At 68.6% G+C, this 55,732-nt stretch carries 52 protein-coding genes and 1 pseudogene (1 of these 53 only partly in view); 21 read left to right on the top strand and 32 right to left on the bottom strand.

Going from position 1 to position 55,732, the window contains the following annotated elements; all coding sequences use genetic code 11:
• Positions 1-19: 19 nt before the first annotated feature.
• A pseudogene (locus tag KDK82_RS24035) lies at positions 20-235 on the bottom strand (CoA transferase); the annotation flags it as partial.
• A 126-nt stretch (positions 236-361) separates the two neighbouring features.
• Between KDK82_RS24035 and KDK82_RS24040 the strand changes: the two are divergent.
• Positions 362-1,267: a LysR family transcriptional regulator gene (locus tag KDK82_RS24040; RefSeq protein WP_071953945.1), complete on the top strand. Its 906-nt coding sequence runs from the start codon at positions 362-364 to the stop codon at positions 1,265-1,267.
• Here the strand turns inward: KDK82_RS24040 and KDK82_RS24045 are convergent.
• Both KDK82_RS24045 and KDK82_RS24050 read right to left on the bottom strand, forming a co-directional pair.
• Complete coding sequence (locus KDK82_RS24045; protein WP_088166433.1) at positions 1,257-2,681, bottom strand: FAD-binding oxidoreductase; 1,425 nt, start codon at positions 2,679-2,681, stop codon at positions 1,257-1,259. The two genes, KDK82_RS24040 and KDK82_RS24045, sit on opposite strands and share 11 nt — an antisense overlap.
• A gap of 82 nt (positions 2,682-2,763) precedes the next feature.
• Positions 2,764-3,132: an EF-hand domain-containing protein gene (locus KDK82_RS24050; RefSeq protein WP_012202005.1), complete on the bottom strand. Its 369-nt coding sequence runs from the start codon at positions 3,130-3,132 to the stop codon at positions 2,764-2,766.
• 181 nt (positions 3,133-3,313) lie between these two features.
• On the opposite strand from KDK82_RS24050, the gene KDK82_RS24055 reads away from it, so the two are divergent.
• The 4 genes from KDK82_RS24055 (at position 3,314) to KDK82_RS32270 (ending at position 6,636) form a co-directional block, all read left to right on the top strand.
• Positions 3,314-3,886 (top strand): cob(I)yrinic acid a,c-diamide adenosyltransferase, encoded by a 573-nt coding sequence (locus KDK82_RS24055; RefSeq protein WP_013799980.1) that lies wholly within the window; start codon positions 3,314-3,316, stop codon positions 3,884-3,886.
• Positions 3,887-3,939: 53 nt separating this feature from the next.
• Positions 3,940-4,845 (top strand): LysR substrate-binding domain-containing protein, encoded by a 906-nt coding sequence (locus KDK82_RS24060; protein WP_088166434.1) that lies wholly within the window; start codon positions 3,940-3,942, stop codon positions 4,843-4,845.
• A gap of 188 nt (positions 4,846-5,033) precedes the next feature.
• Positions 5,034-5,966: a hypothetical protein gene (locus KDK82_RS24065; protein WP_143343518.1), complete on the top strand. Its 933-nt coding sequence runs from the start codon at positions 5,034-5,036 to the stop codon at positions 5,964-5,966.
• Between the two features lie 49 nt (positions 5,967-6,015).
• Positions 6,016-6,636, top strand: a complete 621-nt coding sequence (locus tag KDK82_RS32270; protein WP_143343519.1) for a hypothetical protein — start codon at positions 6,016-6,018, stop codon at positions 6,634-6,636.
• Between the two features lie 19 nt (positions 6,637-6,655).
• On the opposite strand, the gene KDK82_RS24070 is transcribed toward KDK82_RS32270, so the two are convergent.
• Positions 6,656-7,891: a D-amino acid dehydrogenase gene (locus tag KDK82_RS24070; RefSeq protein ID WP_088166436.1), complete on the bottom strand. Its 1,236-nt coding sequence runs from the start codon at positions 7,889-7,891 to the stop codon at positions 6,656-6,658.
• A gap of 222 nt (positions 7,892-8,113) precedes the next feature.
• Here KDK82_RS24070 and KDK82_RS24075 point away from each other — a divergent pair, with 222 nt between their 5' ends.
• Positions 8,114-8,995 carry an amino acid ABC transporter substrate-binding protein gene (locus KDK82_RS24075; RefSeq protein ID WP_012202010.1) on the top strand — a complete coding sequence of 294 codons (882 nt, stop codon included), beginning with the start codon at positions 8,114-8,116 and terminating at the stop codon, positions 8,993-8,995.
• A gap of 14 nt (positions 8,996-9,009) precedes the next feature.
• Positions 9,010-9,771: an aspartate/glutamate racemase family protein gene (locus tag KDK82_RS24080; protein WP_088166437.1), complete on the top strand. Its 762-nt coding sequence runs from the start codon at positions 9,010-9,012 to the stop codon at positions 9,769-9,771.
• On the opposite strand, the gene boxA is transcribed toward KDK82_RS24080, so the two are convergent.
• From boxA to KDK82_RS24100, 4 genes are all read right to left on the bottom strand, one after another.
• Positions 9,765-11,084 carry a benzoyl-CoA 2,3-epoxidase subunit BoxA gene (gene boxA, locus KDK82_RS24085; protein WP_088166438.1) on the bottom strand — a complete coding sequence of 440 codons (1,320 nt, stop codon included), beginning with the start codon at positions 11,082-11,084 and terminating at the stop codon, positions 9,765-9,767. The genes KDK82_RS24080 and boxA overlap by 7 nt on opposite strands.
• Before the next feature lie 26 nt (positions 11,085-11,110).
• Positions 11,111-12,538, bottom strand: a complete 1,428-nt coding sequence (boxB, locus tag KDK82_RS24090) for a benzoyl-CoA 2,3-epoxidase subunit BoxB (protein ID WP_047217550.1) — start codon at positions 12,536-12,538, stop codon at positions 11,111-11,113.
• A 38-nt stretch (positions 12,539-12,576) separates the two neighbouring features.
• The gene (boxC, locus tag KDK82_RS24095; protein ID WP_088166439.1) at positions 12,577-14,247 is read right to left on the bottom strand and encodes a 2,3-epoxybenzoyl-CoA dihydrolase; all 1,671 of its coding nucleotides are present in this window, start codon (positions 14,245-14,247) and stop codon (positions 12,577-12,579) included.
• Between the two features lie 194 nt (positions 14,248-14,441).
• On the bottom strand, positions 14,442-15,356 hold the full coding sequence (locus KDK82_RS24100; protein WP_088166440.1) for a helix-turn-helix transcriptional regulator: 915 nt from the start codon (positions 15,354-15,356) through the stop codon (positions 14,442-14,444).
• Between the two features lie 174 nt (positions 15,357-15,530).
• Between KDK82_RS24100 and KDK82_RS24105 the strand changes: the two genes are divergently transcribed.
• The 6 genes from KDK82_RS24105 (at position 15,531) to KDK82_RS24130 (ending at position 21,885) form a co-directional block, all read left to right on the top strand.
• Positions 15,531-17,123, top strand: coding sequence for a benzoate-CoA ligase family protein (locus tag KDK82_RS24105; RefSeq protein WP_088166441.1), 1,593 nt, complete (start codon positions 15,531-15,533; stop codon positions 17,121-17,123).
• A gap of 155 nt (positions 17,124-17,278) precedes the next feature.
• On the top strand, positions 17,279-18,442 hold the full coding sequence (locus KDK82_RS24110; RefSeq protein ID WP_013799988.1) for an ABC transporter substrate-binding protein: 1,164 nt from the start codon (positions 17,279-17,281) through the stop codon (positions 18,440-18,442).
• Positions 18,443-18,484: 42 nt separating this feature from the next.
• A complete protein-coding gene (locus KDK82_RS24115; protein WP_013799989.1) occupies positions 18,485-19,357 on the top strand; it encodes a branched-chain amino acid ABC transporter permease in 873 nt (290 codons plus the stop codon).
• A gap of 3 nt (positions 19,358-19,360) precedes the next feature.
• Positions 19,361-20,428 (top strand): branched-chain amino acid ABC transporter permease, encoded by a 1,068-nt coding sequence (locus tag KDK82_RS24120; RefSeq protein ID WP_088166442.1) that lies wholly within the window; start codon positions 19,361-19,363, stop codon positions 20,426-20,428.
• Complete coding sequence (locus KDK82_RS24125) at positions 20,421-21,179, top strand: ABC transporter ATP-binding protein (protein ID WP_088166443.1); 759 nt, start codon at positions 20,421-20,423, stop codon at positions 21,177-21,179. The genes KDK82_RS24120 and KDK82_RS24125 overlap by 8 nt, the downstream gene beginning before the upstream one ends.
• Positions 21,180-21,183: 4 nt before the next feature.
• Complete coding sequence (locus KDK82_RS24130; RefSeq protein WP_179217981.1) at positions 21,184-21,885, top strand: ABC transporter ATP-binding protein; 702 nt, start codon at positions 21,184-21,186, stop codon at positions 21,883-21,885.
• Here KDK82_RS24130 and KDK82_RS24135 read toward each other — a convergent pair whose 3' ends face one another.
• The 3 genes from KDK82_RS24135 to KDK82_RS24145 form a co-directional block, all read right to left on the bottom strand.
• Complete coding sequence (locus KDK82_RS24135; protein ID WP_012202024.1) at positions 21,886-22,359, bottom strand: hotdog fold thioesterase; 474 nt, start codon at positions 22,357-22,359, stop codon at positions 21,886-21,888. It lies immediately after the preceding gene.
• A 130-nt stretch (positions 22,360-22,489) separates the two neighbouring features.
• Positions 22,490-24,004: an acetyl-CoA hydrolase/transferase family protein gene (locus KDK82_RS24140; protein WP_088166445.1), complete on the bottom strand. Its 1,515-nt coding sequence runs from the start codon at positions 24,002-24,004 to the stop codon at positions 22,490-22,492.
• A gap of 207 nt (positions 24,005-24,211) precedes the next feature.
• Positions 24,212-25,519, bottom strand: coding sequence for a solute carrier family 23 protein (locus KDK82_RS24145; protein WP_012202026.1), 1,308 nt, complete (start codon positions 25,517-25,519; stop codon positions 24,212-24,214).
• 195 nt (positions 25,520-25,714) lie between these two features.
• Between KDK82_RS24145 and KDK82_RS24150 the strand changes: the two genes are divergently transcribed.
• The 7 genes from KDK82_RS24150 to minE all read left to right on the top strand — a co-directional run bounded on the left by KDK82_RS24150 (position 25,715) and on the right by minE (position 33,081).
• Positions 25,715-27,778 carry an acetoacetate--CoA ligase gene (locus KDK82_RS24150; protein ID WP_088166446.1) on the top strand — a complete coding sequence of 688 codons (2,064 nt, stop codon included), beginning with the start codon at positions 25,715-25,717 and terminating at the stop codon, positions 27,776-27,778.
• Positions 27,779-27,866: 88 nt separating this feature from the next.
• On the top strand, positions 27,867-29,024 hold the full coding sequence (locus KDK82_RS24155) for an acyl-CoA dehydrogenase family protein (protein WP_047217563.1): 1,158 nt from the start codon (positions 27,867-27,869) through the stop codon (positions 29,022-29,024).
• Positions 29,025-29,192: 168 nt separating this feature from the next.
• Positions 29,193-30,221 carry an acyl-CoA dehydrogenase family protein gene (locus KDK82_RS24160; protein ID WP_088166447.1) on the top strand — a complete coding sequence of 343 codons (1,029 nt, stop codon included), beginning with the start codon at positions 29,193-29,195 and terminating at the stop codon, positions 30,219-30,221.
• 24 nt (positions 30,222-30,245) lie between these two features.
• Positions 30,246-31,034 carry a crotonase/enoyl-CoA hydratase family protein gene (locus KDK82_RS24165; protein ID WP_088166448.1) on the top strand — a complete coding sequence of 263 codons (789 nt, stop codon included), beginning with the start codon at positions 30,246-30,248 and terminating at the stop codon, positions 31,032-31,034.
• Between the two features lie 168 nt (positions 31,035-31,202).
• Positions 31,203-31,949 carry a septum site-determining protein MinC gene (gene minC, locus KDK82_RS24170; RefSeq protein ID WP_088166449.1) on the top strand — a complete coding sequence of 249 codons (747 nt, stop codon included), beginning with the start codon at positions 31,203-31,205 and terminating at the stop codon, positions 31,947-31,949.
• A 49-nt stretch (positions 31,950-31,998) separates the two neighbouring features.
• Entirely contained in the window at positions 31,999-32,811 is an 813-nt protein-coding gene (gene minD, locus KDK82_RS24175) for a septum site-determining protein MinD (protein ID WP_012202032.1), read from the top strand.
• 6 nt (positions 32,812-32,817) lie between these two features.
• Entirely contained in the window at positions 32,818-33,081 is a 264-nt protein-coding gene (gene minE, locus KDK82_RS24180) for a cell division topological specificity factor MinE (protein WP_012202033.1), read from the top strand.
• Between the two features lie 19 nt (positions 33,082-33,100).
• Here the strand turns inward: minE and KDK82_RS24185 are convergent, their stop codons facing one another.
• Genes KDK82_RS24185 through KDK82_RS24195 form a run of 3 tightly spaced genes read right to left on the bottom strand, consistent with a single transcriptional unit; the run spans position 33,101 to position 35,818 of the window.
• Positions 33,101-34,438: a sensor histidine kinase gene (locus tag KDK82_RS24185; RefSeq protein ID WP_065344941.1), complete on the bottom strand. Its 1,338-nt coding sequence runs from the start codon at positions 34,436-34,438 to the stop codon at positions 33,101-33,103.
• A complete protein-coding gene (locus KDK82_RS24190) occupies positions 34,428-35,108 on the bottom strand; it encodes a response regulator transcription factor (RefSeq protein WP_016452258.1) in 681 nt (226 codons plus the stop codon). Before KDK82_RS24190 ends, KDK82_RS24185 begins: the two co-directional genes overlap by 11 nt.
• On the bottom strand, positions 35,108-35,818 hold the full coding sequence (locus KDK82_RS24195; protein ID WP_256974544.1) for a PepSY domain-containing protein: 711 nt from the start codon (positions 35,816-35,818) through the stop codon (positions 35,108-35,110). The genes KDK82_RS24190 and KDK82_RS24195 overlap by 1 nt, the downstream gene beginning before the upstream one ends.
• A gap of 148 nt (positions 35,819-35,966) precedes the next feature.
• Between KDK82_RS24195 and KDK82_RS24200 the strand changes: the two genes are divergently transcribed.
• Positions 35,967-37,160: a DUF5666 domain-containing protein gene (locus KDK82_RS24200; protein ID WP_088166684.1), complete on the top strand. Its 1,194-nt coding sequence runs from the start codon at positions 35,967-35,969 to the stop codon at positions 37,158-37,160.
• Here the strand turns inward: KDK82_RS24200 and KDK82_RS24205 are convergent.
• The 18 genes from KDK82_RS24205 to KDK82_RS24290 all read right to left on the bottom strand — a co-directional run.
• A complete protein-coding gene (locus KDK82_RS24205; RefSeq protein ID WP_065344940.1) occupies positions 37,157-38,590 on the bottom strand; it encodes an amino acid permease in 1,434 nt (477 codons plus the stop codon). The two genes, KDK82_RS24200 and KDK82_RS24205, sit on opposite strands and share 4 nt — an antisense overlap.
• A gap of 209 nt (positions 38,591-38,799) precedes the next feature.
• Complete coding sequence (locus KDK82_RS24210) at positions 38,800-39,303, bottom strand: flavin reductase family protein (protein ID WP_012202035.1); 504 nt, start codon at positions 39,301-39,303, stop codon at positions 38,800-38,802.
• Positions 39,304-39,493: 190 nt separating this feature from the next.
• Positions 39,494-40,129, bottom strand: a complete 636-nt coding sequence (locus tag KDK82_RS24215) for a PolC-type DNA polymerase III (RefSeq protein ID WP_063327830.1) — start codon at positions 40,127-40,129, stop codon at positions 39,494-39,496.
• A gap of 44 nt (positions 40,130-40,173) precedes the next feature.
• Entirely contained in the window at positions 40,174-40,662 is a 489-nt protein-coding gene (hpaR, locus tag KDK82_RS24220; protein WP_013800005.1) for a homoprotocatechuate degradation operon regulator HpaR, read from the bottom strand.
• 86 nt (positions 40,663-40,748) lie between these two features.
• Positions 40,749-41,570 (bottom strand): aldolase/citrate lyase family protein, encoded by an 822-nt coding sequence (locus KDK82_RS24225; RefSeq protein WP_088166451.1) that lies wholly within the window; start codon positions 41,568-41,570, stop codon positions 40,749-40,751.
• Positions 41,571-41,587: 17 nt separating this feature from the next.
• Positions 41,588-43,042, bottom strand: a complete 1,455-nt coding sequence (locus tag KDK82_RS24230) for an NAD-dependent succinate-semialdehyde dehydrogenase (RefSeq protein ID WP_088166452.1) — start codon at positions 43,040-43,042, stop codon at positions 41,588-41,590.
• 45 nt (positions 43,043-43,087) lie between these two features.
• The gene (gene hpaH / locus KDK82_RS24235) at positions 43,088-43,921 is read right to left on the bottom strand and encodes a 2-oxo-hept-4-ene-1,7-dioate hydratase (protein ID WP_088166453.1); all 834 of its coding nucleotides are present in this window, start codon (positions 43,919-43,921) and stop codon (positions 43,088-43,090) included.
• A 1-nt stretch (position 43,922) separates the two neighbouring features.
• Positions 43,923-44,357, bottom strand: a complete 435-nt coding sequence (locus KDK82_RS24240; protein ID WP_012202041.1) for a 5-carboxymethyl-2-hydroxymuconate Delta-isomerase — start codon at positions 44,355-44,357, stop codon at positions 43,923-43,925.
• A complete protein-coding gene (locus tag KDK82_RS24245) occupies positions 44,358-45,176 on the bottom strand; it encodes an extradiol ring-cleavage dioxygenase (RefSeq protein WP_088166454.1) in 819 nt (272 codons plus the stop codon).
• A 1-nt stretch (position 45,177) separates the two neighbouring features.
• Positions 45,178-45,504 carry an aromatic ring-opening dioxygenase subunit LigA gene (locus KDK82_RS24250; RefSeq protein ID WP_012202043.1) on the bottom strand — a complete coding sequence of 109 codons (327 nt, stop codon included), beginning with the start codon at positions 45,502-45,504 and terminating at the stop codon, positions 45,178-45,180.
• A 20-nt stretch (positions 45,505-45,524) separates the two neighbouring features.
• Positions 45,525-46,532, bottom strand: coding sequence for a tripartite tricarboxylate transporter substrate binding protein (locus tag KDK82_RS24255; protein ID WP_088166455.1), 1,008 nt, complete (start codon positions 46,530-46,532; stop codon positions 45,525-45,527).
• Positions 46,533-46,577: 45 nt separating this feature from the next.
• Positions 46,578-48,035: a 5-carboxymethyl-2-hydroxymuconate semialdehyde dehydrogenase gene (gene hpaE / locus KDK82_RS24260; RefSeq protein ID WP_034365845.1), complete on the bottom strand. Its 1,458-nt coding sequence runs from the start codon at positions 48,033-48,035 to the stop codon at positions 46,578-46,580.
• 27 nt (positions 48,036-48,062) lie between these two features.
• A complete protein-coding gene (locus KDK82_RS24265) occupies positions 48,063-48,824 on the bottom strand; it encodes a fumarylacetoacetate hydrolase family protein (RefSeq protein WP_088166456.1) in 762 nt (253 codons plus the stop codon).
• Complete coding sequence (locus KDK82_RS24270) at positions 48,821-49,501, bottom strand: fumarylacetoacetate hydrolase family protein (RefSeq protein WP_088166457.1); 681 nt, start codon at positions 49,499-49,501, stop codon at positions 48,821-48,823. The genes KDK82_RS24265 and KDK82_RS24270 overlap by 4 nt, the downstream gene beginning before the upstream one ends.
• A 174-nt stretch (positions 49,502-49,675) precedes the next feature.
• Positions 49,676-53,320, bottom strand: a complete 3,645-nt coding sequence (locus KDK82_RS24275; protein ID WP_256974545.1) for a choice-of-anchor U domain-containing protein — start codon at positions 53,318-53,320, stop codon at positions 49,676-49,678.
• A 210-nt stretch (positions 53,321-53,530) separates the two neighbouring features.
• Positions 53,531-53,953, bottom strand: a complete 423-nt coding sequence (locus KDK82_RS24280; RefSeq protein WP_012202049.1) for a universal stress protein — start codon at positions 53,951-53,953, stop codon at positions 53,531-53,533.
• Between the two features lie 63 nt (positions 53,954-54,016).
• On the bottom strand, positions 54,017-54,916 hold the full coding sequence (locus KDK82_RS24285; RefSeq protein ID WP_088166459.1) for a metallophosphoesterase: 900 nt from the start codon (positions 54,914-54,916) through the stop codon (positions 54,017-54,019).
• Between the two features lie 48 nt (positions 54,917-54,964).
• Positions 54,965-55,732, bottom strand: the 3' portion of a protein-coding gene (locus KDK82_RS24290; protein ID WP_013800015.1) for a LysR family transcriptional regulator. 192 nt of this gene lie beyond the right edge of the window; only the last 768 of its 960 coding nucleotides appear in the window; its start codon lies off the right edge, out of view; its stop codon occupies positions 54,965-54,967.

Consider the following 55,732-nt stretch of genomic DNA (forward strand, 5'->3'; position numbering starts at 1 on the left):
TGGAAACGAGGCAGGGTCACTTGTTGCGGTTGGCGCTGTTGAAGTAGGAGGTGTTGCGCTGGCCCACGCGCACGCCCCAGTCGCGCGTGTCGTCGCCGCGGCCCGGGTGCTCGACCTTGACGACATCGGCGCCCAGGTCAGCCAGCGCCATGGCGCACATGGGGCCGGCCAGCACGCGCGAAAGATCCAGGACGCGCACGCCGTCCAGCGGCAGGGAAGAGGGGAGAGCACTCATGCGAAACCTTGTCGAACCACGAAAACCGCAACGGGCCAGAGCCCGGGCAGGCACGCATTCTTCATTCGTTTATGGACTTTGACAATCGTGCTAAAAAATGGACATTGTGTGTACTGAGGCTTGACAATGGATCTGGGCGGACTGTCCCTGCTGGTGGACATCATCGAAGCCGGCAACCTGAGCCGGGCCGCCGTGCGCCTGGGCATGAGCCGCGCCAACGTCAGCCACCGGCTCAACCAGTTCGAGCGCCAGATCGGCCAGCAGCTGCTGCGCCGCACCACGCGCCAGGTCGAGCCCACCGAGCTGGGCCTGCGCCTGTACGCGCATGGACGCGCGATACGCCAGGAAGCCATGGCGGCGGACGAGTCGGTGGACAGCCTGGGCCAGAGCCTGCAGGGCACCGTGCGGCTGAGCGTGCCCAGCGGCTACGGCCAGCTGCAGATGTCGGGCTGGCTGACGGAGTTCATGCGCATGCACCCGGGCATCACGCTGGAGGTGATCTTCGACAACGACATCGAGGACCTGATGCAGGGCGCGGTGGACTTCGCCGTGCGCGTGATGACCGAGCCGCCTGAAAGCCTGGTGGCCTGCAAGCTCGGCGACGTGCTCTACGAGGCCTGCGCCACGCCGCAGTTCCTGGCGCAGCATGGCCATCCCGACTCGCTGCTGGCGCTCAAGCGCGTGCCGCTGATCACCTCGGCGCTCACGGGCCAGAAGCTGCGCACGGCGGGCATGAACGGCGCCCGGCCCACCGAGCTGCGCATACGCCCGCGCCTGATGTCGCCCAACTTCCATTTCCTGCGCGATGCCGTGCTGCAGGGCCTGGGCGTGGCCGTGGTGCCGCGCTACATGGTGGCAGCCGAGCTGGCCAGCGGCGCGCTTGAGCGCCTGCCGCTGCCGCCGGGGAGCCTGGACTTTCTGGCCACGCGCCAGTACCTGCTGTACATGCCGTCCCACTACCAGACGCGGGCCATCACCACGCTGATCGACTTCCTGCGCGAGAAGGCCGCGGCGGAAGGACTCAGAGGCTGAAGATCTTGCCGGGGTTCAGGATGTTCTTCGGGTCCAGCGCCTGCTTGATGGAGCGCATCATCTGCACCGCGCCGTCGCCGGCTTCCTCGCGCAGGAAATCCATCTTGTGGATGCCCACGCCATGCTCGCCCGTGCAGGTGCCGCCCAGCGCAATGGAGCGCGACACCAGCTGGTGGTTGAGCTGTTCGGCGCGCGAGCGCTCGTCCTCGTTGTCCGGGTCGATCAGGTAGCCGAAGTGGAAGTTGCCGTCGCCCACGTGGCCGACGAGGAAGTAGGGAATGCCGCTGTCATCGGCCTCGCGCACCGAGTCCAGCAGCGCATCGGCCAGGCGGCTGATGGGCACGCAGGCGTCGGTGGTGATGCAGCGGCAGCCGGGGCGGCTGGAGACAGCCGCGAAATAGGCGTTGTGGCGGGCCGTGAACAATCGCGTGCGGTCCTCGGGACGCTCGGCCCATTCGAAGGCATTGCCGCCGAACTCGCCCGCAATGTCCTGCACCATCTCGGCCTGCTCCTTCACGCCCGTGGGCGAGCCGTGGAACTCCATCAGCAGCATGGGTTCCTCGCGCAGCGTGAGCTTGCTGTAGGCGTTGACCATGCGCACCGAGTTCACGTCCACCAGCTCCACGCGGGCAATCGGCACGCCCATCTGGATGGTCTGGATCACCGTGCGCACGGCGGCCTCGATGCTGGGGAAGGAGCAGATGGCCGCGCTCACGGCCTCGGGCAGCGGGTACAGGCGCACCGTGATCTCGGTGACCACGCCCAGTGTGCCTTCGCTGCCCACGATCAGGCGCGTGAGGTCATAGCCCGCGCTGCTTTTCTTGGCGCGCGTGCCGGTGCGCATCAGCTCGCCGCTGGCCGTGACCAGTTCCAACGCCAGCACGTTCTCGCGCATGGTGCCGTAGCGCACGGCATTGGTGCCGCTGGCGCGCGTGGCGGTCATGCCGCCGATGGAGGCATCTGCGCCGGGATCGATGGGGAAGAAGAAGCCCGTTTCCTTGATGGCATCGTTGAGCTGCTTGCGCGTGATGCCGGGCTGCACGGTGACCGTCAGGTCCTCGGTGTTGACCGAGAGAATGCGGTTCATGCGGCTCAGGTCCAGGCTGATGCCGCCCTCGACGGCCAGCAGATGGCCTTCGAGCGAGGAGCCTGCGCCGTAGGGGATGACCGGCACGGCATGCTGGTCGGCCAGCTTCAGCGCGTCCTGCACGTCCTGCGTGCTTTCGGCAAAGACCACGGCCGCAGGCGGGGGCGCCTGGATGGCGCCCTCGTCGCGGCCGTGCTGTTCGCGCACCGCCAAAGCCGTGGAGCACTGGGCGCCGAAACGCTGGGCCAGGGCTTGGAGGAAGGCTTCGGGGATGGGGCGCTGAGCGAAGTCAGGCTGCAGGCGGACGGGGGCGACAGGGGCGTTCATCGGTGTTCTCCAGGGGGAACTGGAAAGAATACCACCGGCCCTGCCGCCCAACCGTGTGGGTCAGCCGCCAGGCATCCGGGTATCAGCGCGGCTGGACAGCCTTGCTGAATTCATCGCGCGACAGCGATCCGTTCTTGTCGGCATCGATCTGCGCGAAATTGCTGCTCACGGCGGGCAGGGCCTCGGCTTCCTTCTTGCTCAGCTTGCCGTCCCGGTTGGTGTCGGCGCGGTCGAATGCGGCTTGCACGTCGTTGGCGCCGGCCGACGATGGAGTGGGTGCGGCTTGCACACCAGTTGCAGGGCCGCTACCGGCTCCAAAGGAGGCCTGCGAAGGAGGCGCAGCGGGAGTAGATGTCTGCGCCATGGCAGCAACGCTGCCCAGCGAAATGGCCGCGAACAACATCACGCTGCGGATTTCAAAACCAGAGACTTTGCGCAGTTGAGAGGTCATGTGTCGAACTCCTTGTCGAACGTGGAACATGACTGCATTCCACCTGTTGCAGCGCAGCAGGGCCAGCACTTTTGCCGGCTGTTGCCTGCTACAACATTTGCGTGCCGCCTGTAACGCACAATTGGGTGTTGGGCCGTTACGGGTCCGGCTTTCCACCCCCGCACCGCCAAGGAGAACGCCCATGGGCAACCGTTTGACACAGATCGCCACGCGCACCGGAGACGACGGCAGCACGGGCCTGGGCGACAACACGCGCGTCTCCAAGAACAGCGGCCGCCCGCACGCCATGGGCGATGTGGACGAGCTCAATTCCCACATCGGCCTGCTGCTGTGCGAGGCCCTGCCCGACGACGTGCGCGAACTGCTGGTCGATGTGCAGCACCAGCTGTTCAACCTCGGTGGCGAGCTGTCCATTCCCGGCTATGAACTGCTCAAGGACGACGCCCTGCTGCAGCTCGATGAAGCGCTGGCCCACTACAACGCGCAGCTGCCCCGGCTGCAGGAATTCATCCTGCCGGCCGGCAGCCGTGCCGCTGCCCAGGCCCATGTCTGCCGCACCGTGGCACGCCGCGCCGAGCGCATGGTGGTGGCGCTGGAGCAGGGCGAGGCCATGCGGCCCGCGCCGCGCCAGTACCTGAACCGCCTTTCCGACCTGCTGTTCGTGCTGGCGCGCGTGCTCAACCGCATGGATGGCGGCGACGACGTCTACTGGAAGAGCGAGCGGATGGCCCGCGCGCAGTCCGCCGAAGAGTGAACCCGCGCTGATCCTGCGCTAATCCTGCGCTAATCCCGCGTTTAGGACGGCCCATGCGCCTGCGCCACATCGAGGTCTTCAATGCCGTCATGCAGACCGGCAGCGTCAGCGCTGCCGCACGGCTGATCAACATCACCCAGCCGGCCGTCAGCCGCACCCTGCAGCACGCGGAGCTGCAGCTGGGCTTTGCGCTGTTCCAGCGCGCACGCGGGCGGCTCACGCCCACCAATGAGGCGCTGGCGCTGTTCCCCCACATCGAGAAGTTGTTCGAGCAGCTCGACGAGGTCCAGCGCCTGGCCGACAACCTGCGCCATGGCCAGGCGGCGGACCGGCTCACCGTGCTCACCGTCTTCGCGCTCAGCCGCGAGGTGCTGCCGCGCGCCGTGGCCGGTTTTCGGCGCCGCCACCCCCAGGTGCAGGTCCATGTGCAGGCGCTGCACACCCCCCAGGTGGTCTCGGCCCTGCTGCTGCAGGAGGCCGACGTGGGCTTCGTCATCAGCTCCGTGGGCCAGCCCGCGCTGAAGCATGAACTGCTGGCCGAGGTGGACATGTTCTGCGTGCTGCCCAAGGGCCTGCTGCCGCCTTCGCGCGTGCGCGAAGAGGGGATGGAGCTCAAGGACCTGGCCGAGCTGCCCGTGGTCGCGCTTGATGCGCGCGACCCGCTGGGCATGCGCCTGGGCCAGGCCTGCCGCGAGCACGGCGTGGGCCTGTCGCCCGTGGTCACCGTGCAGACTTACCACGCAGCCCTGTCCATGGCCGAGTACGGCCTGGGCGCCGCCATCATGGACGGCTGCACCGCCCTGGCCGCCGACCGCCGCAAGGTCCATGTCGCCCCCCTGCTGCCGCGTATCACGGTGGGTGTGAATGCACTCAGCCTGCCCCAGCGGCCGGGGTCGGTGCTGGCGCGGGCAATGACCGAGGAAATGCGCAAGGCCTTGCGCGAGTTGCTGGCTGGCTGAGGCCGTTCATACAAGCATGCCTGTTGGACTGCAGCTGGTGCGCCAGTTGAGCCACTTCACTGCGCGTGCTCGTCGGCACGAACTATTGCCAAATTCAACTGACTTCGGATGGTTGATTGATTTTTGAATGAGAATTATTCACAATCATTGGCCGGGATCTGACGACGTCAGCGTTGTGAGGGAGGGTCATGCAAAATTCAGAAGCTTCGCGTCCGCGCTGGCAGGTCGTTGCCTGGGCATGTGCGGCCCTTGCCCTTGCCGCAGGGCTGGCGGTTTTCTTTTTTGCCGATCCAGCACCTGAGAGCATCAATGCACAGGTGAGCGCAACCAAGCCACCTGCGCAAGCTTCCGGGCCTGCTGCGCCGGCACCTGAACCTCCCGCTCCACCGGCGATCGCTTCCGTACCGGCGCCCGTGCCGGTGGTGCCCCCCACGACACCTCGAGCCAAGGCCTTTCCTGCCGTCGTCGTGGATGCATCGGCGGAGACTCTGTACAACCGGCTTGCCCGCAGCGAAGTCACGCTGGACCAGGCCGGCGAAGTCGCCAAACTCCACAAGGCATTGGAGCGTTGCTGGATGGTGTCCCTCTACGGGCGCATGGCGCAGTGGGCTTCCCCGGCTTCCGATCCTGAAGGACATGCGATGGCCCAGACGCTGCTGCGTGAGGAAGGGGCCAAGGCGCGGCCCGGCTGCGGTGAGCTTCCCGAGGACGCATACGCCAGGGCAGATGAATGGACCGCCCTGCTAGCGGCCCAGGGCGATCCCCAGAGCATGATGAATTACGGGGGGGCCTACTGGACCCGGGATTTGGAGCATGTGATGAAGGACCCAGAGCGCCTCGACGAATTCCGGCGCACCACCCTGGCCAACCTCAATGCCCTGATCGACCAAGGCTATGTCGATGCACTGATCATGATGGCCTCCATCCGATACAACCCCACATGGGGAGAGCCGCGGCCGGCCGAGGTATGGGCCTACTTATATGCCAATGCCAAAGCCAGCGGCGATGTGTCGTTGCAAGCCAATTTGCTTCAGAGCATAGACCAGCGGGTGCCGCCGGAAGGCCGCCAGCGTGCGACTGATATGGCTCAGGAGCTACTGAGGAGATGCTGTGGTGGCTAGTCAGACAACATCAATCTCACCACGCCTCTCCGAAACGTGGCGCTCACTGGTGATCATCGCGCTTGCCGCACTGCTCATTGCCGCGAGTTGGCGTGGCGTATCCGACACCCAAGAAGATCCGCGCGGTTGGAACGATGCCGATATTGCTAAATTTATCTTGGGGACGGTCAACTCATCGTTGTCGATTGGACAATGGAAGCGTGGAGATACGGTGACCATCTGTCAGGCAGGATCCAGCAGATGCATTTTGGTGGTCTACGCCAACATAATGTCTCACGACGCTTGGCTTAAAGCGCGCGACACCGACTCACGGAATGCGCCGCCCGATGTTTCGCTCTGGGAGCGCTTTCTCAAGTGGTTTTTGGGTCGAGGCGGCGTGCCTTCAACGGTTTCGCTGGAGACGCTTATCGCTGAGTGGGGCGAAGTGCCGACAGGGACGGTCACGGTCGAACCACTCCGGCCTGATGACACCCTGACAAAGTGCACTGGTTGCCATGGTTCGGATTGGCAGCAAATAGCCCAGCGGCCGGCATGGGAGCCGTTGCGAAGTGTGGAGGCCAGCGGTTGGCTTGCCTTGATTGGCGCCGCAGCCATGTCGGTGGATGCTCGACTTGGCTGGTCCAAGGACGACTGGCAACTCGTACGGAGATTGAGTGGCGACATGACATAGGTGGCTGCGGGACCGGGTCCTATAGATCGTCCGTCTCCATCTGCCCCACCAGCCTCTGCGCCGACCCGAAGGCCAGCGTCAGCCCCAGCGCGCCGTGCCCTGTCTGCAGCCACAGGTTGCGCGGACCGCCGCGCTGGCGGCCGGTGAGGGGCAGGCCGGTGGGTGTGGCGGGGCGCATGCCGGTCCAGGGGTGGAGGTCGCCGTCCAGCGGCAGGTCGGCGAAGACCTCCTGCGTGGAGCGGCGCAGGCTGGCGATGCGGCGCGGGTCGGTGCCTGTGTCGTGGCCCACGATCTCCACCATGCCGGCCACGCGCAGGCGTTCGCCGATGCGTGCGAAGACGACCTTGCGTGCGGTGTCGGTGACGCTGACCCGGGGCGCGGCGTGCGGCAGCCGCGCGGCGGCATCGGCGGTGATGCTGTAGCCCTTGAGCGGGTAGACGGGAATGCGCAGGCCCAGCTGGCGCGCGTGGACCGCGCTTTCCCAGCCGCTGGCCAGCACGTAGTGGTCGGCATGCAGCGGCAGCGGGCCTGCGGCGGTGCGCAGGCCGGTGATGGCGTCGCCTTCGCGCTCGAAGCCCTGCAGCTCCACGCCGTAGCGCAGTTCGGCGCCGCGTGCGGTGAGCCGGGCGGCCAGTTGTTCGCACAGCAGGCGGCAGTCGGCTGCGGCCTCGCTGGGCGTGTGTACGGCGCCTGCAATGCGCTGGGCGTAGCGGGCGAGCGCGGGTTCGATGTGCGCCACTTCGGCGGCGTTGACGATGCGCTGCGGCGCGCCACCCAGGCCCGCCTGCAGTGCCACCTGCTGCGCGGCGGCATCCAGCGCCTGCTGGGTGGGGTAGAGCACCAGCTTGCCCGGCGTGTGCAGGTCGCAGGCCAGTGCTTCGTCGGCCTGGAGCGACTCGAAGGCCTGGCGGCTTTCGGCGGCCAGGGCCAGCAGGGCGCGTGTGCCCTCGGCCGAGGCATGGGCATTGCAGGCACCCAGAAAGCGCAGTCCCCAGGCCCATTGCGCGGGGTCGGCGCGCAGGCGGAAGGCCAGCGGCGAATCCTTTTGCAGCAGCAGGCGGGGCAGCATCTTCCAGATGCCGGGATCGGCCAGCGGCTGCACGTAGGAATAGCTCAGCTGCGCGCCATTGCCGCCGCTGGCGCCCTGGGCGGGGCCCGGTGCGCGGTCCAGCACGGTGATGCGGTGGCCGGCCTGCTGCAGCGCCCAGGCCGTTGCCAGGCCGACGATGCCGGCGCCCACGATGCAGACATGCATTGATCGTTTCTCCATGCAGCCGCACTGTAGGCCGCGCGCGGCAGGCCGGGCCATGGCATTTGGCACACGGGCCATGCACGCAGGTTATGGCTGCGGGCCGCTGCCCAGTGCAGGGGGACCGCCCATAACCGGCGGGCATGGACCGGCCCGATATTGTCATTCCTCAAAGGCCGCCGCCCTTCCTACACTGGCCGCACATCCACCAAAGACGAGGAGACAAGCATGCAACTTCACACCACCGCGCTGTGCGCGGCCCTGGCCCTGGGAGGCCTGGCTGCGGCCCATGCCGACACGCTGGCCAAGGTGCGCGACAGCGGCCGCATCACGCTGGCCTACCGCGAGTCCTCCGTGCCCTTCAGCTACCTGGACAACGGCAAGCCCATCGGCATGACGGTGGAGATGTCCCAGGCCGTGGCCGAGGCCGTGAAGAAAGCGGTGAACCGGCCTGATCTCAAGGTGCAGTGGCAGGCAGTGACCTCGCAGAACCGCATGCCGCTGCTGGCCAACGGCACCATCGACCTGGAATGCGGATCGACCACCAACAACACGGTGCGCGGCAAGGAGGTGGCCTTTGCCATCAACCATTTCTACACGGGCACGCGGCTGCTGGTGAAGAAGAGCTCGGGCATCAAAAACTACGCCGACCTCAAGGACAAGACCGTGGCCATCACCACGGGAACCACCAACCTGCAGGTGCTGCGCAAGGCCAATGCCGACAAGGCCTGGGGCATGAACATCGTCATGGCCAAGGACCATGCGGACGGCTTTCTGCTGGTGGAGAACGACCGCGCCGCGGCCTTCGGCATGGACGACATCCTGCTCTTCGGCCTGATCCCCACGGCCAAGAATCCCGGCGACTTCGAGGTGGTGGCCGACTCGCTGCAGGTCGAGCCCTATGCCTGCATGCTGCGCAAGGACGACCCCCAGTTCAAGCAGCTGGTCGATGGCGTGATCGGCGACATGATGAAGTCGGGCGCGTTCGCCAGGCTGTATGACAAGTGGTTCATGCAGCCCATTGCCCCGAGGAACGTGGCCCTGGGCCTGCCGATGAGCGAGCAATTGCAGAAAAACCTGCAGGACCTCAGCGACAAACCCGCTTTTTGATTTCGGATCGCAGCATGCAGCAGCAGATTCAGCCCCCGCGCGCGGTGGGCATTCTCGGGGGCATGGGCCCGGCCGCAGGCGCGGATTTCGTGCGCCTGTTCGTGCAGGCCTGCACGGCGCACCTGCAGCAGCAGGGCCTGCCCGTGCATGACCAGGCCTATCCCGAGCACTGGCTGGTGCAGCTGCCCATGCCCGACCGCAGCGCGGCGCTGCGCGCGGACCCGCAGTCGCCCACGGGGCCGGCCCAGCACCTGCTGCAGGGCGTGGGCCGCATGGCGGCGCTGGGCGTGCGCAGCGTGGCCCTGGCCTGCAACACGGCCCATGCCTGGCATGGGCAGCTGCAGGCGCTGTTTCCGCAGCTGCATGTACTGCATATCGCGCGCCAGGCCGCCCTGCACCTGCAGGCCGGCGGCGCGCAGCAGGCCATCGTGCTGGCCACGCAGGGCACCTATGACAGCGGCCTGTACGACGCGGCACTGGCCGAGTGCGGCATCACCGCGCTGCAGCCCGATGCGCAAGGCCGCGCGCGGCTCATGCAGGGCATCTACGACGGCGTCAAGCAGGGCGACATGGACCTGGCCGCGCGCTGCTTCGGCGAGGTGCTGGCGCCGCTGTTGCAGCGCCATGGCGATGTGCCCGTGATCATGGGCTGCACCGAGATCCCGCTGGCCCTGCCGCAGTCGCCGCTGGTGCGCGGTGCCGAGCTGGTGGATCCGGCCTGGATACTGGCCCAGGCCCTGGCCAGCGATGCGTATGGGCCTGTGGCGATTCAATAAGTCTCCAGATGCAGTCGGCCTTCGCGCTTGAGGCGCGCGCCGACCTGCTCCCAGTCCAGGCCCGATTGCTGCGCCACGTCGCGCAGTGCCAGCACCACGCCTTCCTCCATGCTCTTGAGCCCGCAGACGTAGAAGTGCGCGTTGTCGTCGCGCAGCAGGCCCGCCAGGTCGGCCGCACGTTCGCGCAGCAGATCCTGCACGTAGCGCCGGGGCTGGCCGGCCACGCGCGAGAAGGCCAGGTTGTTGTCGATGAAGTCGCGCGGCAGGCTTTGCAGCGGGCCGAAGTAGGGCAGCTCCTGCGGCGTGCGTGCGCCGAAGAACAGCATGAGCTTGCCGCCCTCGAACCTGCCGCTCTTGCGCAGCCGCCTGCGCCATTCGGTCATGGCGCGCATGGGGGCGCTGCCCGTGCCCGTGCAGATCATCACGATGTGCGAGCGGGGATGGTTGGGCATCAGGAACGACTGGCCAAAGGGGCCTATGACCTGGACCCTGTCGCCGATGCGTGCGTCGCACAGGTAGTTGCTGGCCACGCCGCGCACGGGGCGGCCCTGGTGGTCCTGGGTGACGCGTTTCACGGTCAGCGCCAGGTTGTTGTAGCCGGGCCGCTCGCCATTGCGCGCACTGGCCACCGAGTACTGGCGCGCCACATGCGGGCGGCCCTGGGCATCGGTGCCGGGCGCGATGACGGCGATGGACTGGCCTTCGAGCACGGGGAACGGCTGGCTGCCGAAGTCCAGCACGATGTGGTGGGTCTCGCTGTCGAAGCCCGCCTCCGTGCAGTTGAGGTTGCCGACCACGGTGGCCGTGACGGGGCTCCTGGGGCCATGCAGGTTGGTGTACGGATGGGCGGCCGACCAGGGCGGCACGGTGGCGCCGTAGCTGGCGCTGCGCAACACCTGGGTATCGGCCTGGTCATCGGGCCGGGACGCATCCGCACCGCGCGTGGCGGCCGCTGTGATCACGGCCTGGGCCTGGCTCAGGTCCTCGGCGGCGGGTGCGTCCACTGTGGCCTGTGCCTGGACCAGCGCCTCAGGCGGCAGCTCCTCGGGCAGCTCGTCCCAGAGCAACTGCTCGGCCACGGGATAGGCGCTCGCCAGCGGCACCTTGCGCCAGTTGTCGATGGCGCCCGTGGGGCAGGGCGAGACGCAGTCCATGCAGCCGTTGCACTGCTCGGCCAGGACCACGTAGTTGCGGTCATCGTGCGTGATGGCGCCCACGGGGCAGGTGGCCTCGCAGGTGTTGCAGCGAATGCAGATCTCCGGGTCGATCAGGTGCTGCGTGAGGATGCCGTGTTTTACCAAGGCGACTGTCATGGGCGACTCCCTGCTGGCGCGGCGCTTCAGTTGAAGCGCACGTATTCGAAATCCACGGGCTGGCGGTTGATGCCCATGACCGGCGGCGCGATCCAGCCCGCGAACTGGCCCGGCTCCACGCAGCGGCCCATGAGCGAGGCGACGAAGGCGCGGTCGGCGTCCGTGGGCAGCCATTCGGCCTCGCGCATGCGCCATTCCTGCTCGCTGACCACGCGGCCGTCGGGGCTCATGCGCACGCCGGCCAGCGCGCCGATCTGGCGGTTGAAGGCCTTGTGCGGCACGGTGAGTCGGAAATCGATGCCGGCCTTTTCCATGACCTTGTTCCAGCGGCCCACGCCCGCGTTGGAGTCCTTGATGTAGTCGTCGCGCAGCACCTCGTTGAGCGCGTTGAGCATGGGTACTTCCTTTTCCTGCAGCCTGCCGTCCACGACCTCCAGCACCTTGTAGTGCTGGTCGTGCAGGCGGTGGTCGTCCGCGCGCTTGCCTTCCTCGTAGCGGCCCTTGAGGCCGCTGCTGTAGAAGGTGGCGGCATTGCTGGACTGGTCGGCGCCGAACAGGTCGATGGTCACGCTGTAGTGGAAGTTCAGGTAGCGCTGCAGCGTGGGCAGGTCGATCACGCCGGCCGCGCGCAGGCGGCCCACGTCGTCGGTGCGCAGTTCGTTCATGACCTGGCAGGTGCGCTGCAGCACGCGCGAGACGCCGGACTCGCCCACGAACATGTGGTGGGCCTCCTCGGTCAGCATGAACTTGGTGGTGCGCGCCAGCGGGTCGAAGGCGCTTTCGGCCAGCGCGGCCAGCTGGAACTTGCCGTCGCGGTCGGTGAAGTAGGTGAACATGAAGAAGGACAGCCAGTCGGGCGTCTTCTCGTTGAAGGCGCCCAGGATGCGCGGGTTGTTCTCGTCGCCGGACTGGCGCTCCAGCAGGGCCTCGGCCTCCTCGCGGCCGTCGCGGCCGAAATGCTTGTGCAGCAGGTAGACCATGGCCCACAGGTGGCGGCCTTCCTCCACGTTGACCTGGAACAGGTTGCGCAGGTCGTACATGGACGGCGCGGTCAGGCCCAGGTGGCGCTGCTGCTCCACCGAGGCGGGCTCGGTATCGCCCTGGGTGACAATGATGCGGCGCAGGTTGGCGCGGTGCTCGCCGGGCACGTCCTGCCAGGCCTTCTCGCCCGCGTGGTCGCCGAAGTGCACCTTGCGGTCGGCCTCGGCCGGGTTCAGGAAGATGCCCCAGCGGTAGTCGCGCATCTTCACGTGGCCGAACTGGGCCCAGCCCTGCGGGTCCACGCTGATGGCGGTGCGCAGGTAGACGTCGTAGTCGGTGGAGCCTTCGGGGCCCACGTCGCCCCACCAGTTCAGGAAGTTGGGCTGCCAGCTCTCCAGCGCGCGCTGCAGGGTGCGGTCTTCGCCGAGGTTGACGTTGTTGGGGATCTTCTCGCTGTAGTTGATGGCGCTCATGGTGGGGTCTCCGTGGATGTTTCGGGGCGTGCCTGCGGTCAGACGCGGTTGAAGTCGAAGCCGGCCTTCTGGCCCGTGCCGTAGAGCTTGAGAGCGCCCTTGTCGCCCACGGCATTGGGGCGGTTGAAGATCCAGTTCTGCCAGGCCGACAGGCGCCCGAAGATGCGCGTGACCATGTTCTCGCGGCTGGCAAAGCGCAGGTTGGCCTCCAGGCCCGTGAGCGCATCGGGCGACATGGCGGCGCGCTCTTCCATGGCGATGCGGATCTCGTCGTCCCAGTCGATGTCGTCGGGCGCGGCCGTGACCAGCCCCAGGGCCAGGGCCTGATCGCCGTCCAGCGCGCGGCCCGTGGCGGCGCGCGCGGCCTCCAGCGGCGCGGCTTCCTCGTAGAAGCGGCGCTGCAGGCGCGACTGGTCGTTGACCAGGGGCAGCAGGCCGAAATTGAATTCGTCCAGCTGGATGCGCGGGGCGCGCTCGGTGTCATCGGGCAGCACCAGCATGTAGGCGCGGTCGGCCGCGAAGGCCAGCTCGGCCAGCATGCCCACGAAGCAGGAGCCGGGCTCGATCAGCGCGAACAGCGTGCGCGAGGACACATCCAGCCGCGCAAAGCTGCGGCGCAGCAGGCCCAGCGTCTCGCGCGCCAGCCAGTGGTCCTGGTGGGCCAGCAGGGCTGCGTCTGCGGCCAGCACGGCGGCGGCATCGCCTTCGGTCTTGAGCAGCCAGGTGCCCACGTCCAGCTCGTTGGTGCGCAGGTGCAGGATGGCGTCGTCCAGCTCGCGGCCCATGGCCAGCGGCCACCAGGCGTCGCCGGCCTGCTCGATGGCTTCGAGGGTGGCGGGCTGCGGGCCTTGTCCAAGCGTGGGCGCCTTCACGGTCAGCGTGGCGCTGCGGCGCGCGCGGTCGATCTGCACGCTGACATGGCGGTAGTGCAGCGCGTCGTCCGTGGCCTCGCGTTCCAGGTGCGTGAGGGTGATGCCCTGTGCGTTGGCGGGGCGCGTGCTGCCTTCGGCCAGGCGCTGCGCGCGCTCGGCCACCACGGCCTCGAACTGCGCGGGCTTGGCCACGGCATCGACCAGGCGCCAGTCCACGGCGCGCTGGCCGCGCACGCCTTCGACGCTGGTGCAGAAGATGTCGGCCAGGTCATGGCGCACATGGCGCTTGTCGGTCACGCGCGTGAGGCCGCCCGTGCCGGGCAGCACGCCCAGCAGCGGCACCTCGGGCAGGGAGACGGAGGAGGAGCGGTCGTCGATCAGCACGATGTCGTCGCAGGCCAGGGCCAGCTCGTAGCCGCCGCCTGCGCAGGCGCCGTTGACGGCGGCCAGGAACTTCAGGCCCGAGTGGCGCGAGCTGTCCTCGATGCCGTTGCGCGTCTCGTTCGTGAACTTGCAGAAGTTCACCTTCCAGGCATGGCTGGACACGCCCAGCATGAAGATGTTGGCGCCCGAGCAGAAGATGCGGTCGCGCCCGCTGGTGACGATGACGGTGCGCACCTGCGGATGCTCGAAGCGGATGCGGTTGAGCGCGTCGTGCAGCTCGATGTCCACGCCCAGGTCGTAGCTGTTGAGCTTGAGCTTGTAGCCGGGCCGTATGCCGCCGTCCTCGGCAATGTTCAGCTGCATGCGGGCGATGGCGCCCTCGACGGTGAACGACCAGTGGCGGTACTGGGCGGGCTCGGTGCGGTAATCGACAGTGGGGCTGGACGGGTGCATGGACGGCCTCTTGGATGAAAAATAGTGCAGTCGCAGATACGGTGCAGGCACAATTATGCAGATTCATTCAGGAAATGCACGCAGCAACACGCACGATAGTGCGTGTTTTGTCGATATCCAGGGTAAACACCAGCCAGCACAGGCGAAAAAAATCCAGGCCTGGGGCCTGGATGCCGTGGGTTGCTGCCGTCGTCTCAGCGTGCGGGCAGGAACAGTGCCTTCAACTGATCGAAGCTCTGCTCCAGCGTCTGCCCGCTGGTATCCACCACATGGTCGGCCTTGGCGTAGAAGCCGGCGCGGCCTTCGAGGATGCTGCGCAGATCGTCCATGGCCTCGGGATTGGCGGCCATGGGGCGGGTGTCGCCCTGGGCCACGACGCGGGCCATGTGCTCCTCGGGCTGGGCCTTGAGCCAGACCGTGGTGCAGTGCGACAGCAGCTCGTTGAAGGTGGCCGGGTCGGAGACGATGCCGCCCGGCGTGGCGATGACCACGTCGCTGTAGATCTGCACGGCTTCCTCCAGCGCACGGCGCTCGTAGCGGCGGTAGGCGTTGGCACCGTACAGGTCGTGGATGGCGCGCACGCTGCAGCCCGCAATGCGCTCGATTTCCTGGTTGAGTTCGAGGAAGGGCACGCCCAGCTGCTCGGCCAGCATGCGGCCCAGCGTGGACTTGCCCGCGCCGCGCAGTCCGATCAGGGCAATGCGCGTGTGGCGCTGGCGGTCGCTGGGCGCCGTGCCCAGCAGCTCGCCTGCGGCCAGGCGCACGCGGCGCAGATCCTCTTCATCGCGGCCTTCCAGCAGTTCGCGGATCAGCAGCCATTCGGCGCTGGTGGTGGTCACGTCGCCCAGCAGCTCGGCCATGGAGCATTGCAGGGCCTGTGCAATATGGTGCAGGACCAGCACCGACACATTGCCCGTGCCGTATTCGAGGTTGGCCAGGTGGCGCTCCGAGACATCGGCCGCCGCCGCCAGGGCGCGCCGCGTCATGCCCCGGCGCGAGCGCAGGTTGCGCACACGCTCGCCCAGCGCCTGCAGCACCTGGTTCCTGGGGGCTTCTGAGAGGGAATCCGCCGCCCCGGCGGACTGGGCTGCCGTCTCGAACTGGTCCATAGAGTTTCCTTGAAGAGGGCGTGAATGATAAACAGTCGGGGTTAACACCAGCCATGCAATATAGTGCTTGACGCTCGATGGCGTTCTAACTATCTTTCTGATGCACGCACAATATTGCATGTTGTGCGGAAGATCACAAGTCGGGCTGGATGCCCGATGTCGAAGGAGACCCCGATGATCGACTTCACCCAGCCCTTCAATTTCGCCGCGCACCTGTTCGCGCTCAATGAGGGGCGGCCCGGCAAGATCGCCTACATCGACGACCACGGCACGCTGAGCTACGGCCAGCTGCAGCAGCAGGCGCAGCGCATGGCCAGCGGCCTGCTGGCGGCGGGCATCCACCGCGAAGAGCGCGTGCTGCTGCTCATGCACGACCGCCATGAATGGGCCGTGGCCTTTCTGGGCGCGCTGTATGCGGGCGTGGTGCCGGTGGCGGTGAACACCTTGCTCACGGCCGACGACTACGCCTACATGCTGGGCCACAGCCGCGCCCAGGCCGTGCTGACCTGCGATGCGCTGCTGCCCCTGCTGCGCCAGGCGCTGGACCGGGCGCCCAACGAGGTGCGCCATGTCTGGGTGGCCGGCGACGAAGCGGCGGCGCGCGCAGCAGGCTTTGCGCCGCTGCAGCCCTGGCTGGCGGCGCAGCCGCCGCTGCCCGCACCGGCGCCCACGCTGGGCGATGACCCGGGCTTCTGGCTGTATTCCTCGGGCTCCACGGGCAAGCCCAAGGGCGCGGTCCACACGCATGCCAATCCGTACTGGACGGCGCAGCTGTATGGCACGCCGGTGCTGGGTCTGGGCGAGGGCGATATCTGCTTTTCCGCCGCCAAGCTCTACTTCGCCTACGGCCTGGGCAATGCCCTGAGCTTTCCGCTGAGCGTGGGCGCCACCGTGCTGCTGATGGCCGAGCGGCCCACGCCCGAGGCCACCTTCGCGCGCTGGGTGCAGCACCGGCCCACGGTGTTCTTCGGCGCGCCCACGGGCTTTGCGGGCATGCTGGCCTCGCCCCTGCTGCCCGCGCGCGAGCAGGTCAGCCTGCGCATGTGCTCCTCGGCCGGCGAGGCGCTGCCGGCCGAGATCGCCCAGCGCTTCAAGGCGCATTTCGGCGCCGACATCGTGGACGGCATCGGCTCCACCGAGATGCTGCACATCTTCCTGTCCAACCGGCCCGGCGACATCCGCTACGGCACCACGGGCAAGCCCGTGGACGGCTACCGCGTGGAGCTGCGCGGCGAGGACGGCCGCCCCGTGGCCGATGGCGAGGTGGGCGACCTGTTCATCCAGGGCCCCAGCGCCGCCCTCATGTACTGGGGCAACCGCGACAAGACGCGCGAGACCTTCCAGGGCGGCTGGCTCAAGAGCGGCGACAAGTACGTGCGCGACGCCGATGGCTACTACACCTACGCCGGGCGCAGCGACGACATGCTCAAGGTCAGCGGCATCTATGTCTCGCCCTTCGAGGTCGAGGCCACGCTGATGCAGCACCCGGCCGTGCTGGAGGCCGCCGTGATCGGCAAGACCGATGCCGACGGCCTGCTCAAGACCAAGTCCTTCGTCGTGCTCAAGGACGGCTGCAGCGCCACCGAGGCCGAACTCAAGGCCTTCGTGAAGCAGCGCCTGGCTGCCTACAAGTACCCGCGCTTCATCGAGTTCGTGGACGAACTTCCCAAGACCGCCACCGGAAAGATCCAGCGCTTTCGCCTGCGTGAACGCGAGGCCAGTACACCCCCTGAGCCGCTACGCGGCTTCCCCCTCTCTACTCGCTGAGCGAGGGAGGGGGACGACACCCTCGGTGCGGGGCGGCCCTTCCTCGGTGTCCCTCGCTTTGGGACGCGCCAGTTTCAAGGGGCGTGGCAGTGCCATGGAGAACCGAAATGAATTGTGTGAGCAAGACCCGACCCATCGACCACAAGGAGACACGCATGAACACCGATCGCAAACACTGGGCCGTCCTCGCCCTGACGGCCTCCCTGTCCTGCGGCGCATATGCGCAGGACAGGATCAAGGTCGGCTTCATGCTGCCTTACAGCGGCACCTATGCGGCGCTGGGCTCGGCCATAGAAAACGGCTTTCGCATGTTCGTGAACGAGCAGGGCGGCAGGCTGGGCGGGCGCGAGATCGAGTTCTTCAAGGTCGATGACGAGTCCGATCCGGCCAAGGCCACGGACAACGTCAACCGCCTGATCAAGCGCGACAAGGTCGATGTGCTGGTGGGCACCGTGCATTCGGGCGTGGCCATGGCCATGGCGCGCGCGGCCAAGGAAAGCGGCACCGTGCTCATCGTGCCCAATGCGGGCGCCGATGCGGTCACGGGCGCCATGTGCGCGCCCAACATCTTCCGCTCGTCCTTCTCCAACTGGCAGTCCTCCTATCCCATGGGCGTGGTGGCGGCCAGGCAGGAAGGCAGGAAAACCGCCATGACCATCACCTGGAAATACGCGGCCGGCGAGGAGATGACCAATGCCTTCAAGGAAGGCTTCGAGAAGGAGGGCGGCAAGGTCAGCAAGCAGCTCACCGTGCCCTTTCCCAACGTGGAGTTCCAGGCCCTGCTGACCGAGATCGCGGCCGCCAGGCCCGATGCGGTGTTTGCCTTCTTCGCGGGCGCGGGCGCCGTCAAGTTCGTCAAGGATTACCACGCGGCCGGCCTGCACAAGACCATCCCGCTGTACGGCTCGGGCTTTCTGACCGACGGCACGCTGGAGGCCCAGGGCGAGGCCGCCCAGGGGGTGCTGACCACGCTGCACTACGCCGACGAGCTGGGCACGGAGCGCGACCGGCGCTTTCGCTCCGCCTATGCCCAGGCCTACAAGCTGATGCCCGATGTGTATGCCGTGCAGGGCTACGACGCCGCCCAGATGCTGGGCGTGGGCCTGAAGGCGGCGGGCGGCGACATCGCGAAGAAGGCCGAGTTCCGCCAGGCCATCGAGAAGGCCACCATCCCCAGCCCGCGCGGCGACTTCACCATCAGCAAGTCGCACAACCCCGTGCAGGACATGTACCTGCGCAAGGTCGTGGGCAAGGAGAACCAGCGCATGGGCGTGGCCATCAAGGCCCTGGGCGATACCGGCCGCGGCTGCCGCATGTGAGGCGCGGGGCGCACTCATATACGGACGCATACGGACATCGCCATGGACCTTGCCACCTTTCTCGTGCAGTGCCTGAACGCCGTCCAGTACGGGCTGCTGCTGTTCCTGCTGGCCTCGGGCCTGACGCTGATCTTCGGGATCATGGGCGTGATCAACCTGGCCCATGGCAGCTTCTACATGATCGGCGCCTACATGGCCTTTGCGCTGTCCCCGCTGCTGGGCCAGCACTTCATCACCATGCTGCTGGCGGGCGTGGCGCTGACCGTGGTGCTGGGCTATGCGCTGGAGTGGGCCTTCTTCAGCTACCTCTACGAGCGCGAGCACCTGCAGCAGGTGCTGATGACCTTCGGGCTGATCCTGGTGTTCGAGGAGCTGCGCTCGCTGCTGGCGGGCAACGACGTGCATGGCGTGCCGCTGCCCGGCTGGCTGTCGGGCAGCTTCTCGCTGGGCGGGCTCATGAGCTATCCGTGGTACCGGCTGTTCGCCTCGGGCGTGTGCCTGCTGGTGGCGCTGGCGCTGTACTGGGTGGTCAACCGCACGCGCCTGGGAATGATGGTGCGCGCGGGCGCCAGCAACCGCGACATGGTGCGCGGCCTGGGCATCGACGTGAAGCGCCTGTACCGCATCGTCTTCGCCATCGGCGTGGCGCTGGCGGCACTGGCGGGCATGATCGCCGCGCCCATGAGTTCGGTCTATCCGGGCATGGGCGGCAACGTGCTCATCATCTGCTTCGTGGTGGTGGTGATCGGCGGCATCGGCTCGATCACGGGCGCGCTGCTGGCCTCGCTGCTGGTGGGCTTTGTCGATACCTTCGGCAAGCTGTTTTTCCAGGAGCTCAGCGGCATGAGCGTCTACCTGCTGATGGCGGTGGTGCTGGTGTGGCGGCCCCAGGGCCTGATGGGGCAAAGGAGCTGAACAATGGCCGTATCCAATCCTTCTCCGGCCCTGCTGGCGGCCGCCGTGCAGCCCGCAGAGATGCCGCAGCGCGCCTGCCGATGGCAGGCCTGCGCCGTGCCGCTGGCCTGCGTGGCGCTGCTGGCGCTGGCCGGCCCCTGGTGGTCGGACTATCTGTCGGGCCTGGTGGTCAAGACCATGATCCTGGCCATCTTCGCGCTCAGCCTGCAGCTGCTGGTGGGCGGCACGGGCCTGGTGAGCCTGGGGCATGCGGCCTTCATGGGCCTGGGCGCCTATGCCGCCGTGCTGTCCGCAGGCAACGAGGGCGGCAGCCTGCCGGCCATGCTGGGCTGGGCGCTGCTGGCCTCGGGCGGCTATGCGCTGCTGGTGGGCCTGCTGAGCCTGCGCACGCGCGGCATCTACTTCATCATGGTGACGCTGGCCTTCGCACAGATGGCCTACTTCGTGGTCCACGACACGGGCATCGGCGGCGGCAGCGATGGCATCTACCTGATGGCCCGGCCCGCGCTGGGCGCCATCGACATGGAAATCCCGCGCGTGCAGTACTACGTGGTGCTGGCCGCCCTGGTGCTGGTCTATGCCTTCCTGGCCGGGCTGCGCCAGTCGCGCTTCGGCGCGGCGCTGGCGGGCATACGCGTCAACGAACAGCGCATGCGTGCAGCCGGCTTCACCACCTACGGGTACAAGCTCGCGGCCTTCGTGCTGGCCGGCATGCTGGCCGGCGTGGCGGGCTTTTTGCTGGCGGTGCGCGATGCCGTGGTCAACCCCGAGCTGCTGTCCTGGCACCACTCGGGTGAGGTGCTGCTGATGGTCATCCTCGGCGGCCTGGGCTCGCTGCGCGGCGCCGTGCTCGGCACGGTGGCCTTCATCGCGCTCAAGGAGGTGCTGTCCACGCATGCCATCGTCGGCCCCATGGCCGATCACTGGCAGCTGAGCCTGGGCCTGGCCATCATCGTGCTCGTGGCCCTGCTGCCGAAAGGACTGATGGGGCTGATCGGGCTGGCGGGCCTTGCACGGCAACGCCCTGGAGTGCACAACGAGGCCCGCCACAAGGAGGCCGGACATGGCTGATGCGGCACTGCTTTCGGTGCGCGGCCTCACGCGCCGCTTCGGCGGGCTCACGGCCGTGGGCGGCGTGGACCTGGATCTGCACGAGGGCGAGGTCCATGCCGTGATCGGCACCAACGGCGCGGGCAAGTCCACCCTGGTCAACATGCTCTCGGGCGAGCTGGCGGCCAGCGCGGGGCGCATTGCGCTCGCGGGCCAGGACGTCACGCGCATGCCCCAGCCCCGGCGTGCGCGTGCCGGCGTGGGCCGCAGCTACCAGCGCACCACCATCTTTCCCGAGTTCTCGGCGCTGGAGAACTGCCGGCTCGCGGCCCAGGCGCAGATGGCGCTCAGGCCCTGGCAACTGGGCCTGTCCGCACAGCGCTGCGCGGCCAGCCTGCGCCAGGCCCATGCGGCCCTGGAGCGTGCGGGCCTGGCCGGGCAGGCCCAGGCCGTGGCCGGCACGCTGAGCCACGGCGCCAAGCGCCAGCTTGAAGTGGCCATGTGCCTGGCCACCGGCCCGCGCGTGCTGCTGCTGGACGAACCGCTGGCCGGCATGGGCGCCGAGGAGACCGAGCGCATGCTGGCCCTGCTGCAGGAGCTCAAGCGCGGCCATGCGGTACTGCTGGTCGAGCACGACATGGACGCCGTGTTCCGCATCGCCGACCGCATCACCGTGATGGTCAACGGCAGCGTGGTGGCCACGGGCACGCCCGCGCAGATCCGTGTCGATCCGGTCGTGCGTACAGCCTACTTGGGAGAAGACCATGACTGAGCCCATGTTCGCCATCGACGAGCTGCATACCTACTACGGCGACAGTCACATCCTGCAGGGCGTGAGCCTGGCGCTGGGCGCGGGCCAGGCCGTGGGCCTGCTGGGGCGCAACGGCATGGGCAAGACCACGCTGATCCGCACGCTCATGGGCTATGTGCCCGCGCGCCGTGGCCGCCTGCGCGCCGATGGCCGCGACTGCACGGGCGCGCCGCCCGAACGCATGGCGCGGCTGGGCATTGGCTATGTGCCAGAGGGGCGCGGCATCTTCCCCAACCTCAGCGTACGCGAGAACCTGGTCATGAGCGCCCGCCCCGGCCTGCAGGGAGAGCGCCACTGGACGCTGGAGCGCGTGCTCGACACCTTCCCCCGGCTCGCGGAGCGCCTGGCCAACGGCGGCGACCAGCTCTCTGGCGGCGAGCAGCAGATGCTGTCCATAGGCCGCGCGCTGATGACACACCCGCGCCTGCTCATCCTCGACGAAGCCACCGAAGGCCTGGCCCCCCTGGTCGTCGCCGAAATCTGGCGCGTGATCGCCGCCATCCGCAGCACCGGCATCTCCACCCTGATCGTGGACCGCGACTACAAAAATGTCCTGGCCCACACCGACCGCGCCGTGGTCATGGCCAAGGGCCGGCTGGCACTGCAGGCCGACTCGCGGAAACTGCTGGCGCAGCCGGAGCGCCTGTCGGAGTTGCTGGGGGTTTGATCAGGGCTGTGCCGCCACCGGCGGCTGCGCGGCAAGCTTGACGTTTTGGGCGTGGGTCGGCGGCAGCAGCGCCATGGTCAGGCTGCAGGTGCAGGTCAGGCGGCCGGTTTCGTCGTGCAGTTCGATGGCCCAGACATGGGTGGTCTGGCCCAGGTGCACGGGGCGGGCCGTGCCCGTGACCCAGCCCTGGCGCGCGGCGCGCACATGGTTGGCCGAGACGTTCAGGCCCACGCTGCGCCAGCCTTCGGGGATGGAGCAGGCCGCGGCCACCGAGCCCAGGGTCTCGGCCAGCACCACGTTCACGCCGCCGTGCAGGATGCCGTAGGGCTGGCAGGTGCGCTGGTCCACGTGCACGCGGCCGCGCAGGAAGTCGTCACCGATCTCGGTGAACTCGATGCCCAGGTGCGAGACGGCCGTGTCGGCGCTCAGCGAGGTGATGTCTTCAAGGGTGAAGCTGCGCTTCCAGATCGGCATGGGAGAAGTCCTGTGGGTGCAACGAAAAAGACGGCCCCGGGGGCCGTCCTTGCATGCTACGCCAGTCCAGGCAGCCATGCCGATGGCTGCCTGTAGCCCAGGAGACTGCGCGCTGGCGCGCTTGCGCGGTTCAGGCGCGCATGTCGCCCGTTTCGACAAAGCGCTGGTGCCAGCTCAGCGCTTCGCCCAGGATGTGCGGCGTGTGCAGCGCGCCCTGGCGCTGGGCGCGGTCGAAGTAGTCCTGCAGCTGGGGACGGAAGTCGGGATGGGCGCAGCGGTCGATGATGACCTGGGCGCGCTTGCGCGGCGACAGGCCGCGCAGGTCGGCCAGGCCTTGCTCGGTGACGATGATCTGCGTGTCGTGCTCGGTATGGTCCACGTGCGAGCACATGGGCACGATGCAGCTGATCTTGCCGCCCTTGGCCACCGAGGGCGTGACGAAGAAGGACAGGTAGCCGTTGCGCGCGAAATCGCCCGAGCCGCCGATGCCGTTCATCATCCCCGTGCCCATGACGTGGGTGGAGTTGATGTTGCCGTAGATGTCGGCCTCGATCATGGAGTTCATGGCGATCACGCCCAGGCGGCGCACCAGCTCGGGGTGGTTGCTGATCTCCTGGGGGCGCAGGATGATGCGCTCGCGGTAGAAGTCGATGTTCTCCTCGAAGTCCCTGTAGGCGCTGCCGGACAGCGAGATCGAGGTGGCCGAGGCCTTGCTCATCTTGCCCGCGCGCAGCAGGTCCAGCATGCCGTCCTGCAGCACCTCGGTGAAGCCCAGCAGGTTCTCGAACGGCCCCGTCAGCAGGCCGGCCAGCACGGCGTTGGCCACGTTGCCCACGCCCGACTGGATGGGCAGCATCTCCTTGGGCAGGCGGCCCATCTTCATCTCGTGCGCGAGGAAGTCGATGATGGACGCGGCGATCAGGTTGGAGTTGGCGTCGGGCTGGGCGAAGACGTTGTCGCGGTCGCCCTTGTGGGTTTCGACCACGGCGACCACCTTGGCCGGGTCCACGCGCAGGTAGGGCTCGCCGATGCGGTCATCGGCATGGGTCAGGGCAATGGGCACGCGGCGCGGCGGGATGGCCGTGCCGTAGTAGATGTCGTGCATGCCTTCCATCTTGGCCGGCGGCTTGGTGTTGACCTCCAGGATCACCTTGTCGGCGATCTCCAGCCAGGTCTTGTTGTTGCCCACGGCGGTGGAGGGGATGAGGCGTCCGTCCTCGGTCACGCCCAGCACCTCGACCACGGCCACGCTCATGGGGCCCAGGAAGCCGAACCACGCATGCTGGGCCACGTGGGACAGGTGCATGTCGATGAAGTCGATCTCGCCGGCATTGATCCTGGCGCGGCAGGTCGGGTCGGTGTTGAAGGGCAGGCGCTGGCCTAGTGCGCCGGCCTCGGCCAGGGCGCCGTCCATCTCGGCGGCCGTGGAGGCGCCGGTCCAGACATTGATCTTGTAGGGCCGGCCGGCCGCGTGTTCGCTCTTGGCGTGCTGGGCGATGGCCTGGGGCAGGGCCTTGGGGTAGCCCGCGCCCGTGAATCCGCTCATGCCGACGTTGACGCCGTGGGGGATCAGGGCGGCGGCCTGCTCGGCCGTCATGGTGCGCGAAAGGAATTCTGGGAAACGTACGCGGTCTGCGAGGGACATCTATGGCTCCGGCTGACGGCTCGCGCCAGCCGGCAGGGTGCCGCAGCGCTGGCTTGCAAGCCTAAAAAAAACCGCCCCATGCAAGAACGCAAGGGCGGTATATCTCCGGAAACCGATGGTAGCAGCGCTGGCAGCGGACCTCGGGTTTCCCCGTAAAGGCCCTGCCGCGCAGTCAAAGGTTCAAGGTATGTTTGCTTGCGCTCACATTCAATGAATCAGCGGCTGATCGTCGCGTGCGTGATCCAGCAGCGCGTACAGGATGATGGCGCCGAAAGTCGCGGTCCCGATGCCGCCCAGCGCGAAGTCGCCGAACTTGAGCGTGAAGTCGCCCGTGCCCAGGATCAGGGTGATGGCCGCCACGATCAGGTTCTTGTTCTGCGAGAAGTCCACGCGGTTGTCCACCCAGATCTTGGCGCCGGCCACGGCGATCAGGCCGAACACCACGATGGACACGCCGCCCATCACGGGCAGCGGGATCGCCTGGATCAGCGCGCCGAACTTGGGCGAGAAGCCCAGCAGCACGGCCAGGACGGCGGCCACGAAGAACACGGCCGTCGAGTAGATGCGCGTGGCGGCCATCACGCCGATGTTCTCGGCATAGGTGGTCACGCCGGTACCGCCGGCCGCGCCGCTGACCATGGTGGCCACGCCGTCGCCGATGAAGGCCCGGCCCATGTACTGGTCCAGGTTCTTGCCCGTCATGGCGGTCACGGCCTTGATGTGGCCCAGGTTCTCGGCCACCAGGATGATGACCACGGGCACGATGAGCACCATGGCCGGGCCGCTGAACACGGGCGCGTGGAACTGGGGCAGGCCGAACCAGGCGGCATTGATCACGCCCGACAGGTCCACGGGCTTGCCCATGCCCAGCACATTGGTGAACAGGCCGTACAGCAGGCTGGCGGCGATCAGGCCCACCAGGATCAGCAGGCGCTGCACCATGCCGCGCGTGAACACGGCCACCAGGCCCACGCAGACGAAGGTCAGGGCCTGCATCCACGACTCGAAGTTGTTGGCCGCCATGTTCTTGACGGGGATGGCCGCCAGGTTCAGCCCGATCACGGCCACCACGGCGCCCGTGACCACGGGCGGCATGAAGCGCTCGATCCAGCGCGTGCCCACCATCTGCACCACCAGGCCGATCAGCGCATAGACCGCGCCGCAGGCAATGATGCCGCCCAGCGCCACGCCGATGTTGCCGTTGGCGCCCTTGCCGCCATAGGCCGTGGCTGCGATCACCACGCCGATGAAGGCAAAGGACGAGCCCAGGTAGCTGGGCACCTTGCCGCCCGTGATCAGGAAGAAGATCAGCGTGCCGATGCCGCTCATGAGCACGGCCACGTTGGGATCGAACCCCATGAGGATGGGCGCCAGCACGGTGGAGCCGAACATGGCGATCACGTGCTGTATGCCCATCAGCCCGGTCTGTGGCCAGGGCAGGCGCTCATCGGGGCCGATCACGCCTCCCCGTTGCAGCTGGTTGGCGGATTTTTCCGTCCATTGGAAAAGGCCCATGTGGCATCGCTCCTTGTAAAAAATTGGCGCGATATTAGAGGCATTTGTTTTCTGGCAGGTGGGGTGGAGCGGAAATTTTTTCCCAGTGTTTGTGCGCAGATACGCGTTCCGGCCCGCAGACTTTGTCGCCCAGGTGCCAGGCTAGTGGCTTTCCCGTCTGGGCTCGCGGGCAGCGCGCGCGTACCGTGGCCGGTCATGAGCCATACCCCTGCCTTCATCCCCCAGATCCGCCTGTACCAGGACTGGCTGCGCGAGCGCCACGGCCTGCAGTTCGACAGCTACGACGCGCTGTGGCGCTGGTCGGTGACCGACCTGGACGCCTTCTGGCAAAGCATCTGGGACTACAACGCGCTGCAGTCGCCCACGCCGCACACGGCCGTGCTGGAGCGCAACACCATGCCCGGCGCCCAGTGGTTTCCGGGCGCCCAGATCAACTACACGCGCCAGGCGCTGCGCCATGTGGATGCCGCCCATGCGGCCGGCATGCCCGCCGTGGTCAGCCGCAACGAGACGGGCCGCCACCGCGAACTGTCCTGGCCCGAGCTGCGCCGGCAGGTCGCCGCCCTGGCCCTGCACCTGAAGGCCCAGGGCGTGGGCCGCGGCGACCGCGTGGCCGCCTACCTGCCCAACATCCCCGAGGCCATGGTCGCCCTGCTGGCCACGGCCAGCCTGGGCGCCGTCTGGAGCATCTGCGCGCCCGACATGGGCACCAACGCGGTGCTGGACCGCTTTCGCCAGATCGCGCCCAAGGCGCTGATCGCCGTCGATGGCGTGCACTACGCCGGGCGCGATATCGACCGCATGGCCGTGCTGGCGGAGCTGCGCGCAGGCCTGCCCAGCGTGGAGCATGTGGTCCTTGTGCCCAACCTGGACCTGCAGGCGAGGCTGGCCGATGCCGCCGACTACGGCCAGGTCACGGCGCGCGACGACTCGGCCACGGCGGCCTTCGAGCCCGAATGGCTGCCCTTCGACCACCCGCTGTGGATCGTCTACTCCAGCGGCACCACTGGCCTGCCCAAGCCCATCGTCCACGGCCATGGCGGCATGGTGCTGGTGGCCCTGCAGCTCAAGGCCCTGCACAACGACGTGGGCTGCAGCTACCACCCCAACAGCTGGGGCGAGCGCTACCACTGGTACAGCTCCACGGGCTGGGTGATGTGGAATGCCCAGGTCTCGGGCCTGCTGGGCGGCACCACCTGCGTGATCTTCGACGGCAGCCCCGGCGGCAGCAAGGACAGGCCCGACTGGGGCGTGCTGTGGCGCTTCGCGGCCGAGACCGGCGTGACCAGCTTCGGCTCGGGCGCGGCCTTCTACGCCAACTGCATGAAGGCCGGCGTGGAGCTGGCGCAGTGCGGCGACCTGTCGCGCATCCGCAGCCTGGGCACCACGGGCTCGCCGCTGTCGCCGGAGGTGCAAAGCTGGGGCACGGCGCAGTTCGCAGGCATGGGGCGGCCTGACATCTGGTGGAACAACATCTCGGGCGGCACCGACTTCGCGGGCGCCTTCATCGGCGGCCACCGCGAGCTGCCCCAGCAGCCGGGCATCATGCAGTGCCGCCAGCTGGGCGCGGCCGTCGAGGCGTGGAACGAGCAGGGCCAGCCCGTCATCGACGAGGTGGGCGAGCTGGTCTGCACCCAGCCCATCCCGTCCATGCCTCTGTACCTGTGGGGCGATGCGGACGGCAAGCGCTACCTGTCCAGCTACTTCGACATGTACCCGGCCGGCCATGGCCGCGCGCCCGGTGGCGGCGACGGCCCTGCCGCCATGGGCCCGGTCTGGCGCCACGGCGACTGGATACGCATCCTCCCGGAGGGCGGCTGCATCATCTACGGCCGCAGCGACGCCACCATCAACCGCCACGGCCTGCGCATGGGCACCAGCGAGATCTACAGCGCCGTCGAGGCCTTGCCCGAAGTGCTGGACTCCATGGTCGTGGACCTCGAATACCTGGGCCGCGAAAGCTACATGCCGCTGTTCGTGGTGCTGCGCCCGGGCGTGGTGCTGGACGACGCCCTGCGCGCCCGCCTGCAGGGCGCCATCCGCCAGGCCCTGTCGCCGCGCTTCGTGCCCGACGAGATCGTGCAGGTGGCCGAAATCCCGCGCACGCTCAGCGGCAAGAAGCAGGAGCTGCCCATCAAGAAGCTGATGCTGGGCCAGCCGCTGGACAAGGTGGTCAACAAGGAGGCCATGGCCAACCCGGGCTGCCTGGACTGGTATGTGGGCTTTGCGGCGCAGCATGCCAAGGCACAGGCTGCCTGATATTCAAACGGTATCAGTGGCTCGGTTTTTAATATTGGACTGCGACAGACCGGCTGCCTAGAGTGGGGTCCAACCATGGAGCCCTGCAATGAGCGTGCTTGATTCCCTTGCCCTGACCCGCATCCCCGCCGAGGACGAAGCCCTGCGCGCCGAGGTGCGCGCCTTCCTCGCCCAGGCCATAAGCGGCCTGCCGCCCCATGTGCGTGCGCGCTCCTGGGGCGGCTACAGCGCCGAATTGAGCCGGCAACTGGGCGAAAAGGGCTGGATAGGCGTCACCCTGCCGCGCGAGTACGGCGGTGGCGGGCGCAGCGCCTTCACGCGCTACGTGCTGGTGGAGGAATACCTGGCCTGCGGCGCGCCCGTGGGCTCGCACTGGATTGCCGACCGCCAGAGCGGCCCGCTGATCCTCAAGTACGGCACCGAGGCGCAAAAGCAGTTCTACCTGCCGCGCATCTGCCGGGGCGAGGCCTTCTTTTGCATCGGCATGAGCGAGCCCGGCGCGGGCTCGGACCTGGCCAGCGTGAAGACGCGCGCCGTGCCGAACGACAAGGGCTTCGTGCTCAACGGCCAGAAGATCTGGACCACCAACGCCCACCACTGCCACTACATGATCGCCCTGGTGCGCACCTCGGGCGAGGCGGGTGACCGGCACAAGGGGCTGTCCCAGGTCATCGTGGACCTGTCGCTGCCGGGCGTGACCGTGCGGCCCATCACCGACCTCTCGGGCGACAGCCATTTCTGCGAAGTCTTCTTCGACAACGTGCAGCTGCCGCCCGACGCCCTGATCGGCCAGGAAGGCCAGGGCTGGGAGCAGGTCACGGCCGAGCTGGCCTTCGAGCGCAGCGGGCCCGAGCGGCTGTTCTCCAGCATCGTGCTGTTCGACGAATGGCTGGCCTGGCTGCGTGCAACGGGCGAGCGCAGCGAAGGCGCGCTGCGCCTGGCCGGCCGCGTGTTCACCGAGCTGGCCCCGCTGCGCGCCATGTCGGTGGCCGTGCAGGACAAGCTGGTGCGCGGCGAAAGCCCCATCGTCGAGGCGGCCCTGGTCAAGGAGCTGGGCACGACGCTGGAGCAGTCCATTCCCGCCGCCATTGCCGACGACCTGTTCGCACGCGAGGCGTCCGAGGTTCCGCTGGAGCTGCTGCGCACCCTCAACTACGTGACGGAGGTGGCACCTTCGTATTCGCTGCGCGGCGGCACGCGCGACATCCTGCGCGGAATGATCGCGCGAGGTTTGGGGCTTCGTTGACACGAAGCGCCCCCTGAGCCGCTGCGCGTCTTCCCCCTCTCGCTTCGCGGGGGGGACGACACCCTCGGTGCGGGGCGGCCCTTCCTCGGTGTCCCTGGTGTTAAAGGTGCGCCAGTTTCAAACGGAACGCCCAAGGCCTGGCGTCATGTGTCATGAATGGAGAGAGACATGGAAGACGATTTGTTTGCCGATGCCGCACGCCAGCTGCTGCAGGGCGAGTGCACGCCCGCGCGGGTGCGCGCCATCGAGGCCGGGGGCTCGCCCCGGGCGCTGTGGCAATCGCTGGAGCAGGCCGGCTTTGCCGATGCCCTGGTGCCCGAGCACGCGGGCGGCGCGGGGCTGGCGCTGGCGCAGCTGTTCGATGTGTGGTCGCTGGCCGGCGCCCATACGCTGCCCGTGCCGCTGGGCGAGACCATGCTGGCGCGCGCGCTGCTGGCTGGCGCGGGGGCGGAGCGTCCACCAGGCGCCATCGCGTTGGCGCAAGGCCTGCTCCAGCCGGATGGCAGCCTGCACTGCGCACCCGTGCGCCTGGGCGCGGTGGCGGCCAGCGTGCTGGTGCAGCATGCGCAGGGCTGTAGCCTGCTGCCCGTGGCGCAGGCGCAGTCCGAACCGGCGGCCTTCTGCCTGGACGTGAACCTGCGCTGGAGCGCCGATCAGGTCCGCGCAGCACCTGCTCCCGCTATCGCCCTGCCGGATGGGCTGGACCTGCGCACGCTGCAGGCCGGCCTGGTGGCGGCGCAGCTCGCGGGCGCGCTCATGGAGGTGTTCCAGCGCACGCTGCAGTATGCGAACGAGCGCCAGCAGTTCGGCCGCCCCATCGGCAAGTTCCAGGCCATTCAGCACCAGCTGGCGGTGATGAGCGAGCATGTCTTCGCCGCGCGCATGGCCGCCCGGCTGGGCTGCGCGGGGCAGGGCATCTTCCCCGAGCGGCTGCGCGTGGCCGTGGCCAAGGCGCGCTGCAGCCAGGCCGCGCTGGCCGTGGCCGAGGCGGCCCACGCCATCCACGGCGCCATGGGCTTCACCGAGGAATACGACCTGCAACTGCTCACCCGCCGCCTGCATGCCTGGCGCCAGACGGCCGGCTCCGAGTCGTACTGGCATGGCGTGGCGGGTGCCGCGCTGGTCCATGGCCACGCGGGCAGCACGCTGGATCTGATCCGCTCCACCACCGATATCACCGCCAATATCACCGCCTGACAGGCTCTCGAAGGAACCCCATCCATGCCCTTTCTGAACATCGCGCGCGACGGCGCCATCTGGACCCTCACCATGAACCAGCCCGAGACGCGCAACGCGCTCACGGGCAACACGGCCGCGGAGGAATTCGTGCAGGTCTGCGACGAGATCCGGCGCGATGCCTCGGTCAAGGCCGTCATCCTCACGGGCGCCGGCCCCATCTTCAGCTCGGGCGGCAACGTCAAGGACATGCAGCGCTTCTTCGACGACGCGCTCACGCCCGACGCCATCCGCGAGGAGTACCGCCAGGGCATACAGCGCATTCCGCGCGCCCTCAACCAGCTGGACGTGCCCGTGATCTGCGCCATCAACGGCCCGGCCATCGGCGCGGGGCTGGACCTGACCTGCATGTGCGACATCCGCATCGCCAGCGAGACGGCCACCTTTGCCGAGAGCTTCGTGCGCGTGGGCATCGTCCCCGGGGACGGCGGTGCCTGGCTGCTGCCGCGCGCCGTGGGCCGCGCCAAGGCGGCCGAGATGGCATTCACGGGCGAGGCCATTGACGCGCAGCAGGCCCTGGCCTGTGGCCTGGTCAGCCGCGTCGTGCCCGCCGACCAGCTGCTGCCCACGGCGCGCGCGCTGGCCGACAAGATCGCCGCCAACCCCGGCGCCGTGATGCGCATGACCAAGCGCCTGCTGCGCGAGGGAGAACACAGCACGCTGGAGTCGCTGCTGGAGCTGTCGGCCGGCTACCAGGCCCTGGCCCACAAGACCGCCGACCACCGCGAGGCCGTGATGGCCTTCGTGGAGAAGCGTAAGCCCCGGTTTCAGTGACCGGGCCTGCCCGGCCCCCGCCACGGGGGCATGGGCCGTGTGTGACACAACACAAATGGACACTCCCCGGTGCCGGCCTCCCGGCGGGAGTGGGCGCCCATGTACTGCGCACACAGTACACTTTGCGCGTCGAGAGGCAACTCTCCCATCCACCGCACTCCCAGTCCCATGGCCGTTGAAACGACGAGTACTGCCCGCCCCAGCTTCGACCTCAAGAGCGCGCAGCTGCCCGTGGTGGCCGTGACCCTGCGGGATACCGACGTACGTGCGCTCGTGGCCGACCTGGCCCAGCGCCTGGCCGACGACCCGGATTTCTTCGACAACGACCCCGTGCTGATCGACCTGGCCCATGTGCGTGATGCCGAGGAGGCCATCGACTTCGCCGTGCTCGTGGAGGCGCTGCGCTTTCACCGCACCGTGCCCGTGGCCGTGCGCGGCGGCAGCCCGGCGCAGATGGAAGCGGCGCGTGCCGCAGGCCTGGCGCCCGCGCCCGAGGCCGCACCCGTGCGGCCCACGGTGCCCGAGATCGAGATCCAGGAAGTCGTGCGCGAGGTCGAGGTGGTGCGCGAGGTGCCTGCTCCCCAGGCCGACGCCCTCATCGTGGACAAGCCGCTGCGCTCGGGCCAGCGCGTCTATGCGCGCGGCACCGACATCGTGGTGCTGGCCATGGTCAGCTATGGCGCCGAAGTCATCGCCGACGGCAACGTCCATGTCTACGCGCCGCTGCGCGGCAGAGCCATCGCCGGGGCACGCGGCAACACCGAGGCTCGCATCTTCAGCACCTGCATGGAAGCACAGCTGCTGTCGATTGCCGGCATCTATCGCACAATCGAGACCGATCTCCCGGCGGACGTGGCTGCCAGGCCCGCCAAGGTGCGTCTCGACGGCGAGAAAATCCTCATCGAGCCGGTATGACACCGGACCCCTCTTCTTTGCTCTCCAGTCTTTAAGGAACCGTGCAAACATGGCCAAAATAGTCGTCGTGACCTCCGGCAAGGGTGGCGTGGGCAAGACCACCACCAGCGCCAGCTTCGCATCGGGCCTCGCATTGCGCGGGCACAAGACCGCCGTCATCGATTTCGACGTGGGCCTGCGCAACCTGGACCTCATCATGGGCTGCGAGCGCCGCGTGGTCTACGACCTGATCAACGTCATCCAGGGAGAGGCCAACCTCAACCAGGCCCTGATCAAGGACAAGCAGTGCGACAACCTCTTCGTGCTGGCCGCCTCCCAGACGCGTGACAAGGATGCGCTGACGCAGGACGGCGTCAAGAAGATCCTGGACGACCTGGCGGGCATGGACTTCGAGTACATCATCTGCGATTCGCCGGCCGGCATCGAAAGCGGCGCCCTGATCGCCATGCACTTCGCCGACGAGGCCCTGGTCGTGACCAACCCGGAAGTCTCCTCGGTGCGCGACTCCGACCGCATCCTGGGCATGCTCAGCTCCAAGACCGCGCGCGCCATCGCGGGCGAGAGCGTCAAGGAACACCTGCTGATCACGCGCTACAACCCCAACCGCGTGCAGGACGGCCAGATGCTGTCGCTGGAGGACATCCAGGACATCCTGCGCATCGAGCTGATCGGCGTCGTGCCCGAATCCGAAACCGTGCTGCAGGCCTCCAACCAGGGCATTCCCGCCGTGCACATGCAGGGCTCGGACGTGGCCGAGGCCTACCAGGACGTGGTGGCACGCTTCCTGGGCGAGGAAAAGCCCATGCGCTTCACCGAAGCGCAAAAGCCCGGCTTCTTCAAACGCATGTTCGGGGGGAGGTAAGCGGCCATGTCCATGCTCTCTTTCCTGCTCGGAGAAAAGAAGAAGACGGCCTCGGTGGCCAAGGAGCGCCTGCAGATCATCCTCGCGCGCGAACGCGTGGGCGGCAATGGCGGCGGTCCCGACTACCTGCCTGCGCTGCAAAAGGAGCTGATGGCGGTGATCTCCAAGTACGTGGACATCGACGTCAACGACATCAAGGTGCACCTGGAGCGCCAGGAAAACCTGGAAGTGCTCGAAGTCAAGATCGAACTGCCCGACGCCTCGCGCTGAGCGCCGCCCGGCGCCGTGCTCAGCCCAGGCGCAGCGTGCAGCGCAACCCGCCCAGCGGGCTCGGCCCCATCTCCAGCGATCCACCATAGGTCTCGGCGATGTCGCGCACGATGGCCAGGCCCAGGCCGTGGCCCTGGGCCTGTTCGTCGAAGCGGACACCGCGTTCCATGGCCTGCGCGAGATGCTCCGGCGCCAGGCCTGGGCCGTCGTCATCGATCTGCAGCAGCGTCGTCGTGCCATCCTGGCATACGGTCAGCGTGACGCGGCTGCGTGCCCACTTGCCGGCGTTGTCCAGCAGGTTTCCCGCCATCTCCTCCAGGTCCGAGGCCGCACCGCGCCAGCGCAGCCCATGGCCGGGCAGCGGCGTGGAGGTCTGGATGGACCAGGACAGGCGCCGCTGGGCGTGGATCTGGCGCATGGCATCCAGCAGCCGGGCCAGCACCTCATCCAGCGCCACGCTGCCGGCGCTGCCGGCGCCGCTGGCGAAGCGCGCCAGATGGCGGTCGATGGTGTGGGACATGGCCTGTACCTGGTCACGCAGCCACGGGCCATCGACCTGATGGCCGCGTGCCTGGATGCCGAGCACGGCCAGCGGCTTCTTGAGCGCATGGCTCAGGTCGGCTGCCTGGTGGCGCGCGCGCTCCACGACCTGGGCATTGCGCTGCAGCACCTGGTCCACGGCCTCGGCAATCGGGTCCAGGTCGGGGCCGAAGTGCCGCCCCAGCTGCGTGCGTGTGCCGTCTTCCATGTCCTGCAGCGCCTGCTGCAGGCTGCGCAGCGGCTGCAATCCCAGGCGCACCAGCGCCACCGTGCACAGCAGCAGCGCGGCGACCAGGCCCAGCTCGGTGACCAGCAGGATGCGGTCGATTCGGCGCCATTCCTGGCGCGTACCGTCCAGCGGGCCGAAGACATGCAGCTGCACGCGCCGGCCCGCGACATCGAAGCTGCGGCGCAGGCCCAGCAGTTCGCGCCCCTGCGGCCCGCGCAGCGACAGCAGCGTCTCGCTGCCCTTGTTCCGGGGCCAGGGACGGGCGTCGTCCAGCTCCAGGCTGTCGTCCCAGACCGAGCGCGACTGCTGCAGCCGCCCGTCCTGCTCCAGTGTCCAGTACCAGCCCGAGAAAATGCGGCCGAACTCGCCGCGATTGAGCCGCGTGCCCTGTCCGGTCAGGGGCCCCGGGGACTGCAGTTCGGCCTGCAGCCGCTCGGCACGGTCCTGCAGGCCGGCCTTGAAGCTGCGCAGCACCGCATCGTGCAACTGCTCGCGCAGCAGCCAGCTGGCGGCCGTGCCGCAGGCCAGCGTGGCCACCAGGCTCAGTGCCAGCAGGCGCTCCGACAGGCCCCAGTGCCTAGGACGCATGGTCGCCGCTGGCCTGCTGCAGGCGAAAGCCCCGTCCGCGCTCGGTATGGATCAGGCCATGCGGGGACAGTTTGCGGCGGATGCGGCCGACCAGCACGTCCACGGTGTTGGAGTCCGGGTCCAGGTCGCGTGCGTAGACGTGCTCGCTGATGTCGGCGCGGCTGACGAGCTGTCCATGCCGGTTGGTCAGAAAGCTCAGGATGCGTTGCTCCTGCGCGGTCAGCGCAAGCGGCCGTCCTTCGAGCGTGAAGCGGTCTGCCATGGTGTCGTAGGCCAGCGGGCCTATCTGCACCAGGGGCCGGCTGCTGCCTGCTGCGCGCCGGTGCAGCACGCGCAGCCGCGTGACGACCTCCTCGTGCAGAAAGGGCTTGGTCAGGTAGTCGTCCGCGCCGGCCTGGAAGGCCGTGAGCTTGTCGCTCCAGCGGTTGCGGGCCGTGAGCACCAGCACGGGAAAGGAGCGGCCCTGCTCGCGCCAATGGCGCAGCACCGAGACGCCGTCCTGTCCTGGCAGCCCCAGGTCCAGCAAGGCGGCGTCATAGTGTTCGACGCTGCCCAGTTCCTGGGCGAGGCGGCCGTCCGCGCAGCACTCGGCCAGCATGCCGGCCTCCTGCAGGATGGCCTGCAGGCCTGCAGCAAGATCGGCGTCGTCTTCGACGATGAGCACCCGCATCAGCGCAGTCCGTCCTCTTCGATGGGCTGGCCGCTGTACGCATCCACATGCACTTCGATGCTGCGGCCGGCGCTCAGCTGCAACTCGACCTCGTAGTAGGCGCGCTGCCGGACGTCGATCTTGAGCTCGGCCTCTGTGGCACGGGCCTGGTACTTGCGCTCCAGCTCCTCAAGAATGCGCGGCAGCGGTTGCAGCGTGGCGGCCTGCTCCCGGCTCAGGACAGGCTCCACCAGGATGCGGCCCGTCTGGGCGTCGGCGCGCAGCAGCTGCTCACGGCCTTCGCGCGTGAGCAGCTGGATCTCGTAGTAGGGCCTGGGGCTGCGCGTTTCCTTCAGCTCGATCTGCAGCACGGTGCCGGGATGCAAGCGGGTGACGGCTGCCGCCACGGCGGACATGGGTATCAGCACGGCGGTGGTCGCGCCCGGCCGGGGGATGTCCTGTCCCGTGACTGCATCGATATAGATCTCCGTGCGCTGGCCATTGGCGAGCTTGATTTCGTACCAGCGCCGGCCGTCGGCGCCGCGCTCGAGTTCGATGTCGATGACGCGCCCTTTGTGGCGCTGCTGCACGTCCTGGAGGATTTCCGCCAAGGGCCGCAGGCGCTTCGATTGCACCTCGCGGCGCACGCTTTCATGCTCCGCTGGCGTGGTGGCAGAGGCGGGCGCCAGCGGCAGGGCCAGCAAGGCAGCAAGTGCGAGGCGGAGTTTCACGGCCACGCATCTTATGTGCACGTTCTTAAACAGTGCATGAACGCGCCATTCATGCGCGGTTTAGACGCCTTTGCCGACACTGCAGGCGGTTGCACCGATGGCCCCGCCGCGGTGCCTTTTCATCTGTTTCTTTCTGGCATCGAACACCATGCATTTTCTTCGCTTTTCCCGCTCCGCCCCGCCATTGCACCGGGCCCTGGGCGCTGGCGCGCTCTCGCTGTCCGTGCTGCTGGCCGCCTGCGGCGGCGGCGGGGCTGACAAGCCCGCCCCCACGCCGGTCACTCCCAGCGCCAGCTATGCGTCGGGCACCATTGACGGCTTCGGCTCCATCCTGGTCAATGGGGTGCGGTATGACGAGCGCCAGGCCCGGATCACCGATGGCGATGGCTTCCTGCTGGCCAGCGATGCGCTCAAGCTGGGCATGGCGGTCCATGTCACGGCCGACCCCGTGACCACCGGCAGCGACGGTGTGGCGCGCGCCATGGCCCGCCAGATTCTTGTGCGCAGCGATCTGGAAGGTCCGTTGAGCGCGGTCGTGGGCGACCGGCTGACCGTACTGGGCCAGACCGTGATCGTCGATGCGGCCACGGTGTTCGAGGACGGCCGCGCGGCGGCGCTGCAGGTCGGCCGTGTGCTGGAAGTCCACGGCCTGCGCGATGCGCAGGGCCGCATTCTTGCCAGCCGCATCGAGATCGAGGATGACGCCGACGAGCCCTGGCGCCTGCGCGCGCCTGTGGATGCCGTTGACATGTCGCGCCGCACCCTGCGCATCGGCGAGGCCGTCGTCAACTGGAGCGGCGTGCAGGTTGCCGCCGCGCTGGCTGCCGGCGACGTGGTCAGCCTGCGCCTGGCGCGCCAGCCCGATGCCGCCGGCCTGTGGGTGGCCACCGCACTGTCGGTGCAGCGTCCCACGCTGCCCGAACAGGCGGGCGTGGAGGCCGACGTCACCGGCCATATCACCCGCATGGACTCGCCGACCCGCTTCGTCGTGGACGGCCTGAGCGTGGACGCGGGCAGCGCCACACGCCTGCCCGCAGGCCTTGCCGCGGGCGACCTGGTCGAGGTCGAGGGTATGTTCCAGGATGGGGTGCTTCGCGCCTCCGAGGTCGAGCGCAAGCTGCGGCTGGACAGTGACGATGGCTTCGAGATCGAGGGTCGCATCACCGCTGTCGACAGCCTGGCCGGCATCTTCGAGCTGCGCGGCGTGCGCGTGGACTATCGCAATGCGCGCTTCGAGGATGGCAGCGCTGCCCAAATTGCCGTGGGGCGTGTGGTCGAGGTCAAGGGCCGGCTCTCGGTCGATGGCGCGATGGTGGTGGCCACCGAGGTCGAGTTCGACTAAGGCCTGTACACACTAGTGTGGTTCGCGTTCGCCGCAGGCCGCATCGCCTCGCTCTGCGCACGCGCGGCGGCGGGGCGCACCCACAGCAGGTAGGCGGCGCCCAGCAGCACGATCCACAGGCCGCCCACGACCAGGGCTGCCCGGGTGTGGGGGAAGTAGCCGAGCACGCCCAGCACCAGCAGCATGAAGCCGATGGCCGCCAGCGGCGCGGCGGGCCACAGCGGGACCGGGAACTTCAGCGCGGCCACCTGCTGCGGGCTCATGCGGCGGCGCGCCGCGAACTGCGACAGCAGGATCATCAGCCAGACCCAGACCGTGGCGAAGGTGGCGATGGAGGCGATCAGCAGGAACACGTCCTCGGGGATCAGGTAGTTCAGCACCACGCCGGCCAGCAGCGCCACGGCCATCACCACCACGGTCATCCAGGGCACGCCATGGCGCGAGACGCGGCCGAAGCCGGCGGGGGCCTGGCCCTGGTGCGCCATGCCGTACAGCATGCGGCCGGCGCCGAAGATGTCGCTGTTGATGGCCGACACGGCCGCCGAGATCACCACGATGTTGAGAATGGTGGCGGCCGAGGAAATGCCCAGGCCGCTGAAGATCTGCACGAAGGGGCTGCCCTGGCTGCCGATCTGCGGCCAGGGGAAGATGCTCATCAGCACGAACAGCGTGAGCACGTAGAACAGCAGGATGCGCAGCGGCACGGCGTTGATGGCGCGCGGGATCACGCGCGCCGGGTCCTTGGCCTCGCCGGCCGAGATGCCGATGATCTCGATGCCCCCGAAGGCGAACACCACCACCGCCAGCGAGGCGATCAGCCCCGAGACGCCATGGGGCATGAAGCCGCCGTGCACCCACAGGTTCTGCACGCCGGTGGGCGCCTGGTCGGCTGCCATGCCGAAGCCGAACACCATGATGCCCAGGCCGCCGCCGATCATGGCGATGATGGCCGCCACCTTGAGCAGGGACAGCCAGAACTCCATCTCGCCGAACACCTTGACCGAGCACAGGTTGAGCGCGCCGATGAAGCAGACGATGGACAGCACCCAGATCCAGCGCGGCACCTCGGGAAACCAGAAGCCCATGTAGATGCCGAAGGCCGTCACGTCGGCCAGGCAGACGATGACCATCTCGAAGGTATAGGTCCAGCCCGTGACGAAGCCGGCGAACGGCCCCAGGTAATCGCTGGCGTACTGGCCGAAGGAGCCTGGCACGGGGTTGTGCACGGCCATCTCGCCCAGCGCGCGCATCACCATGTAGACCGCCGCGCCCGCCAGCAGGTAGGCGATCAGCACCGAGGGCCCCGCCTGCTGTATGGCCTTGGCCGAGCCGTAGAACAGCCCCGTGCCTATGGCCGAGCCCAGTGCCATGAAGCGGATATGGCGGGCCGACAGCCCTCGGTGCAGGCTGCCTGCAGATGGTGAACTCATGTGCTGTCTCCCCCCGTCATTGGTGAAATGGCTGCCGCATCCAAAGGCTTCATCAGCCTGCGGATGGGTCTGCGATCAGATGTATAAGCCTGTATATACAATATGCGCAGACACCAATTTCCCGGACCGGGGATTACCCGGAGGCGGGAAGGAACGGGAATGGGGGAGTCGCCGAAAGAGGCGACGAGAGTGCTGCTGCGGGCCCGGGCTCAGCCCAGGCCGCCCGTGTGCATGCGGCCTGCGTGGTAGAGCAGGGGCGTGTGGCCGGCCTGGTGGCTGCACTGCTCGACCTCGCCGATGAAGATCACATGGTCGCCTTCTTCATGGCGATGGCGGTTGCGGCACTCGAAGACGGTGGTGGCTTCGGACAGCAGCGGCACGCCCTGGGCCGAACTGCGCCAGGCGGTGTTGGCGAAGCGGTCCACGCCCTTGCGCGCGAACAGCTCGGCCAGGGGCTTTTGCGAGGCCGACAGCACGTGGATGGCGTAGTGCGAGCAATGCTGGAACACGGGCAGCGAGGCCGCCGACAGCGCCATGCTCCACAGCACCAGCGGCGGCGTGAGCGAGACGGAGTTGAACGAGCTCACGGTGACGCCCACCGGATGGCCCTGCGGGCTGCGTGCGGTGACGATGGTCACGCCCGTGGCGAACTGGCCCAGCGCGTCGCGGAACTCGCGCGACGAGAACGGGGACTGTGGAGGCAGGGCGGCCATGGCGGCGGAAGGCAGTGCGGAATTCACGGGTGCAAGAACCAGGCGGCAGCAAGGCCGCAGCAGGGCTGCAGCGTTTGGGACGGGCGCCCGGAGCCGGGCAGCAACCTTGCATTATGGGTGCGGATGCCGGCAGAAGCGGCCGATGGGGCCTCTGCCAGGGAGGTCTTTGCCCTGTGTGCCCGGCGCCGGCTCACAGCGCCATGCTCATCTGGGCGGGCGCGGCGTTCTCGTTCAGCCAGGCCTTCATGCGGGCCCGCGTGCAGCGCTGCAGCTGCATCAGCAGGGCATGCTCGGGCCAAGCCAGCGCATGGCGCCGGCATAGGTCCTGCTGCATGCGCGCCAGCAGGGCGGCGGCCATCTCGGCATCGGCCAGCGCCCGGTGGGCACGCTCGGCCACGGGCAGGCCCAGGTGGGCGGTGAGCCGGCTCAGGCTGTGGCTGGGCGCCTCCGGGTAGATGCGGCGCGACAGCAGCACGGTGCATGCAAAGGGCTGGGGCGCGGCCTCGCCGGCCAGGGCCAGTTCGGACTGCCAGAACTTGCTGTCGAAGGCCGCGTTGTGCGCCACCATGGGGGCGCTGCCCACGAAGCGCGCGGCATCGCGCATCACGTCCTCGGCGGGCGGCGCGGCGGCGACCATGGCATTGGTGATGCCCGTCAGCCGCGTGATGAAGGGCGGTATCCAGGCGCCCGTGCGCATCAGGCTCTGGAAGCGGTCCACGACCTGGCCGCCCTCGATCAGCACGATGGCGACCTCGGTGGCACGCGCGCCCTGGGCGGGCGCCATGCCCGTGGTTTCAAAGTCGATGACGGCAATCGGCTGCGGCATGGGGCGATTGTGCCCGGCAGTGCCCGACCGGCGTGCCGGGGCGGCTATTCCTCGGCCTGGCTGCCGTCGGCCGCGCCCAGGCGCTGCACGACCTGGTCGAGCAGGGCGTAGAGCTGCTCGATCTCTTCATGGCCCACCAGGCGCTCGATCTCGGCATAGGTCTCGGAGGAATGCGGCGCGATCTCGGCCACGATGGCGTGGCCGGCCGCCGTGAGCTCGAACTCGGCGCCGCGCATGTCGCTGGCGTGGCGCGAGCGCTCCACCAGCTGCCGGCCTTCCAGCGTCTTGAGCAGGCGCGAAAGGCTTGGCATGCTGATGTAGGTGGCCTGCGACAGCTCCATGGGCCGCAGCCTGTGCGTGACCGCCGCCATGGCGCGCAGCACGCGCCACTGCTGTTCGGTCAGGCCATGGGCGCGCAGCATGGGCCGAAAGCGCACCATGACCGATTCGCGGGCGCGCAGCAGCGCCATGGGCAGGGAGCGCGAGAAGGCGCGCAGCGGCTCGGGGGCAAAAGAGGGCGTGGTCTGGGGCATGTTCGGCAGCATCTGTCGGCTGGATTCTATGCAGCCGCCGCTCCCTCCCCGGAGCGGCGTTGCGGGCGCCTTGTCAGGCCGGGGCCTCAATAGGTCTGGCTTTTCGGCGCGGGGGCCGCTGCCTGCTTGAAGCGCGCAGCCAGGGCGCTGGTGGCCTGCACCAGCACGCTGGTGTCCAGGCCCACGGCCGTGAAGGTGCAGCCCAGCTCCAGGTACTTGCGCGCCAGGGCCTCGTTGGGCGTGAGGATGCCGGGCGCCTTGCCGGCGCGGCGTATGCGCGCGATGGCGTCGGCAATCGCCTCCTGCACCTCGGGATGGCCGGGGTTGCCGATGTGGCCCATGGAGGCCGACAGGTCGGCCGGGCCGATGAAGACGCCGTCCACGCCCTCGGTGGCGGCAATGGCGTCCAGGTGGGCCAGCGCCTGGCGCGTTTCCACCTGCACCAGCACGCAGACCTGGGCGTTGGCTTCATGGGCGTAGTTGGCACGCCGGCCCCAGGCCGAGGCGCGTGCGCCGCCCATGCCGCGGATGCCGCCCTGGCCGTCGGCCTGCGGATAGCGCGCGGCACGCACGATGCGCGCGGCCTGCTCGGCCGTGTCCACCATGGGCACGAGCAGGGTCTGCACGCCGATGTCCAGGTACTGCTTGATCAGCATCTCGCCGACCTCGCCGTGTCCCATGGGCACGCGGGCAATGGCATGGCTGTCGAGATAGGCCGCGATGGCCTGCAACTGCGCCAGCAGGGTGCGCGTGTCGTTGGGCGAATGCTCGCCGTCGATCAGGAGCCAGTCGAAGCCGGCGCCCGCGCAGATTTCCGCCGAATAGGCGTCGGCCAGGCCCAGCCACAGGCCGATCTGGGGTTGGTCGGCCGCAATGGCGGCCTTGAAGCGGTTCACAGGTGTCTGCATGGTGTGATTGTCCGGCCTCAGTGGCCCATGCACAGGTACTTGGTGCTCAGGTATTCCTCTATGCCGGCGGCGCCGCCCTCGCGGCCCATGCCCGACTGCTTGACGCCGCCAAACGGCGCCACGGCCGTGCTGATGATGCCGCTGTTGATGCCCACCATGCCGTACTCCAGCGCCTCGCCCACGCGCCACACGCGGCCCACGTCGCGGGCGTAGAAGTAGGCGGCCAGGCCGTACTCGGTGTCGTTGGCCATGCGGATGGCCTCTTCCTCGGTCTTGAAGCGGAACACGGGCGCCACGGGGCCGAAGACCTCTTCCCTGGCGATGCGCATGCGGTCCGTGGCGTTGGCCAGGATGGTGGGCTCGTAGAAGGTGCCGCCAAGCGCATGGCGCTTGCCGCCCAGCACGACCTCGGCGCCGTTCTTCATGGCATCGGCCACCAGCTCCTCGACCTTGTCCACGGCGGCCTGGTCGATCAGCGGGCCCTGGCCCACGCCGGCCTCCAGCCCGTTGCCCACCTTGAGGGCCTGCACGGCGACCTTGAGCCTGGCCATGAAGGCGTCGTACACGCCGTCCTGCACCAGCAGGCGGTTGGCGCACACGCAGGTCTGGCCGGTGTTGCGGTACTTGGAGGCCATGGCGCCCTCGACGGCGGCATCCAGGTCCGCGTCGTCGAAGACGATGAAGGGCGCGTTGCCGCCCAGCTCCAGCGACATCTTCTTGAGCGTGGGCGCGCATTGCTCGGCCAGCACGCGGCCCACTTCGGTGGAGCCCGTGAAGGTCAGCTTGCGCACGGCCATGCTGGCCGTGAGCACGCCGCCGATGGCGCGCGAGGAGCCCGTGATCACGCTGAACACGCCCTCGGGAATGCCGGCGCGCTGGGCCAGCTCGGCCATGGCCAGGGCCGACAGCGGTGTCTGCTGCGCGGGCTTGACGATGATGGTGCAGCCCGCCGCCAGGGCGGGCGCGACCTTGCGCGTGATCATGGCGGCCGGGAAGTTCCAGGGCGTGATCGCGGCGCAGACGCCCACGGGCTCCTTGGTCACGATGATGCGCTTGTCGGCCCAGGGCGCGGGCACGGTGGAGCCGTAGATGCGGCGCGCTTCCTCGGCAAACCACTGCACGTAGGAGGCCGCATAGGCGATCTCGCCGCGCGACTCGGCCAGGGGCTTGCCCTGCTCGCTGGTCATGATCAGGGCCAGGTCCTCCTGGTTCTCCATCATCAGCTCGAACCAGCGATGCAGCAGGCGCGCGCGGGCCTCGGCGGTCTGCTGCTTCCAGAGGGCGAAGGCGCGCTCGGCGGCGGCGATGGCGCGCTGCGTCTCGGCCTCGCCCATGCGGGGCACATGGCCCACGGATTCGCCCGTGGCGGGGTTGTGGACGTCGATGCGGCTGCCATCGTCGGCGGCCAGCCATTGGCCGTCGATCAGGCAGAGGTTCTTGAGCAGGCTGGGGTCGCGCAGTGCAAGCGGCATGGGAAATCTCCAATAAGGGCGGGGCAGGCGTCGGGACGACGGCGCCTAGACAAAACGGAATTGCAGGCGGCCCAGCGGGCCGTAGTCGGCATCGAACAGGTCGCCAGGCTTGGCGGCCACGGGGCGCGTGAACGAGCCCGCCAGCACGGTCTGGCCGGCCTCCAGGGCTTCGCCCCAGGGCGAGAGCTTGTTGGCCAGCCAGGCTACGCCGATGGCGGGATGGCCCTGCACGCCGGCAGCCAGGCCGGTCTCCTCGACCACCCCGTTCTGGCGCAGTATGGCGCCGCACCAAGGCAGGTCAAGCACCCCGGGAACAGCCTGCCCGGCGCCGACCACGATGCCCGCATTGGCCGCGTTGTCGCTGATGGTGTCGTAGACCTTGCGCATGGCCTTGGTGTGGCGGTCGAACTGCTCGATGCGCGCGTCGATGATCTCGATGGCCGGCGTCACGTGGTCGGTGGCGTCCAGCACGTCCTGCAGCGTGATCTCCTTGCCGCCGGGCAGGCACGGTCCGCGCAGCGGCGCCTTGAGCACGAAGGCCAGCTCCACCTCCACGCGCGGCGCGATGAAGCGCGCGGCCGGGATGTCCAGCACCTGACCCGGCGTGCACCGGTAGAGCATGCTGTCGAGCAGGGTGCCGTAGTCGGGCTCGTCGATCTGGCTCGATATCTGCATGGCGCGCGAGGTCAGGCCGATCTTGTGGCCGATCACCTTGCGGCCCGCCGCGATCTGCAGGCGCACCCATTCGCGCGAGACGCGGTAGCCATCCTCCACGGTCATGCCGGGAAAGCGCTTGGAGAAATGCTCGACCTGAACGCGCGTCTTCTCGCTGCGGTCGAGCTCCTGGGCCAGTTGGGTCAACAGTTCTTGGGAAAACATTTCAAGGCCTGGAAAAGAGGGGATGAAGGGTGCTGTGCTTGCCGTCGTAGACCTGGCCCGGGCTTTCATCGACCTGCACGGTCAGGCCCAGGTGGCGCTGCGCGAACAGCGGCTGCAGATGGCGGCGCGCGCAGGCCAGCAGGGCGTCGCCGGCCTGCTGCTGCACGGCGGCCGAGCGGCCCCTGCCCATGCGCAGGTTGATGTAGATGAAGCCGTAGTCGCCATCGCCGCCCGCTGCGCGGCCCGCGGCCCCGCCATCGGCCACGGCGCTGTGCGGCGCGGGGTAGGCCAGCACGCGCGTGCCGCCCGTGGGAAAGACCTGGGCGCCGTCTTCGGCACGCACGGTGAGCATGGTGTCGGCCAGGGCGCGGCACAGCTGCGTCATGTCGGTGTGCGCGTCAAGGCTGGCCGTGTAGAGGATGACCACGTGCGGCATTCAGGCCACCTCCATGGTGGCGGCCGTGCAGCTCACGGCGAAGATGGGAATGGGCTGGCAGTACAGCACCTGACCCGCGCCGCGCGCGGCAGCGGCCACGGCGATGAAGCTGCGGATCTCGAAGCCGCCCTGGCCGCCGTCGCGGTAGGTCTCGGCGTCGGTGTACGACAGCAGCGCGTCCCGGTCGTTGCGGCACCAGCGGTCCATGAACTGCTGGTCCCACTCCCAGTTGACCTTGCCCGAGTCGGGCGTGGCCGGCCAGTGCGAGATTCCGCCCGTGCCCACGATGGCGATGCGCTCGGGCGCCTTGTCGCAGGCGCGGCGCAGGGCCTCGCCAAAGGCCCAGGCGCGGTGCAGCGGCGTCAGCGGCGGGCCCTGGCAGTTGATGTTGACCGGGATGATGTCCTTGTCATAGGCCGGCGTCAGAAAGTGCAGCGGGACCATGATGCCGTGGTCGAACTTCCACTCCTCGGCAAAGGCCACGTCCACGGTCTGCATGACCTCGGTGATCAGGCGCCGCGACAGCTCGGCATTGCCGGGAATGCGGTGGCGCTCTATGCCCAGCCAGGCCGGGTCCTCGATGGGTCCTTCGTAGTGGTCGGCCATGCCGATGGCATAGGCCGGCATGTTGTTCATGAAGAAGTTGGCGAAGTGCTCGGCCGCGATGACGATCACGGCATCGGGCCGCGCCGCCTCCAGCCGTGCGCCCATGTCGCGGAAGGCGGCATGGAAGGCATCCTTGGTGGCCGCATCGGCCAGGTGTGCGCGGCCCGTGATGCCGGGCGCATGGCTGCAAACGCCTGCAAATACCAGACTCATCTCAAACTCCTGCGATCTTTTCGTTGGTGGCTGTCGTCATCGCGTAGACGCCCGCGCGCACCGGTCCGTGCTTTTGCACGCCATCGCGCATGGCCTGCAGGTAGTCGGCCCAGGGCATGCCCAGCAGCGGCGCGAAGTGCATCAGCAGCTGGCCGTTGCAGCCCAGCACGTAGAGCTTGCCGATGTCGCCGTGGAACATGGCTTCGTACTCCTCGGGCTCCAGCGCGTACTCGGCCAGCAGCGCCGCGCGGTCCTCGGCAAAGCGCCGCTGCACCTCGGGCTCGCGGTTGAGCTGGAACAGGAATTTCTGCATGGTGTACAGGCTCATGGCGGCTCCCGGTGTCGGCCTCAGCCCAGCGTGATGTTGGCGCGGCGGATGATGGCTTCGTACTTGGCGATTTCGCTGGTGACAAAGGCCGCGAACTGCTGCGCCGTGCCGGCCTGCGAGACGATGCCGCCGCGCGCGAAGGCGTCCACCACGGCGGGCTCGGCCAGGGCTTTGACCACGGCCGCGTTGATGCGCTGCACCAGTGCATCGGGCGTGGCGCCGGGTGCCAGCAGACCCTGCCAGGAGTTGGATTCCAGCGCCACGCCCTGCTCGGCCAGCGTGGGCACCTGGGGAGCGAACTGCGAGCGCTGGCGCGTGGCCATGCCCAGGGCCACCAGCTTGCCGCTTTGCACATGGCCGCGGAACTCGGGCCAGTTGCCGAACATCACGTCCACCTGGCCGCCCAGCAGGTCGGCCAGCGCCGGGCCCTGGCCCTTGTAGGGGATGTGGACCATCTCGATGCCCATCTCCTGGCACAGCAGCGCGCCCGACAGATGGGCCGAGGTGCCGTTGCCGAACGAGGCATAGCTGAGCTCGCCGGGCCTGGCCTTGGCGCGGCTGCGCAGATCGGCCAGCGTCTTCAGGCCGCTGCCCGGGTGGGTGGCCAGCACATGCTCGGACAGGCCCATCAGCGCCACGGGCTTGAGGTCGCGCGTGGTGTCGTAGGGCAGGTTCTTCACCAGCGTCTTGTTGGCCGTGAAGCTGTTGGCCACGCACACCAGGGTGTAGCCGTCGGCCGGCTGCTTGGACACATAGTCCACGCCGATCACCGTGCCCGCGCCGGGCTTGTTCTCCACGATGACGGGGTGGCCCATGCCAGGCTGGCCCAGGGACTTGCCCAGCTCAGTGCCCACCAGGCGCGCCACCAGGTCGGTGGTGCCGCCCGGCGTGAAGGGCACGATGATGCGCAGCGGCTTTGCGGGCCAGGTGCCGGCCGGGCTACCGGGCTGGGCCCGGGAAAGGCCCGGGAGCATCAGCGCTGCGGCCGTGGTGGCTGCGGTGGATTGCAGGAAATGGCGGCGTTGCATGTCTTGTCTCCTCGGTTCTCTTTGTCGTTGTCGTTGGTCGCCCGTTCAGACGCCCCAGTGCGGAATATGGTGCGAGCCCAGCGAGACGGCCACGTTCTTGGGCTCGCAAAAGACTTCATAGCTCCAGCTGCCGCCCTCGCGGCCCGTGCCCGAGGCCTTGGTGCCGCCGAAGGGCTGGCGCAGGTCGCGCACGTTCTGGCTGTTGACGAAGCACATGCCGGCCTCGATGGCGGCGGCCACGCGGTGGGCGCGGCCCACGCTCTCGGTCCAGACGTAGCTGGACAGGCCGTACTGGATGTCGTTGGCCAGGCGCACGGCCTCAGCCTCGTCGCTGAAGGGGATGATGCAGGCCACGGGGCCGAAGATCTCGTCCTGGGCGATCTGCATGCGGTTGTCCACGTCGGCAAACACCGTGGGCAACACGTAGTTGCCCTTGCGCACGCGCTCGGGCAGCACGGGCGCATCGAGCCCGCCGCACAGCATGCTGGCGCCTTCCTTCTGGCCCAGTTCGATGTAGTGGCGCACCTTGGCCAGGTGGCTGGCGCTGATCATGGGGCCGACGATGGTGGACTCGTCCAGCGGGTCGCCCACGGTGATCCTCCTGGCGCGCTCCACGAAGCGGTCCACGAACTTCGCGTAGATGCCCTTTTGCACCAGGATGCGGCTGCCGGCCGTGCAGCGCTCGCCGTTGTTGGAGAAGATCATGAACACGGCCGCGTCCAGCGCGCGCTCGAAGTCGGCGTCGTCAAAGATCACGAAGGGGCTCTTGCCGCCCAGCTCCATGCTGAATTTCTTGAGGCCGGCGGCCTGCACGATGCGGTTGCCGGTCTGGGTCGAGCCCGTGAACGAGACGGCGCGCACATCGCGGTGGCGCACCAGGGGCTCGCCCGCGTCCTTGCCGTAGCCGTGCACCAGGTTGAGCACGCCGGGCGGAATGCCGGCCTCCAGCGCCAGCTCGCCCAGGCGCGCGGCCGTCATGGGCGACAGCTCGCTCATCTTGAGCACGGCCGTGTTGCCGAAGGCCAGGCAGGGCGCCACCTTCCAGGTGGCCGTCATGAAGGGCACGTTCCAGGGCGAGATCAGCGCGCACACGCCCACGGGGTGGAACAGGGTGTAGTTCAGGTGCGTGGGCGTGGGATAGGTATGGCCGTCCACGCGCGTGCACATCTCGGCAAAGTAGTAGAAGTTGTCGGCCGCGCGCGGCACCAGCTGCTTGCCGGTCTGGGCGATGACCTGGCCGCAGTCGTTGGTCTCGGTCTGCGCGATCTCGGGCACATGGCGGGCGATCAGGTCGCCCAGCTTGCGCACGAGCTTGGCGCGTTCGGTGGCAGGCGTGTTGGCCCATTTCGGGAAGGCGTTCTTCGCGGCGGCGACGGCGGCCTGCACCTCGGCCTCGCCGCCAGCGGCAACCTCGGCCAGCACCTCCTGGGTGGCGGGGTTGACGGTCTCGAAGTAGTCCTTGCCGGCGACGGCCTTGCCGTCGATCAGGTGGTCAATGCGCATGGGGATTCCTTGGCGTGTGCGGTGGGTTCAGGAGGCAGCCGGCGCGTCGCCGACGATGGTGTTGACCAGGCGGCCCAGGCCTTCGATCTCGGTGACGATCTCGTCGCCCACGCGGGAGTCGGCCACGCCGTCGGGCGTGCCCGTGAGGATGAGATCGCCGGGGTTCAGCGTCATGAAGCCCGACAGGTGGGCGATCAGCGAGGGGATGTCATGCACCATGTCGCGCGTGCTGCCGTCCTGCTTGAGCTCGCCGTTGACCCAGCTGCGCAGGCGCATGTTCATGGGGTCGGGCACATCGGCCGCATCGACGAACCACGGGCCCACGGGCGTGGCGCCGTCGCGGTTCTTCACGCGCAGGTTGGGCCGGTAGAAGTTCTCCAGGTAGTCGCGTATGGCGTAGTCGTTGGCCGTGCAGTAGCCGGCGACCACGCTGTAGGCGTCTTCGCGGCGCACGTTGCGGCAGGTCTTGCCTATGACCACGCCCAGCTCGCACTCGAAGTGCATGTAGGCCACGTCGGCTGGGCGGTACGTGCGGCCGCGGTGGCCGTTCAGTGTGTTCGGTCCCTTGAGGAAGACCAGCGGCTCCTCGGGCGCCTTGTTGAAGGCGATTTCCTTGGCATGGTCCGCATAGTTCAGGCCCAGCGCGAAGACGGTGCCGAACTGCAGCGGCGGCAGCCACTGCACGGCGGTCTCCGCCACCAGGCGGCCATCGGGCAACTGCACCTGTCCGTGCGGGCCTTCGGTGACCTGCAGGGTCTGTCCTTCGAAGATGACGCGTCCGTGCTTCATGCTGCTGCTCCCTGTTCTGCCACCACCGAATGCGTGAGCCGGCCCAGGCCGGGCACCTCGATGACCACGCGGTCCCCGGGCCGCGCCAGCGGCGCGCCCTCGCCCGGGCCCAGCAGCAGCACGTCGCCGGGCGACAGCGTCATGAATTCGGTCACGCCGGCCAGCAGCCTTGCGGGCGAGCGCACCAGATCGGAAAAACCGCGCTGCCAGACCTGTTCACCATTGATGGACACCGTGAGCGTGGCCGCCTGTGCGTCAAAGCCTGTGCCGCGAACGAGGGTGCCCAGCGGGCAGAAACCGTCGCGACAGCGCTGGCGGATGGCGGGGCGGTAGTAGTTCTCGTGCGGCAGCGTGAGGTCGCTGGCGATCAGCCAGCCGGCCACATGGTCCATAGCCGTTGCTTCGCTGGCGCGCGTGGCGCTGCGGCCGATCACCAGGCCGATGCTGGCATCGACGCGGACCTCGCCGGGATCGGCCGGCACGGCCACCGATGCGCCGTCGCGTGCCCAGGTGTTGCGTGGCTTGAGGTAGAGCACGGGGGCGCGCGGAGCGGCCTTGTAGGGCGCGCTGTCGAACTGCGGCGACAGGCGCTGCACGGTGGCCTGCTGGTTGAGCAGCGTGCCGTAGACCGTGCCCAGCGCAAGGCCGTCATCCAGGAGAAAGGGCTGAATCTGCATGGTGTGGATTTAGTTAACGTGGTAATTATTGTTTTTGCAACAAGCCCCGTCAACACGGTGGATTCAGGGTTTTCCCAGGCCGCTGCAAAAAGCCCCTGCGCGGCGAACCGTGCAGGGGCTTGAAGGGGGTACCGGGTGCGGCCAGGTGCGGCCGGTGCAGAAGGCGCGGGGGCGTCAGCCGCGGCGGCGGCGCAGTGTGGCGATGCCGCCCAGGGCCAGCGCCAGCAGCGCCTGGGCCAGTGTGGACAGGCCGGGCACGGGGGTGGCCGTGGCGCCGGGCGGCAGGGCCGCAGGCGCGGCCACCGCCACGGGGTCCACGATGACGCCGTTGGCGGCCAGGTCGCTGTCGCCCGTCTGCCCGTCGGTGATGTCGAAGCTCACCGAGCGGCGGTCGGGTGCGAAGCGGTAGGCCGAGGCGCTCAGCTCATACCAGTGCGCTGTGGGCGTGGCGGCCGTGGGGCCGTACTTCCAGAGCGTGGCCTGGGCGGGTGCGGCTTCAGGCAGGTCCATGCGGATGGTGGCCATGGAGCCCGGCGTGCCGCCCATGAGCACGAAGCTCAGGCTGCCGTAGGGCAGGCGCAGGTTGCCCGGCAGCGGGCTTTGCGAGGGCGCGGGCTGAAAGCCTGCCGAGTTCGAGGCGAACTGCCACTGGTCCGCACCCACGTTGCCCGTGCCGTTGCTGACGCCCGCCGTGTTGCTGCCCGTGCCGATCTGCGTGCCGATGGGCACGGGCTTGCTCAGGGCCAGCACAGCCGGCGCGCTGGCCGTGCCCGAGGCCGGCAGGTTGACCGCATGCACGCGGTAGCTCACGGCAGGGTCCAGGCCGGTGAAGGACAGCGTGGCAGCGGTATTGGCCGCGGTGCTGACCGTGTTGCTGGCAGGGGCCGGCAGGCCGGCGGCATCCAGGCCGGCCATGACCTGTTCCCAGCTGGGGACGGGCGCATTGGCGGGCAGGGCCACGGCGCGCAGGCTGCCGCCCACGCTGGGCGTGGCCTGGACCGCGGCCGATGTCTGGTCCACGGCCTGGGCGGACAGGGCCACGGTGGACAGCGCCGGCACCGCCAGGCTGTCCAGGCGCGCCTTTTTCCAGGCGGCATAGGGCAGGTCCTTGGCCACGGTGCCATCGCCGTAGAAATCGGCATCGCCGCAGTCGCTGATGATGTCCACGCTGCCGCCTGCGTCCAGGCTGGCCGGCATGGCGCCTATGCCTTCGGCCGAGCAGGCGGTATTGGGCACGGTGATGGCTGCCAGGTCGGCAGCGCGCGGGCGCAGGTTCAGGGCCAGGCCAGCGCCGTTCACGCGGCCATCCCAGGAGTAGAGCTGGAAGTTGCGCGGCGCGGTGCCCGTGGCGCTGGCCGAGGGAGCGGCAATGATCAGGTACTCGCCGGCCGCGTTCTTGCGGATTTCGCGGATGCCGCGGCCGCCCAGGTCCAGGCGGATCGGCTGGCCCATGGTCGCGCTGCCCTTGCTGCCGCCATCGGCCGCAGGCAGGGCCGCGAAGTTGGTCACGGGCACGATCAGCGCATGCGTGCGGCCCGTGGCGTCGTCGGCCGTGACGGCGGGCGCGCCCGGCGCCAGCACCAGCGGCGCGCGAAAGCCCAGCCAGGCGGCGCCGTCGTCGGGGCTGGTGGACATGCCTTCGATGGAAAAGCCGCTCATCGTCTCGGCCTCGGGCGCCTTGGTGGCGCCGCCGTCCGAGCTGGCCACCAGGCCCAGGTAGTTGGCGGCAAGGCCGTCATGCGCGGCCGCGTCCCAGCTGCGCAGGTCCTCGCGCAGCCAGCGGTAGTAGCCACTGGCGGTCAGCGCCGTGGAGGCGCCGGAGCCGGTCACATCCATCGCCGCCAGGCGCCAGCGGTCGGTGCGCGACTTGCCGCTCTTGTTGTTGGAGTGCGAGCCCGCCACGTACACGCGGCTGCCCAGTGCAAAGCTGGCCTCGATGTCCATTTCCTCGTCGCTCTTGCAGCTGTCCAGGCCCGTGAGGCCGGGGGCGGTGCAGGCGGCGGCATCGGCCAGGCCCAGGGCGGTCCTGTCCAGCATCAGCGGCTTGATGGGCAGCCCGCCGGCCGGGCCATAGGCCGAGAAGGAGTTGCCGGCCGGCAGCGCATTGCCCGAGGCATCCTGGGCGGGCGCCTCGTCGTCGCCCACCAGCATGGTGGCGGCATCGATGACGATGGCCGTCGATGCGTCCGAGCGCCCGGCCAGCCAGCGCGGGCTGGTGTTGGCTGCGGTGTTGGCCGAGGCCGCGTACTTGATGGTGCGGCTGACGGAGGCGCCGCCCGCGTTGGTCAGCGTGACGGTGATGTCGGCATAGCCCACGCCGGTGGGCGTGATCTTGAGCACGGCGTTGCCACCGCTTTGCGTCGCCACCAGGCCGTTGGCGGCGACCACGGCGAGATTGCTGGACGTGGCGCTGACCGTGGCGGCCGGATCGCTGACGGTGAAGGACAGGCCCGTGCCCGCGAGGACATCGCTGGCATCGCCGACCACGCCCGAATAGGCGGTCAGCGCGGGCAGGGAGGTCGTCGGGGGCGGGCTGGTGGTGACGGGCGCGGAAACGCTGGCTACCCCGCCGCCCAGGCTGTTCACCGCACGCACGCGCACCTGGTGGCTGCCGGCCGCCAGGCCGTCCACGGTCTGGCTGGTGCCGAACACCGCCAGGCTGTGCGACACGGTGGCGAAGCCGTCACTGGACAGTTCGACCAGGTAGTAGGACGCGCCGCTCACGCTGGCCCACTGCGCCTGCACGCTGTTGCCCGAGGCGCTGGCATTCACGCTCGCAGGGGCTGCGGGCACGGTAGCCGGCGGGGACACTTCGGGTGCCCAGGCCAGGCCGTACAGCACGCCGTCGATGCCCGATGCCAGCGGCTGCGGCGTGCCCGCCAGCGTGCTGGTGCGGCCCGAGGCATCGAACAGGCGATACAACTGCCCGTCGGAGCCGGTGGCCAGCAGCATGACCGCGCCCTGGCCCAGATGCACGGCTGCTAGACCATGGGCGCCTGCCAGCGGCGCCGAGCCCCGGGCCACCCAGGTGCCCGCTTCCAGCGTGTACTTGCGCACCGTGCCGGTGCCATCGTTGTTGGCGGCCACGTAGAGCGTGTCTGCGCCCGGCGTGCCATCGAGATCGAGGAAGGCCAGGCCGCGCAGGTTGTTGCCCGCCAGGCCCGGCAGCGCGCTGACTGCGGGCGTGCCTGTCGTGGGCAGCCCGGCTCCGATCCTGTTGAGCGTGTCGCCGCTGGCAAAGGCCGCGTAGAGCTGGCCATCGGCCATGGTGATGCCCTGGGTGTTCTTGTTGCTCAGCTGGGTGGCGCTGGTGGCATCTTTCTGGACGAACCAGATGCCGCGGTTGGCGCTGGGGCTGCCGCTGCCGCTGGCCCAGGCGCGGCTGCAGTCGTCGCTGACCACGCTGCGAAAGGCATCGCCGACCAGGGCCGTACCGCCCAGCCGCGTGCCATTGCCCACCACACCGTCGGCATCGACAAAGGCCACGCCGCGTGCCGCCGCCGTCTTGGGATCGGCGCCGCCCGGTGCCACCGCATAGCCGGGGACCGTCAGGCACAGGCCGTTGGCCGAGCGGTTGAGCAGGCCTTCCGAGCCCGTGCTGCTGGCCGTCAGCGGCGTTGCACCGCCTGACAGCGGCAGCGATTGCACCAGGGTGCCGTCCACGCGGTACTCGTCCAGATACACAGGCAGGGCGCCCGTGCCGGTGCCCACGCGGTAGGCCACCAGGTTGCCCGGGGTGAAGGGCGCGGACCATGCAGCGCCACACAGGGCCAAGCAGGCCGTTGCAATTGCCTTGTGCCGCCAATCCAAAGTATCCATGCGCATACTCACCATCCCCTGTGTGACAAATCGCGCGACTGTAAAAGGCGGCTGTGACAGCCCGGTGACGGCAGGCCATGCACGATGGCGGCAAGCTGCCATGCAAAAAAAGACGGCTCCCGCGGGGGAGCCGTCTTTGGTTCATTGCGCCGTGAAGCCTGCGCTTTGCTTTTTCTGGTTATGGGCGCCGCATGTCCACGGTGCAGCGGATCAGCGGATCAGCAGCACCGGCACCTGGCTGCCGGCCAGCACCTGGGTGCTGACCGAGCCCATGACCAGGCGGCCCAGCGCGCCATGGCCATGCGTGCCCATGACCAGCAGGTCGAACTTGCCTTCCTCGGCGGCCTTGATGATGGAGTCGGCGACCGGGCCCACCTTGCTCAGGCGCGTGGCCTGCACGCCGTGTTCGGCCAGGTAGCTGCACACGGGGTCCAGCACCTTGGTCGATTCCTCGGCGTAGTACTCGTCCACCACCTCCTTGCCCAGGGCGGCGCGCGCGCGGGCCGGCAGCTGGGGCTGGACGGTGATGGCGCTGTAGCTGTGGGCAGAGCCCAGGATCTCGGGGTGCGAGGTCAGGTAGGCCAGCATCTTCTGGGTGTAGGGGCTGCCATCGACTGCGAGCAGGATGTTCATGAAAGTCCTCCTTTGGTATGGCCCAAGACTAAGCCCAAGCCGGGATGGAGTGCTTGATCCAGGTCAAGCGCGGACCGGCGCATCTGCCACCTCTGCCGCCCCTGCGGTCACGTGCGCCGGCAACTCGATGGTAGAGCGCGGGAAAAAGCCCTCCTGCTCGCCCTTGCGTGCATAGCCCAGCGGGTTGGCCACCACGCGGCAGCGCCAGGCGCTGCCATCGTCGCGCAGGCCCTCGGCCACATAGTCGCTGGGCGAATGCAGGTGGCCGTGCAGCCACAGATCGGCAAAGGGCAGCAGGTCGTCGAGCACATTGCAAAAGCCGGCCGTGCCGGGCACCAGGCCATAGCGCGGATCGGCGCTGCGCAGGCTGGGCGCGAAGTGCGTGACGGCCACAGTGGGGCCATCGAAAGGCTGGGCCAGCGCCTGGCGCAGCCATTGCTGGCAGACCAGCGACTGCTCGCGCATGGGCTCGGCCAGAAAGGGCTCGCCGCCGCGCGTGCCGCCGGTCTTGTGCAGGTAGAAGTTGGCGGCGCGAAAGGCCTTCTCGCGCAGCTTGAGCAGCCGGGTCAGGTCGCTCACGCCTTCGTGCATGGACATGGCGTCGTAGTCGCTCCACAGCGTGGTGCCCACGAAGCGCACGCCGCCCAGCACGGCAGTCTCGCGCTCCAGCCAGACCATGCCCATGCGCTCGCAGGCGGCACGCAGGCGGGAATGGGCGGCGTCGAAGTCCTGCATGTCGTACTCATGGTTGCCCGGCACGAAGATCACGGGACAGGGCCAGCCCGCGTACTGGGGCAGGGGAGAGAAACGCTCCAGCCCGAAGTGCTCGCCTTGCAGCAGGCTGCCGCTTTGGTAGGAGCCTATGTCGCCGGCCAGCACCAGCACGTCGGCATCGGGTGCGGGCTCGGCGATGAAATGCGGATGGGCCTCGAGGTGCAGGTCGGACAGCAGCTGGATCTTCATGCGGCCAAGTGTAGAACCTGCGCTGGCGCGCGCCCCCGCAACACGCTCTCAGGTGTGCGGGAAGGTGGCTTCGGCCGAGCGCGTGAGCGTGCGCAGCAGCCATTCATAGGCCTGCGGATGCTGGCCGCGCCGGCGCCACAGCGCGTCCACATGCACGGGCTGCACGTCGAAGGGCAGCTCGCGCAGCACCAGCTTGTCGGCCATGCCGGTCACGGGCACGAAGTGGCGCGGCAATATGGTCAGCAGGTTGGAGTTCATGACCACGCGCCCGGCCGTGAAGAACTGGTTGACGGTGAGCACCACCTGGCGCGTGCGGCCCAGCGAGGCCAGGGCCTCGTCGATGAAACCGAAGGAGCGGCCCGAGAAGCTCACCAGCATGTGGCGCGCCGCGCAGTAGTTGTCCAGCGTCAGCGGCACATCGGCCAGCGGATGGCCCTGGCGCATCACGCACAGGTACTCGCCTTCGTACAGGCGCCGGCTGTCGAAGGCCACCAGGGCGCCTGACTGCGCGCGCGCCGTCAGGTCGGCCAGCGCGGCGGGGAAGTAGCCCACGGCCATGTCGGCCTCGCCGGCCTCCAGCAGGCCGCGCGGGTCGCGCGTGGTCAGCGGCAGCACGCGGATGCCCACGCCGGGCGCCTCGCGCTCCAGCAGGCTGAACATGGGCGGGATCAGCGTGGCCGCCGTGGCGTCGGCCATGGCCAGCACAAAGGTGGCTGTGGCGGTGGAAGGATGGAATTCGCCCGGCGTCAGCGTGTCCTGCAGCTGCTGCAGCGCCTCCCGGATCACGGGCCACAGCGCCAGCGCGCGCGGCGTGGG

The organism is Delftia sp. K82, assembly GCF_002193035.1.
In the GTDB taxonomy this organism is placed as follows: domain Bacteria; phylum Pseudomonadota; class Gammaproteobacteria; order Burkholderiales; family Burkholderiaceae_C; genus Comamonas; species Comamonas acidovorans.

Excerpts from the sequence above, each read along its gene's own strand:
- KDK82_RS24040 (WP_071953945.1), top strand. The coding sequence starts at position 362 with ATGGATCTGGGCGGACTGTCCCTGCTGGTGGACATCATCGAAGCCGGC.
- KDK82_RS24215 (WP_063327830.1), bottom strand. The coding sequence starts at position 40,129 with ATGCCGCAGCCGATTGCCGTCATCGACTTTGAAACCACGGGCATGGCG.
- KDK82_RS24130 (WP_179217981.1), top strand. The coding sequence starts at position 21,184 with ATGTTCGCCATCGACGAGCTGCATACCTACTACGGCGACAGTCACATC.
- KDK82_RS24280 (WP_012202049.1), bottom strand. The coding sequence starts at position 53,953 with ATGAACATCCTGCTCGCAGTCGATGGCAGCCCCTACACCCAGAAGATG.
- minE (WP_012202033.1), top strand. The coding sequence starts at position 32,818 with ATGTCCATGCTCTCTTTCCTGCTCGGAGAAAAGAAGAAGACGGCCTCG.
- boxB (WP_047217550.1), bottom strand. The coding sequence starts at position 12,538 with ATGAGCGCCATCAACTACAGCGAGAAGATCCCCAACAACGTCAACCTC.
- KDK82_RS24145 (WP_012202026.1), bottom strand. The coding sequence starts at position 25,519 with ATGGGCCTTTTCCAATGGACGGAAAAATCCGCCAACCAGCTGCAACGG.
- KDK82_RS24205 (WP_065344940.1), bottom strand. The coding sequence starts at position 38,590 with ATGAGTTCACCATCTGCAGGCAGCCTGCACCGAGGGCTGTCGGCCCGC.
- KDK82_RS24185 (WP_065344941.1), bottom strand. The coding sequence starts at position 34,438 with ATGCGTCCTAGGCACTGGGGCCTGTCGGAGCGCCTGCTGGCACTGAGC.
- KDK82_RS24135 (WP_012202024.1), bottom strand. The coding sequence starts at position 22,359 with ATGCCGATCTGGAAGCGCAGCTTCACCCTTGAAGACATCACCTCGCTG.
- KDK82_RS24060 (WP_088166434.1), top strand. The coding sequence starts at position 3,940 with ATGCGCCTGCGCCACATCGAGGTCTTCAATGCCGTCATGCAGACCGGC.
- KDK82_RS24255 (WP_088166455.1), bottom strand. The coding sequence starts at position 46,532 with ATGCAACGCCGCCATTTCCTGCAATCCACCGCAGCCACCACGGCCGCA.
- KDK82_RS24230 (WP_088166452.1), bottom strand. The coding sequence starts at position 43,042 with ATGCCGCTTGCACTGCGCGACCCCAGCCTGCTCAAGAACCTCTGCCTG.
- KDK82_RS24160 (WP_088166447.1), top strand. The coding sequence starts at position 29,193 with ATGGAAGACGATTTGTTTGCCGATGCCGCACGCCAGCTGCTGCAGGGC.
- KDK82_RS24100 (WP_088166440.1), bottom strand. The coding sequence starts at position 15,356 with ATGGACCAGTTCGAGACGGCAGCCCAGTCCGCCGGGGCGGCGGATTCC.
- KDK82_RS24265 (WP_088166456.1), bottom strand. The coding sequence starts at position 48,824 with ATGAAGCACGGACGCGTCATCTTCGAAGGACAGACCCTGCAGGTCACC.
- KDK82_RS24250 (WP_012202043.1), bottom strand. The coding sequence starts at position 45,504 with ATGAGCCTGTACACCATGCAGAAATTCCTGTTCCAGCTCAACCGCGAG.
- KDK82_RS24070 (WP_088166436.1), bottom strand. The coding sequence starts at position 7,891 with ATGCATGTCTGCATCGTGGGCGCCGGCATCGTCGGCCTGGCAACGGCC.
- KDK82_RS24105 (WP_088166441.1), top strand. The coding sequence starts at position 15,531 with ATGATCGACTTCACCCAGCCCTTCAATTTCGCCGCGCACCTGTTCGCG.
- hpaE (WP_034365845.1), bottom strand. The coding sequence starts at position 48,035 with ATGCGCATTGACCACCTGATCGACGGCAAGGCCGTCGCCGGCAAGGAC.
- KDK82_RS24200 (WP_088166684.1), top strand. The coding sequence starts at position 35,967 with ATGCATTTTCTTCGCTTTTCCCGCTCCGCCCCGCCATTGCACCGGGCC.
- KDK82_RS24125 (WP_088166443.1), top strand. The coding sequence starts at position 20,421 with ATGGCTGATGCGGCACTGCTTTCGGTGCGCGGCCTCACGCGCCGCTTC.
- KDK82_RS24045 (WP_088166433.1), bottom strand. The coding sequence starts at position 2,681 with ATGAACGCCCCTGTCGCCCCCGTCCGCCTGCAGCCTGACTTCGCTCAG.
- KDK82_RS24190 (WP_016452258.1), bottom strand. The coding sequence starts at position 35,108 with ATGCGGGTGCTCATCGTCGAAGACGACGCCGATCTTGCTGCAGGCCTG.
- KDK82_RS24065 (WP_143343518.1), top strand. The coding sequence starts at position 5,034 with ATGCAAAATTCAGAAGCTTCGCGTCCGCGCTGGCAGGTCGTTGCCTGG.
- KDK82_RS24275 (WP_256974545.1), bottom strand. The coding sequence starts at position 53,320 with ATGGATACTTTGGATTGGCGGCACAAGGCAATTGCAACGGCCTGCTTG.
- hpaR (WP_013800005.1), bottom strand. The coding sequence starts at position 40,662 with ATGCCCCAGACCACGCCCTCTTTTGCCCCCGAGCCGCTGCGCGCCTTC.
- KDK82_RS24165 (WP_088166448.1), top strand. The coding sequence starts at position 30,246 with ATGCCCTTTCTGAACATCGCGCGCGACGGCGCCATCTGGACCCTCACC.
- hpaH (WP_088166453.1), bottom strand. The coding sequence starts at position 43,921 with ATGTTTTCCCAAGAACTGTTGACCCAACTGGCCCAGGAGCTCGACCGC.
- KDK82_RS24080 (WP_088166437.1), top strand. The coding sequence starts at position 9,010 with ATGCAGCAGCAGATTCAGCCCCCGCGCGCGGTGGGCATTCTCGGGGGC.
- KDK82_RS24150 (WP_088166446.1), top strand. The coding sequence starts at position 25,715 with ATGAGCCATACCCCTGCCTTCATCCCCCAGATCCGCCTGTACCAGGAC.
- minC (WP_088166449.1), top strand. The coding sequence starts at position 31,203 with ATGGCCGTTGAAACGACGAGTACTGCCCGCCCCAGCTTCGACCTCAAG.
- KDK82_RS24155 (WP_047217563.1), top strand. The coding sequence starts at position 27,867 with ATGAGCGTGCTTGATTCCCTTGCCCTGACCCGCATCCCCGCCGAGGAC.
- KDK82_RS24050 (WP_012202005.1), bottom strand. The coding sequence starts at position 3,132 with ATGACCTCTCAACTGCGCAAAGTCTCTGGTTTTGAAATCCGCAGCGTG.
- boxA (WP_088166438.1), bottom strand. The coding sequence starts at position 11,084 with ATGACAGTCGCCTTGGTAAAACACGGCATCCTCACGCAGCACCTGATC.
- KDK82_RS24285 (WP_088166459.1), bottom strand. The coding sequence starts at position 54,916 with ATGAAGATCCAGCTGCTGTCCGACCTGCACCTCGAGGCCCATCCGCAT.
- KDK82_RS24075 (WP_012202010.1), top strand. The coding sequence starts at position 8,114 with ATGCAACTTCACACCACCGCGCTGTGCGCGGCCCTGGCCCTGGGAGGC.
- KDK82_RS24245 (WP_088166454.1), bottom strand. The coding sequence starts at position 45,176 with ATGAGTCTGGTATTTGCAGGCGTTTGCAGCCATGCGCCCGGCATCACG.
- KDK82_RS24110 (WP_013799988.1), top strand. The coding sequence starts at position 17,279 with ATGAACACCGATCGCAAACACTGGGCCGTCCTCGCCCTGACGGCCTCC.
- KDK82_RS24225 (WP_088166451.1), bottom strand. The coding sequence starts at position 41,570 with ATGCAGACACCTGTGAACCGCTTCAAGGCCGCCATTGCGGCCGACCAA.
- boxC (WP_088166439.1), bottom strand. The coding sequence starts at position 14,247 with ATGCACCCGTCCAGCCCCACTGTCGATTACCGCACCGAGCCCGCCCAG.
- KDK82_RS24115 (WP_013799989.1), top strand. The coding sequence starts at position 18,485 with ATGGACCTTGCCACCTTTCTCGTGCAGTGCCTGAACGCCGTCCAGTAC.
- KDK82_RS24240 (WP_012202041.1), bottom strand. The coding sequence starts at position 44,357 with ATGCCGCACGTGGTCATCCTCTACACGGCCAGCCTTGACGCGCACACC.
- KDK82_RS24210 (WP_012202035.1), bottom strand. The coding sequence starts at position 39,303 with ATGGCCGCCCTGCCTCCACAGTCCCCGTTCTCGTCGCGCGAGTTCCGC.
- KDK82_RS24055 (WP_013799980.1), top strand. The coding sequence starts at position 3,314 with ATGGGCAACCGTTTGACACAGATCGCCACGCGCACCGGAGACGACGGC.
- minD (WP_012202032.1), top strand. The coding sequence starts at position 31,999 with ATGGCCAAAATAGTCGTCGTGACCTCCGGCAAGGGTGGCGTGGGCAAG.
- KDK82_RS24270 (WP_088166457.1), bottom strand. The coding sequence starts at position 49,501 with ATGCAGATTCAGCCCTTTCTCCTGGATGACGGCCTTGCGCTGGGCACG.
- KDK82_RS24140 (WP_088166445.1), bottom strand. The coding sequence starts at position 24,004 with ATGTCCCTCGCAGACCGCGTACGTTTCCCAGAATTCCTTTCGCGCACC.
- KDK82_RS24120 (WP_088166442.1), top strand. The coding sequence starts at position 19,361 with ATGGCCGTATCCAATCCTTCTCCGGCCCTGCTGGCGGCCGCCGTGCAG.